The sequence below is a fragment of the Parendozoicomonas callyspongiae genome (genome assembly GCF_023502345.1).
Classification (GTDB): Bacteria; Pseudomonadota; Gammaproteobacteria; order Pseudomonadales; family Endozoicomonadaceae; genus Sansalvadorimonas; species Sansalvadorimonas callyspongiae.
Genome location: NZ_JAMFLX010000015.1, coordinates 1 through 57,671, shown reverse-complemented (window position 1 = coordinate 57,671; position 57,671 = coordinate 1). Strand labels below are relative to the sequence as shown.

Annotated in this window: 41 protein-coding genes (1 of these 41 running past the window's edge); 15 read left to right on the top strand and 26 right to left on the bottom strand. The window is 47.3% G+C overall.

All coding sequences use genetic code 11. The annotated features are described in order from the left end of the window. The 6 genes from M3P05_RS12005 to M3P05_RS11980 all read right to left on the bottom strand — a co-directional run. Positions 1-1,196, bottom strand: the beginning of a protein-coding gene (locus M3P05_RS12005; RefSeq protein WP_249699908.1) for a hypothetical protein. It extends 1,318 nt beyond the left edge of the window; the window shows 1,196 of its 2,514 coding nt (coding positions 1-1,196); the start codon lies at positions 1,194-1,196; the stop codon falls past the left edge of the window. A 228-nt stretch (positions 1,197-1,424) separates the two neighbouring features. Next, complete coding sequence (locus M3P05_RS12000) at positions 1,425-2,882, bottom strand: glutathione synthetase (RefSeq protein ID WP_249699906.1); 1,458 nt, start codon at positions 2,880-2,882, stop codon at positions 1,425-1,427. 212 nt (positions 2,883-3,094) lie between these two features. Then, positions 3,095-4,930, bottom strand: coding sequence for an ABC transporter ATP-binding protein (locus M3P05_RS11995; RefSeq protein WP_249699904.1), 1,836 nt, complete (start codon positions 4,928-4,930; stop codon positions 3,095-3,097). Continuing rightward, positions 4,930-6,729 carry an ABC transporter ATP-binding protein gene (locus M3P05_RS11990; protein WP_249699902.1) on the bottom strand — a complete coding sequence of 600 codons (1,800 nt, stop codon included), beginning with the start codon at positions 6,727-6,729 and terminating at the stop codon, positions 4,930-4,932. Before M3P05_RS11990 ends, M3P05_RS11995 begins: the two co-directional genes overlap by 1 nt. Continuing rightward, a complete protein-coding gene (gene gshA, locus M3P05_RS11985; protein WP_249699901.1) occupies positions 6,729-8,339 on the bottom strand; it encodes a glutamate--cysteine ligase in 1,611 nt (536 codons plus the stop codon). The genes M3P05_RS11990 and gshA overlap by 1 nt, the downstream gene beginning before the upstream one ends. 75 nt (positions 8,340-8,414) lie before the next feature. Then, complete coding sequence (locus M3P05_RS11980) at positions 8,415-8,834, bottom strand: MarR family winged helix-turn-helix transcriptional regulator (RefSeq protein ID WP_249699900.1); 420 nt, start codon at positions 8,832-8,834, stop codon at positions 8,415-8,417. 420 nt (positions 8,835-9,254) lie between these two features. Here M3P05_RS11980 and M3P05_RS11975 point away from each other — a divergent pair, with 420 nt between their 5' ends. Then, complete coding sequence (locus M3P05_RS11975; protein ID WP_249699899.1) at positions 9,255-11,057, top strand: aminopeptidase P family protein; 1,803 nt, start codon at positions 9,255-9,257, stop codon at positions 11,055-11,057. Positions 11,058-11,162: 105 nt separating this feature from the next. Here the strand turns inward: M3P05_RS11975 and M3P05_RS11970 are convergent, their stop codons facing one another. After that, on the bottom strand, positions 11,163-12,083 hold the full coding sequence (locus M3P05_RS11970) for a hypothetical protein (RefSeq protein WP_249699898.1): 921 nt from the start codon (positions 12,081-12,083) through the stop codon (positions 11,163-11,165). Positions 12,084-12,381: 298 nt separating this feature from the next. Next, positions 12,382-13,326 (bottom strand): hypothetical protein, encoded by a 945-nt coding sequence (locus M3P05_RS11965; protein ID WP_249699897.1) that lies wholly within the window; start codon positions 13,324-13,326, stop codon positions 12,382-12,384. A gap of 779 nt (positions 13,327-14,105) precedes the next feature. On the opposite strand from M3P05_RS11965, the gene M3P05_RS11960 reads away from it, so the two are divergent. Then, entirely contained in the window at positions 14,106-16,964 is a 2,859-nt protein-coding gene (locus M3P05_RS11960) for a response regulator (RefSeq protein ID WP_249699896.1), read from the top strand. Between the two features lie 26 nt (positions 16,965-16,990). Next, entirely contained in the window at positions 16,991-18,037 is a 1,047-nt protein-coding gene (locus M3P05_RS11955) for an HD-GYP domain-containing protein (protein WP_249699895.1), read from the top strand. A gap of 114 nt (positions 18,038-18,151) precedes the next feature. On the opposite strand, the gene M3P05_RS11950 is transcribed toward M3P05_RS11955, so the two are convergent. After that, complete coding sequence (locus tag M3P05_RS11950) at positions 18,152-19,279, bottom strand: acyl-CoA desaturase (RefSeq protein ID WP_249699894.1); 1,128 nt, start codon at positions 19,277-19,279, stop codon at positions 18,152-18,154. Between the two features lie 136 nt (positions 19,280-19,415). Between M3P05_RS11950 and M3P05_RS11945 the strand changes: the two genes are divergently transcribed. Then, entirely contained in the window at positions 19,416-19,802 is a 387-nt protein-coding gene (locus M3P05_RS11945; protein ID WP_249699893.1) for an SET domain-containing protein, read from the top strand. A 223-nt stretch (positions 19,803-20,025) separates the two neighbouring features. On the opposite strand, the gene M3P05_RS11940 is transcribed toward M3P05_RS11945, so the two are convergent. Both M3P05_RS11940 and M3P05_RS11935 read right to left on the bottom strand, forming a co-directional pair. Next, positions 20,026-20,901, bottom strand: coding sequence for a VOC family protein (locus M3P05_RS11940; protein ID WP_249699892.1), 876 nt, complete (start codon positions 20,899-20,901; stop codon positions 20,026-20,028). Between the two features lie 82 nt (positions 20,902-20,983). Beyond that, positions 20,984-21,358, bottom strand: coding sequence for a nuclear transport factor 2 family protein (locus M3P05_RS11935; RefSeq protein ID WP_249699891.1), 375 nt, complete (start codon positions 21,356-21,358; stop codon positions 20,984-20,986). A 150-nt stretch (positions 21,359-21,508) separates the two neighbouring features. Here M3P05_RS11935 and M3P05_RS11930 point away from each other — a divergent pair, with 150 nt between their 5' ends. Next, positions 21,509-22,390, top strand: coding sequence for a LysR substrate-binding domain-containing protein (locus M3P05_RS11930; protein ID WP_249699890.1), 882 nt, complete (start codon positions 21,509-21,511; stop codon positions 22,388-22,390). A 25-nt stretch (positions 22,391-22,415) separates the two neighbouring features. Here the strand turns inward: M3P05_RS11930 and M3P05_RS11925 are convergent, their stop codons facing one another. The 3 genes from M3P05_RS11925 to M3P05_RS11915 all read right to left on the bottom strand — a co-directional run bounded on the left by M3P05_RS11925 (position 22,416) and on the right by M3P05_RS11915 (position 25,100). Next, positions 22,416-23,159 carry an amino acid ABC transporter ATP-binding protein gene (locus tag M3P05_RS11925; protein ID WP_456299643.1) on the bottom strand — a complete coding sequence of 248 codons (744 nt, stop codon included), beginning with the start codon at positions 23,157-23,159 and terminating at the stop codon, positions 22,416-22,418. Between the two features lie 46 nt (positions 23,160-23,205). Next, a complete protein-coding gene (locus tag M3P05_RS11920; protein WP_249699889.1) occupies positions 23,206-24,186 on the bottom strand; it encodes an amino acid ABC transporter permease in 981 nt (326 codons plus the stop codon). Between the two features lie 119 nt (positions 24,187-24,305). Further along, the gene (locus tag M3P05_RS11915; protein WP_249699888.1) at positions 24,306-25,100 is read right to left on the bottom strand and encodes a transporter substrate-binding domain-containing protein; all 795 of its coding nucleotides are present in this window, start codon (positions 25,098-25,100) and stop codon (positions 24,306-24,308) included. Positions 25,101-25,656: 556 nt separating this feature from the next. Here M3P05_RS11915 and M3P05_RS11910 point away from each other — a divergent pair. Continuing rightward, on the top strand, positions 25,657-26,391 hold the full coding sequence (locus M3P05_RS11910; protein ID WP_249699886.1) for a glutathione peroxidase: 735 nt from the start codon (positions 25,657-25,659) through the stop codon (positions 26,389-26,391). 61 nt (positions 26,392-26,452) lie between these two features. Here the strand turns inward: M3P05_RS11910 and M3P05_RS11905 are convergent, their stop codons facing one another. The 7 genes from M3P05_RS11905 to ahpC form a co-directional block, all read right to left on the bottom strand. Beyond that, the gene (locus M3P05_RS11905) at positions 26,453-27,067 is read right to left on the bottom strand and encodes a 3'-5' exonuclease (RefSeq protein ID WP_249699884.1); all 615 of its coding nucleotides are present in this window, start codon (positions 27,065-27,067) and stop codon (positions 26,453-26,455) included. 14 nt (positions 27,068-27,081) lie between these two features. Then, the gene (locus tag M3P05_RS11900) at positions 27,082-28,881 is read right to left on the bottom strand and encodes a DUF294 nucleotidyltransferase-like domain-containing protein (RefSeq protein ID WP_249699882.1); all 1,800 of its coding nucleotides are present in this window, start codon (positions 28,879-28,881) and stop codon (positions 27,082-27,084) included. A gap of 123 nt (positions 28,882-29,004) precedes the next feature. Continuing rightward, on the bottom strand, positions 29,005-30,807 hold the full coding sequence (locus M3P05_RS11895) for a sodium:solute symporter family protein (protein ID WP_249699881.1): 1,803 nt from the start codon (positions 30,805-30,807) through the stop codon (positions 29,005-29,007). Positions 30,808-30,809: 2 nt separating this feature from the next. Continuing rightward, the gene (locus tag M3P05_RS11890; protein WP_249699880.1) at positions 30,810-31,079 is read right to left on the bottom strand and encodes a DUF4212 domain-containing protein; all 270 of its coding nucleotides are present in this window, start codon (positions 31,077-31,079) and stop codon (positions 30,810-30,812) included. A 193-nt stretch (positions 31,080-31,272) separates the two neighbouring features. Further along, positions 31,273-32,046: a hypothetical protein gene (locus M3P05_RS11885; protein ID WP_249699879.1), complete on the bottom strand. Its 774-nt coding sequence runs from the start codon at positions 32,044-32,046 to the stop codon at positions 31,273-31,275. A gap of 394 nt (positions 32,047-32,440) precedes the next feature. Further along, positions 32,441-34,039 (bottom strand): alkyl hydroperoxide reductase subunit F, encoded by a 1,599-nt coding sequence (ahpF, locus tag M3P05_RS11880; RefSeq protein WP_249699878.1) that lies wholly within the window; start codon positions 34,037-34,039, stop codon positions 32,441-32,443. A gap of 131 nt (positions 34,040-34,170) precedes the next feature. Next, a complete protein-coding gene (gene ahpC, locus M3P05_RS11875; protein ID WP_249699877.1) occupies positions 34,171-34,734 on the bottom strand; it encodes an alkyl hydroperoxide reductase subunit C in 564 nt (187 codons plus the stop codon). Between the two features lie 359 nt (positions 34,735-35,093). Here ahpC and M3P05_RS11870 point away from each other — a divergent pair, with 359 nt between their 5' ends. From M3P05_RS11870 to M3P05_RS11855, 4 genes are all read left to right on the top strand, one after another. Beyond that, positions 35,094-36,146, top strand: coding sequence for a sulfotransferase domain-containing protein (locus M3P05_RS11870; protein ID WP_249699876.1), 1,053 nt, complete (start codon positions 35,094-35,096; stop codon positions 36,144-36,146). A 109-nt stretch (positions 36,147-36,255) separates the two neighbouring features. Continuing rightward, positions 36,256-36,915: a response regulator transcription factor gene (locus tag M3P05_RS11865; protein ID WP_249699980.1), complete on the top strand. Its 660-nt coding sequence runs from the start codon at positions 36,256-36,258 to the stop codon at positions 36,913-36,915. After that, complete coding sequence (locus M3P05_RS11860) at positions 36,902-37,450, top strand: protein N-terminal glutamine amidohydrolase (protein ID WP_283777780.1); 549 nt, start codon at positions 36,902-36,904, stop codon at positions 37,448-37,450. The genes M3P05_RS11865 and M3P05_RS11860 overlap by 14 nt, the downstream gene beginning before the upstream one ends. A 128-nt stretch (positions 37,451-37,578) precedes the next feature. After that, complete coding sequence (locus M3P05_RS11855) at positions 37,579-38,070, top strand: GNAT family N-acetyltransferase (protein WP_249699873.1); 492 nt, start codon at positions 37,579-37,581, stop codon at positions 38,068-38,070. Between the two features lie 95 nt (positions 38,071-38,165). Here the strand turns inward: M3P05_RS11855 and M3P05_RS11850 are convergent, their stop codons facing one another. Continuing rightward, positions 38,166-41,579 carry a PAS domain-containing hybrid sensor histidine kinase/response regulator gene (locus M3P05_RS11850; RefSeq protein ID WP_249699872.1) on the bottom strand — a complete coding sequence of 1,138 codons (3,414 nt, stop codon included), beginning with the start codon at positions 41,577-41,579 and terminating at the stop codon, positions 38,166-38,168. A 270-nt stretch (positions 41,580-41,849) separates the two neighbouring features. Here M3P05_RS11850 and M3P05_RS11845 point away from each other — a divergent pair, with 270 nt between their 5' ends. The 4 genes from M3P05_RS11845 (at position 41,850) to M3P05_RS11830 (ending at position 48,405) form a co-directional block, all read left to right on the top strand. Next, positions 41,850-43,247, top strand: a complete 1,398-nt coding sequence (locus M3P05_RS11845; RefSeq protein WP_249699871.1) for a hypothetical protein — start codon at positions 41,850-41,852, stop codon at positions 43,245-43,247. Between the two features lie 404 nt (positions 43,248-43,651). Next, positions 43,652-44,452 carry a hypothetical protein gene (locus M3P05_RS11840; protein ID WP_249699870.1) on the top strand — a complete coding sequence of 267 codons (801 nt, stop codon included), beginning with the start codon at positions 43,652-43,654 and terminating at the stop codon, positions 44,450-44,452. A 185-nt stretch (positions 44,453-44,637) separates the two neighbouring features. Then, complete coding sequence (acs, locus tag M3P05_RS11835) at positions 44,638-46,602, top strand: acetate--CoA ligase (protein WP_249699869.1); 1,965 nt, start codon at positions 44,638-44,640, stop codon at positions 46,600-46,602. A 195-nt stretch (positions 46,603-46,797) separates the two neighbouring features. Next, positions 46,798-48,405, top strand: coding sequence for an FGGY-family carbohydrate kinase (locus M3P05_RS11830; RefSeq protein ID WP_249699868.1), 1,608 nt, complete (start codon positions 46,798-46,800; stop codon positions 48,403-48,405). 57 nt (positions 48,406-48,462) lie between these two features. On the opposite strand, the gene M3P05_RS11825 is transcribed toward M3P05_RS11830, so the two are convergent. Together M3P05_RS11825 and M3P05_RS11820 are read right to left on the bottom strand one after the other, a co-directional pair. Next, positions 48,463-49,677, bottom strand: a complete 1,215-nt coding sequence (locus M3P05_RS11825) for an argininosuccinate synthase (protein ID WP_249699867.1) — start codon at positions 49,675-49,677, stop codon at positions 48,463-48,465. Positions 49,678-50,252: 575 nt separating this feature from the next. After that, positions 50,253-51,689: a uracil-xanthine permease family protein gene (locus tag M3P05_RS11820; RefSeq protein ID WP_249699866.1), complete on the bottom strand. Its 1,437-nt coding sequence runs from the start codon at positions 51,687-51,689 to the stop codon at positions 50,253-50,255. 462 nt (positions 51,690-52,151) lie between these two features. Here M3P05_RS11820 and M3P05_RS11815 point away from each other — a divergent pair, with 462 nt between their 5' ends. Next, positions 52,152-55,886 carry a hypothetical protein gene (locus M3P05_RS11815; RefSeq protein WP_249699864.1) on the top strand — a complete coding sequence of 1,245 codons (3,735 nt, stop codon included), beginning with the start codon at positions 52,152-52,154 and terminating at the stop codon, positions 55,884-55,886. A 19-nt stretch (positions 55,887-55,905) separates the two neighbouring features. On the opposite strand, the gene M3P05_RS11810 is transcribed toward M3P05_RS11815, so the two are convergent. Together M3P05_RS11810 and M3P05_RS11805 are read right to left on the bottom strand one after the other, a co-directional pair. Further along, positions 55,906-57,393, bottom strand: a complete 1,488-nt coding sequence (locus tag M3P05_RS11810; RefSeq protein ID WP_249699863.1) for an amidase — start codon at positions 57,391-57,393, stop codon at positions 55,906-55,908. 65 nt (positions 57,394-57,458) lie between these two features. Further along, the coding region (locus M3P05_RS11805; RefSeq protein ID WP_249699862.1) for a hypothetical protein at positions 57,459-57,671 on the bottom strand (213 nt) is incomplete at its 5' end.

The following is a 57,671-nucleotide window of genomic DNA, read 5'->3' as shown; positions in this document are numbered from 1 at the left end:
TTGCCATAAAAACTGGATATAGCAACAGTCAAGCCTTGCTCACTAAAATAGCAATCAATGTACTTAGCTTTTTTGTTATCAGGTATTAAGGCAAATGTCTCTCCAAGATCTTTTCCATGAACATTATTTAAAAAAAACTGGAACTCTGGCTGAAACTTCTGGACATATTCGCTCAAAAGTGGAAGAACATTATTTTGAACAATCTGGGCAAACGGTTCTGCAGCGCTGGCTGGCAGGCTATTTAACCAGACAGGGTTGTTTTTTTTATTGTTTTTTACCCCCGTCGAATGAAACAGAAGCTCTGCAAGCGGTTTCGTGTCACGGCCAGCCCCAGAATGTTCTGGCATTTTCCAGCCAAAGATTCTAACCACTATCCCATAAACAAATTCAATCTCCTTGTAGACGTTTGTTGAAGGTTGCAGAAACTCATTCTTTGTGAGAGGCGCAATTATCTTGTTGAAGTCTCCATATACGTCATTTTGATCTGGCTGCCATAACTTTCCATTTGTTGTAATATCCCAAGAAACAGGCAACACAAAATGATCCGTCCCTGATGACTGCATCCCCCATTGAACAATTTTCGAATAATCTAAAGCAGGTATCTCCAACATTGCATTCCTTCTGGAAAGAAGGGGTTTCGTACTCTTTTCATCTAATGCCTGAGCCAAAAGTGTTTCGAAACCTTTGTCTTGTGAAGTGACACCATCATTTTCCCGGACATCTATAGAGGAACAACTAGAAGAACTGTTAAAATCACCCCTCATGCAATCGCTATCTGAATTATCTGAAACAGACGTTTGAGATGAAATCCCCGACTGGCTGGTTGAAACTAAACTGTCAAATTTCCGGGAAATTTCCAGAGAAGGTGAGGCTGGTATAACTGTTGGAAAAGGGGGAGCAGGCAATCCCCTCCCCAACAGCTTCTTTGTTTCATCTGCGCACTCAAATAATATCTCTTGCAATAATTCCATTTGCACATTCTTCGTAAGGGGAGACTGGCAGCGGTTACTACCATCAATCACATCTTCACTTTTCCACAGTTTGAGATTAATAAAATATGACTCAAAATCAGCCGGAAGGGATTTTGGCCTAGCCTTAACACTGCTACTACCATCACCCCCTCCTGCTTTTGCAACACTTATCGCAACCGCAAACATAATCCCTGAAATAACAATTAGTACTTTCTTAGGTAGCATACACGAGGCTTTCAGCCTTCCCCCTGAACTGAAAGGTATCTATAAGAAGCTGTCTGAAAAGTCGTGCGCTGCTACTGCTACGGGACTTTTCAGACAGCTTCTAAGGCTTACAGGGTTATTGTTTTGTTATTGGATAACCTTGCACGGCACACAGTTTAGATCGTTTAGTACCGTGCAATAGATCCAAATATTATAAATCATATGTCGTCTAGCGTTTTATGAAGAGGTTCAAACAAGAAGTAGCGAGTCCAGCATTCCCTGCCCACTATGGACACCGCCTTCTGTTGCTGTCGATGGTTTGCTTCGAATCAGGTATCCCGCATAACCATTTTGGTCAGTCAAAGGTTCACCATTGAAGTGAATAGTGAACAGGCCAACCTCACTGATCAGATCGTTAACCTCTTTGGTATAACCATCACGCACAGCAAGTGCCGGACGCTGACGCTCATGGGGGTACAGTCTTCGCATCAGTGCCCATGCCTTGAACGCACTTTCCGGCATGGCCTTGATTGCGGGCAGAATATCTTCACCAAATACACAGTGACCGCCACCTTCTCCCTGATTTTTCAGAACCCACTGGTCGGGATCGCCTTTTTCCGCAAACCATTTAGCGGTATCGGATGTAACAGGCAACATATCAGCAAGATACTCCTGGATGGTTTCGGCTTCATAGAGTGATAGCCCCCAGCGGGTCAGCTCTTCCGGCGGCATCATGGTTAGAACCATCTGCATGGTTTTACTGGTGGCCAGCTGCTGACTGACAGTGGCATTAACGGCCACCGCATGCTTCTCAATAAATACCCGGGTCTGGGACAAGGCCTCACAGCACTCATCTTCAAGGAGATCTGTCGACTGGTAATCGCAGAGCTGGTAGCCGGCCCGCAGGTAAACAACATCCAGACTGCCGATATCCTTCAGCATTAACCGGTTATTGCCTCCGGTATAAAGCTGGTCATGGAGCTGGCGGAAGGTACGACGCACCGTGCGCACACCAAGCTTCTGCAACTCCATTTCGAGAAGATGCTGGTCATAGACATTATCTTCACTGTCCTGAACCACCATCAGAAAAACTGGCTGGCCACAATCACCGGCTTCTGAGCGTATACGCTTTGCAGTCTGTGCAACACCACTGGCCAGCTCATTCATGCAGTTATTTAAAGCCAGTTCACCATCATCGCTGTCAGCCCAGTGCTGGAAGGCTTCGCCCCACTGGTTTTGCAGATAAGTATGAAGTTCATGAATACGCTGCCCAAAAGGCCCCATACCAGCAGCAATACCATTAAACTCGACCACCTTGGGCCCCTGAACACGGCCGTCCATATAGTCAGTCCGCATCATCAGCAGTGGCTGACGAGGAGCTTCAATTCTCTGTGAACTGCCACCATGAATCTGTCTGTGTAGCTTCAGCAGCCGTCCAAAAAATGGATCTGCCTGACTCACATCTTTCATGATTTGCTGAACAAAAGCGTGGTCTTCCGAAACATTGTGAATAAGCCGGGCAATCAAAGGCGTCGCTGCCTTCAGCCCATTGAAAACATCACGTTTGATTGCAACCGGAGTCAGGCTGAACGCACAGTGCCGGGCTGTGCCGGTACTGGTTTTCATCGCCATGCCATGCATCATGGCCCATTCACAGGCTTCATCAATAACCTGAGAGGGAAGTTCCGGATGGGGAATAAAGGGCATATTCAGGCTCCATTCCTGTGCCTTGATTAGGTTCTGTTGACATAAGTTTGTGCATTCAGCGCCAGGCTTGCTTGATGTAGAACCACTACACCTTCGCAAGCCTTTCTTGTGATTAGCGGCTTTCTGAGCCACTGAATCGCACAAAATTATGCCAACAGAACCTAAGCCGAAGAGGCCGGGAAAGATCTGCAGCCTTCCCCGATCATATTGATTTAAGCGACTTCTGCCTGCAGATCAGAGTCACTGGCGCGATGACCTTCGCCACGGATTTCTTCTTCCATCTTCTGTGCCAGATAGAGATCAAGATAATGTCCGGGCTGGGCAATCAGCTCATCGTGCGTACCACGCTGCACAACTTTGCCCTGCTCCATAACCAGTATCTGGTCAGCATCACGAATAGTAGACAAGCGGTGCGCTATGGCAATAGTAGTACGGCCATGACGAAGGTTAAGCAAAGCCTGCTTGATCAGTGTTTCGGTTTCACTGTCAATATTGGCTGTAGCTTCATCCAGCAGAAGAATTCGGGGGTCATGGGCCATGGTGCGGGCAAAAGCCAGCAGCTGACGTTCGCCAATAGATAGCGACTGTCCGCTATAACCGGGCTGATGATCGTAACCATCAGACAGACGTTCTATAAAGCGTGACGCCTGCACCTGCTCCGCAGCATCAATAACCTTATCGCTGCCGATATCAGGGTTGGCAAGATCAATATTGTCTTTCAGGCTGCCACTGAAGATAAATGGCTCCTGCAACACCAGACCAAAAATCTCGCGTAGCTGATGATCAGGCAGTTCAGACAACAACTGCCCATCAATCAGCATCTCACCCTTCTGATGCTGATAGAAACGCATCAGCAGATTGATTATTGAACTCTTGCCACTGCCACTATGGCCAACAATGGCAGTGAATTTCCCGGCAGGTGCATCAAAGCTGATATCGTCCAGAGCCTGATGTTTACCATCGTAACTCAGGCTGACATTTCGGAATGCCAGACTGCCCTGTGAGATAACATGAGCATCTTTACCGGATTCCATCTCCTGTTCGGGCGTTTCATCCAGCACCTCAAAAACCCGTTCAGAAGAAACCATGGAAACCTGCAGCTTGCTCAGTTCCATCGAAAGCTGCCGGAAAGGCTCGAAGAACCGCTCCAGATAATTGATAAAGGCGTAAATGGTGCCGATCTCAACAACACTGGTCCAGGATGCCCGGCCAAACCAGCCAACCACCATAACTGTGGCAAACAGAGCCAGCACACGGGTAAACGGTGCCAACAGCAGGCTGTCCATACCGACAGATTTCCTGCGGAAGTGACGCCAGGCTTCATTGCTCTGCTCAAAGATTTCCCGGTTGTGACCCTGCTGATTAAACGCCTGGATCAAACGCATGCCCTGCAGGGATTCACTGATATGGGTATTGATATCACTGAGATGTTCCCGCACACCATCAAAGATTGGAGCAGAAAGTCTGCGATACAACTGCATAACACTGACCAGGATTGGAATCAGGATCAGGCTGAGCAGCATCAAGTGAAAATCAAGCAGCGCAATGGCGATAAAGATTCCCAGGATACGGAAGGAACCCTGGAAAATTGTTGGCACCACCGAAACAAACAGATCCCGCATGGCTTCAGTATCGTTTGTTACCCGGGAGACAACCTTGCCCACCGGCATTTTGTCAAAGAAGCCAATGGGCAGCTTCAGCAGGTGCCCAAACAGCTTACGACGGATATCGTTTACGACTGACAGAGCACCCTGCTGGAAACTCAGTTCCTGCAGGTACTGCAGGGATGACGAGAACGCATAGAGTGCCAGCATCATCGCGCACAAAAAGCCCAGAACCTTCCAGTCCTGATTACCAGAAGCAAGCCCGGGAACAATGACATCATCCAGCATGATCTTCATCAGCCATGGAATGGTCATCTCTGCTGCCGTTGCTACCAGCAGCAGACCCATAGCTTTAAAGAACAGCAGTTTATGCGGGCTGGCATAACCCAGCAGACGCTTAAAGGAAGATGGTTGTGAATCCTGTGTCATGGTTTCCTTGGTCATCAGGCGGCACCTCCTGCCAGGGAAGCTGAGACACCGGACAGCAGTTCAGTGTTGTCCTGCTCTTTATCGCTGCGACGACTCTGTTGCCGGAAGATACGTGCATACCAGCCGTTATGACTGAGCAGAGCCTTGTGGTTACCCTGTTCAATAATCTCACCCTGCTCCAGCACGACTGTCCAATCCGCTTCTACCAGCTCTGGCAGACGCTGGGTCACCAGCAGGATGGTTTTATGGCTGTAGAACCTCTTCAGGTTTTTCAACACCCGGGCTTCGGTCTTCATATCCAGCGCACTGAATGGGTCATCCAACAGGAGAATATCGGCATCGCTTAACAGTGCCCGGGCCAGGTTTACCCGCTGCTTCTGGCCGCCTGACAGGTTGATACCGTTCTCACCCAGCATGGTCTGGTAACCATCCCTGAAGGCTTCAATCTCTTCCTTGATTCCAGCCATATCTGCAGCACGTTCAATTTCTTCCTGAGTTGCTTCCGGGCAGGCAAAGGCAATATTTTCTGCGATAGTGCCGGAGAACAGCATCGACTGCTGCGGAACCCAGGCAATATGTCTGCGCAGGGATTCCAGGGTCAGATCTTCAACCCGATGATTACCGAGGGTGATAGATGAGTCACTGCCAAGATTAAAGTGCCGCAGTACCAGTTTCAGCAGAGTACTCTTGCCACTACCGGTACGTCCGGTTATACCGACAAAACCTCCTGCCGGAACATTCAAACTGATATTTTTCAGTGATGCATAATCCGCTTCCGGGTAAGAGAACTCTTTAACCTCAAAACGAATATCACCGGCATTGGTTCCCGCCAGTTCCTGTTCACCATCAACAATATCAGGCTGCTGGGCAAACAGTTTTTCAAGACGTTCCCAGGACGCACTGCCGCGCTGGAAAACATTAAACTGCCAGCCAAACTGCAGCATCGGCCCCAGCAGCTGGGCCAGGTAAAGAGTGAAGCTGGTCAGCAGACCTACAGTTAACTGACCCTGGCTAATCATCCAGGCGCCATAGCCCAGGGTAATCACAAATGACATACCGTAGATAACGGTAATGGTCGGCCAGAACAGGGCATCAACCCGGGCCACGGCCATATTGGCTTCGAGAGTGTCATCGGTCAGCTTGTTAAAACGGCTCTGTTGTCGTTTACCAATACCGTGAGCACGAACAGCACGGATTCCGGATACTGTTTCCCGAACTTCCTCGTTCAAGGATGAGAATGTGGCCTGAGACTTCCCAAAACGTTTATGCAGGTTGACACCAAACACATGGGTAAAATAGGCAAGCAGCGGAAATGGCAGCAGGGCCATCATTGTCAGCTTGCCACTCACCACCAGTATCATTCCCCCCATCACTGTAATGCCAGCGATCAGGGAATCCACCATGGTCATAATGCCGCCACCAGCCGCCTGCTCAATCGCATTGAGGTCATTGGTGGCATGGGCCATCAGATCGCCAGTACTGTGACGCTGATAAAAAGACGGTGACAAGCGGGTGAAATGCGCAAACAGATCGCTGCGCATTTTTTTGGCCAGATTAATAGAAGAGCCGTATAGCTGGGTTCGCCAGAACCAGCGCAGCAGATACATGGCAACAGCCGCTGCAGCTATGGCGGTCAGGTGCCAGATAAGAAAGTTGGCAGTCAGGGTTTTCTTGCTGATCTCATCAACAATCCGGCCAATCAGCCAGGGCGGAGTCAGGTTCAGCAGGGCCACGGTCTGCAGACCAATAAAGGCAACCAGGTAGTTCACCCAGTACTCTTTCAGGTAATGCCGCAGTTTCCACAGCAGGCTCATTAACAGGCCTCCTGTATTGCAACATGTTCACAGCAGCATTTGATATCTTTGTTTTTCGCAGCAACAAACTCCTCAAAGCTCATGGAATCCTGAGCTTCAATCTGCTTTTGCCGGGCGATAGAAGTTGAAACCATCTGTTCCAGACGATCCTGCAATTCTTTGTCAATGTGGGTGTTTCTGAATAATCCCATATGTTCCCGGGACAGCTCCATAATCAAATCCCGGTAACTGCGCTGTGGTTGACGAAGGTCAGCCAGCAGTCGTGCAGATGGCGTTAATCCAGTGTTAAGTAGTTTTTCCGATTGAGCTTCCAGTGCTGTTGAGAAATCATCTGTGCTGTTCGCTTTATCCAGCAGTTCAGCCAGAGGACGCATTTCATCAATAACCTGCGAACCGACGGAGGACAGACTTTGATCTCCAGAGCACATGGGTAATTTCAGCCCCGGTCTGCGCCCTTCTTCAGCAACCAGTGTCTGACGGCGGCTAATCAGGCTCTGCTCATGGGCACTGATATCCGGGCTGGAAGACAGTGCACAGTAAATCAGGAACATATCCAGAAAATGGCTGGTGTTCTGATCAAGCCCCAGAGGCAGATAGGGATCGATATCCAGACTGCGCAGTTCAATATATTCCACGCCCTGTTCACACAAGGCATGCAGTGGACGCAGCGAATCATGAATACGCTTGGGACGGATAGAGCCATAAAGTTCATTTTCCAGCTGCAGCACACTGCTGTTTATCTGCTGGCTGGCATCGAGCTGACTGTACTCCTCACTTTGCAGAGAGAGGGCGTAGTGCAGATCAGCCAGATACTCTTCCCTGCTGTTGTAACGGATATTCAGGCTGGACTGGGCGCTGCTGGTATAACCCAGATCACTCATGCGTAGTGAAGTTGCCCAGGGCAGGTAAAGTGTTTCACTGTCCAGACTTTGCAAATGATGGTTCCGGCCTGCAACAAAGGACTTATCAACAGCAGGTGAAGAGCCAAACAGATAGGAAATCATCCAGCCATGGCGCAGCACATTACGAATCTGCCCGAAATACCCTTCTGATTTGAAATCATCAAACGAAAGAGTGCTATTTTCAGCTTTATGCAGCTCCTCCCAGAAACTATCTGGCAGAGAGAAGTTGTAATGAATCCCGGAGATTGTCTGCATGGCTTTGCCATAGCGATTGGCAAGACCGGTTCGATAGAGTGTCTTCAGTTTCCCGGCATTGGAGCTGCCATAGTGTGCAAGCTTAATCTGGCTCTCATCTGGCAGAACCGGTGGCATACTAGCTCCCCATAGCATCTCACCATCAGCAATATGACCGGCTGCAAAGCCATGCAGATTTTGCAGAAAACCAAGTGCTTCTGAACTCTGCCTGAAAGCAGGTGTCACAAATTCAATCTGCCCTTCGGCAAAGTCAGTGGTGATATGGGGATGAGTCAGCGGTGAGCCCAGAGCCTTGGGGTGCGCCTTCTGAGTCAGCGCGCCCTGTTGGTCTGTGCGAACTGTCTCTTTTTCAATCCCACGACGTATATCTGAGAAAAAGGACACATCACCTTTCAACTGATGCAGACGACGTGTGATGCCAGCTTCCTGACGAGTAGTGCTATCTGAAGTCATGATGTTTTCAGCTGCGGCTCTTGCAAATGGTTGACTCCGTCAACCATATAGGTAAAAAAATACTCACAAAAAGTGTCAGATGGCTCTGGCCAGAGCACGTAACACGGTATGAACCTGCTCGCAGTCCACTCCTTCCATTCGGGACAGCATTGAAGCAATACGCTGTCTCTGGAATTGAGCGACAGAGTCCATACACTCCCGACCAGCGGGGGTAATGCTTAACAGGCGAATACGGGCATCTTCACAGCAAACCTTGCGTTCAATCAGCCCGCGCTTTACCAGGCGCGATACCAGACGTGTTGCACCACTTTTGGTCATTCGCAGGGATTGGCCAATGGCCTGCACAGGACAGCATTCATGTGCGGAGATATAACGCAGGGCTTTGAATTCCAGTAGTGAGAAATCTTCACAGGACTCGCCATGACAGCAGAGATTGCTGAAATAAAAAGCCAGCTCATGCAGATCGCAACAGATTTCTTTCAGGTCTTGGGCCATAAACCGGGCTAAGCAATTTTGTTCAGATAGTATTAGACATCAGATTAGTTGACAGCGTCAACCAAAAACAGAATAAGCTAATAACTAAATGGAGAAGCCAATATTTTCTCCCGCAGACCTCAGCAATTCAGTGAAGTTATAAGCGATTAGATTTCATCTTGAACACAGCTGAAAATTTTCTTTAAAGATGCTTTTCGACAGAGTAAAGAGATACCTACAACTGTTATTAAAAAGTTATTTATTAACTTTTCGCCAGTTATTGAATTAGCTGACCTGGGCATTTCCATTCTTAGCGGCTCTGCTTTATTGTCTGCCAGTTCTTCTAGATATATCTACATCTACAATCAGGCTGATGAGCTGATCTGCAATCCTGTCAGCATCAACCTAAAGCCTGATCTGTTTCGCCAGTAAGGGAATGATATGAGCACCACCATAGCCCAGCGTGTTGAAGCCATTCGGAAATATCTTGCCGACAACAACCTAGACGCTTTTCTGCTGCCAACAGCTGACCCTCACCTAGGCGAGTATCAACCGGAAAATGCTCACCGTGTTACCTGGCTGAGCGGTTTTCATGGTGAGAACTGCATGGTGGTTATCACCAAGGATACTGCCGGTATTTTTGTAGATGGCCGTTTCACCGTTCAGGTCAAGCAGCAGGTTCCTGCTGATATCTTCCAGTACCTGCACATCAACAATGACTGCCACCTGAACTGGACCATGGACAACCTGTCAGCCGGTGCCCGTATTGCAGTGGACGCATCCCTGTTTGGTATCTCCTGGTACAAGAACGCAGAAAAGGCATTTACCGGCAAAGGATTTGAAATTGTCAGCCTGCAGGAAAACCCTGTAGATCTGTTCTGGGAAGATCGCCCTGCCGCCCCTTCCTCTGCTATCGAACTGTTTCAGAATGCCGGCCAGTCCAGTGTTGAGAAACGTCATCTTCTGGCGAAACGTCTTCAGGAAAAAGAGCTTGATGCTACCCTGCTGACCCAACCCGAAGATACCAACTGGCTGGTCAATATCCGCGGCAGCGATATCCCTTATGTACGCAGTGTACTGAGCTTTGGCCTGTTCAAGAACAACGGCGAACTGGAACTGTTTATTGATACCGCCCGCCTACCGGAAGGTTTTGCTGATCATGCTGGCGAAGGTGTGAATGTTTACGATATCACCGCCCTGTTCTCTGTTCTGCCAGAGAAAATCAGCGCTGATCAACGTATTCAGCTGGATCCGGCCCAGACCAATGCAGGCCTGTTCAACCTGCTGCACGATGCCGGTGTCAGCGTTGTTGAAGATATGAACCTGTGTGCCCGTGCCCGCGTCTGCAAAAATGAAAAAGAGATCGAAGGCATGAAAGCTGCCCATATCCAGGATGGTATTGCCATGTGCCGCTTCCTGGCCTGGGTAGATCGCGAAGTAGAAGCTGGTAACCCCAACGATGAAGAAACTCTGGCTGCCAAGCTGCTGGAATTCCGCCAGGGTGTTGAAGGTTTTATTGCTCCATCCTTCCCAAGCATCTCTGCGCTGGGTTCCAACGCAGCCATCGTTCACTACAACCACGATCCCAAGAACTGCCGCAAGCTGGGTTCTGATGGCATGTACCTGATCGACAGTGGCGGTCACTACAATAATGCCAATGGTGTATCCGGTACTACCGATATCACCCGGACTATCAAGGTTGGCAATGCGACTGACGAAGAACGTCGTATGGTCACTCTGGTTATGCGTTCTCATATCAGCCTGGCCAGCGCCCGCTTTATGCCTGGTACCACCGGGGTACAACTTGATACTGTGACCCGTCAGCCAATGTGGAAAGAAGGATTCAACTTCGACCACGGAACCGGCCACGGTATTGGTCACTTCCTGTCTGTTCACGAGTTCCCTCCCCGCATTAACCCAAGTAATAACTGCGGAGCCATGGAACCCGGCATGTGCGTGACCAATGAACCTGGCTTCTATAAGGAAGATGGTTTTGGCATTCGCCTGGAAAACGTGGAAGTTGTCCGTGAAGTAACCGGAACAGCAGCGTCCATGCTGGAGCTGGAAGCTATTACCTACACCCCATTCGACAAGCGTCTTCTGGTTGCAGAGCAGATGCGTGATGATGAGATCGAGTGGCTGAATAACTACCATGCCCAGGTCTTTGAAAAAATCGCACCCTCCCTGAATAAACAGGATAAGACATGGCTTGAGCAGGCTACCAGCCCGCTGACTCGCGGATAAAAGCACAAGGGGCTGTCGCTCAGACAGCCTCTTTTCTTCCTGTATGCTTCTTGATAAATGGAAAGATACAGCTCCTGATTGAGGAATTCAGGATTAAATAAACGTTTACAATCCTGTTTCAAATTTCTCTATATCACGTTTTTTTTGCTTTTCTGGGAAAGTACAGCGTTCATGACGACAGTAAGAAGAGCGAAAGCTTCCACCTCTGACCCTGTCTTTTATTACACCAAAGAGATGATGTGGGGTGGATTCATCCCTCATAATTTTATAGCGATGCACGTTACTGGATGAATTCAAATAAGCATAATATTTGAATTCTTCATTGCCTTGAGGATGCCAGTGAAGTTCACTTGAATGAACACTATTTGCTAAAACTCCATTATATGAAGGAACAATAAGAGAAGTGTAACCAATTACCTGGCCGTATTCGTTTATATTTCCTGTTTTTTCAATTATCAGCCAGGTTTCACCAGTAGCAATAGCCATGGCAAGAAACGTTAGAGCGTCATCATAACTATATAACTCCACCTCTGGCTCGATTAAATTTTTAGATACGTAAGAAGAAAATTCTCTAGGATATTTATCAAGTATTCCCATAAAATTCACACGACTTTTACCAGGAATGGCCGCAACATCAGTCCAGTGATCGATAACATCTTTGGTTTTCTTTAGATTTATGAGTACTTTTCTACCATCTTCCATGACTGCTTCCACTTCAACATCTCTCTGAGAAAAAAATAAGGCCTTTGATACACCCTTAATTTTTTCATCGATAAAATCCTCATCAAAATTTTCCAAATGACTAGAAAGTGCGTTAATATTTGAATCAAGTTGACGTCCAACTCGATTTAATACCTTTATCAATCGATATACAGTTATATTCTCAGCCATATCAAATGATTTTACATTGGTGTTTTTTTCAGACTCTGCCGTCACCACAGGTGGAAACGAAATAGAAACAACAAAAAATACGATTGTTAAAAAATAATTTATCTTATTAATACAGGCCTTATTATTAACGTCCATAATTTAATTCTCCTCTAAAATATTATTTTGAGTCATCAAGACTGGCTTAAATTTAGCCAAGTCATTTATTTATCTAATGTTTGGATAATCATTATTTTTGAGAGTTCCAATAACATCTCTAACAAGATGGTAAGTTGAATTCCCCCGAATAAACGGGATAAGACATGGCTACCAGCCCGCTGACTCGCGGATAAAAGCACAAGGGGCTGTCGCTCAGACAGCCCCTTTTCTTCCTGTATGCTTCTTGATAAATGGAAAGATACAGCTCCTGACTGAGGAATTCAGGATTAATAAACGTTTACAATCCTGTCTCAAATTTCTCTATATCACGTTTTTTTTGCTGTTTCGGGAAAGTACAGCGTTCTTGACCACAGTAAGAAGAGCGAAAGCTTTTACCTCTGACCCTGTCTTTTATTAAACTAAGATGATATGGGGGGGTTTTATCCCTCACAATTGTATAGCTATGCACTTTGCTGGATGAATTCAAATAACCATAATATTTGAATTCATTACCTCGAGGCCAGTAGTTAAGTTCACTTTCATGAAGACTTTTTGCTATAATTCCATTATTTGAAGGAACAATAAGAGAAGCGTAACCAATTAGCTGGCCGTATTCGTCTATATTTCCTGTTTTTTCAACTATCATCCAGGTTTCATAAGTAGCAATAGCCATGGCAAGAAACGTTAGAGCGTCACCATAACTATCTAACCTCCCCCCTGGCTTGTATAAAATTTTAGATACGTAAGAATAAAAATCTTTAGGATATTTACCAAGCATTTCCATAAATTTCACACGGCTTTCACCAGGAATGGCCGCAACAGCAGTCCAGTGATCGATAACATCTTTGGTTTTCTTTAGATTTTCGAGTGCTTTTCTACCATCTTCCATGACTGTTTCTACTTCAACACCTCTCTGAGAAAAAAATAAAACCTTTGATACACCCTTAATATTTTCATCGATAAAATTCTCATCGAAATTTTCCAAATTATCAGAAAGTGCATTAATATTTGAATCAAGTTGACGTCCAACTCGATTTAATACCTTTATCAATCGATGTACAGTTACTTTCTCACCTTTCAATCGATCTACAGTTATATTCTCACCTATATTTAATACTATTACATTCGTGTTTTCTTCAGACTCTGCCGTCACCACAGGTGGAAACGAAATAGAAATAACAAATAACACGATTGTTAAAAAATAATTTCTCTTATTAATACAGGCTTTATTGCTCATATCCATAGTTTAAATCTCCTATGAAATATTATTTTGAGTCATCAAGACTGGCTTAAATTTAGCCAAGTCACTTATTCATCTAATGTTTGGATAACCATTATTTTTGATAGTTCCGATAACATCTCTAACAAGATGGTAAGTTGAATTCGTATCACATGACTGCCCTGTCCCTGGTCTACTCTGGCAAACTTTATTCATCCACATTTTTAATATATGAATATTGCAAAGATCCGGAAAGCTATTGCAAAAAGCGGATTATTGTAACGTGAGACCCTTTACGGCCCTGCCATGAAGAGCTATGGCACACTGATGACCGTAGCTGATTGTACTGTTTCACCATTTAGGATCAAACAACCGCCCTCACCATTAATGAGACCATGGTTTCAATAAATATCCTTGCTTAAGATGTATTTCAAAAATAAAATCTGGTCATCTTGTAAAGATTACCGGTAACTGACTAATTTCATACCAGTTGCATAGTTATCAGACAGTAAAAAATATACCATTTGCTGCCGAGAGTTTCGGTTAGTATTGCGACTCCATCAGGTTAAGGGTCTGTTAGGCATCGCTTGTTCATTCACCCCCACTCTCAAGCATGATTCGAGTACAGCACTCATTCATCATGCCCTCATGACTCCGCAGGTAGCTTTGATCCTGCAATGCTCTGAAACAACCACCAATACGAAACCTGCAGAGATATGTCCCGACTGTGTTCTTTGGCTTTAATTAAACACAAAATTCAGAGTCTCCAGTTCCGGAGGTTAATTCTTTTCCTCATTCTCCTGTTGGGAAGCCTGTTTCTCTCCAATACTTATGCACAACATCAGGAGATTCTGGGGCTGATATTCACGTTCACTGTTCCCTATTTCATGTTTATGCTCTACCTGGGGCGTCAGGCTAACGAGCGCCTGAGAGCCGCCAACGAAGAGCTTGACCGAAAGGTGAATGAGAGAACCTGCGAACTGGCGGAACTGGAACAGCAGAGCCGCCTGATTCTAACCTCTGTCGGCCAGGGTTTGTTCGGACTGGATGAACAGGGCAAGGTGAACTGTATCAATGAAGCCGCCCTGAATATTCTGGATTACCTTGAGCAGGAAGTTCATGGTTGCTCACTGTTACCTCTACTCCAGCACAGAGATCACACCGGAAAACTAAGAGACCCGTCTTCACTTCCCATAATTCAGGCTCTTCTAAAAGGTGAGCCCTGCACCAACCTGATCGATACATTCTGGTCTCGGAATGGGCGCTGCATTCCTGTGGAATACAGCTGTCGTCCGATGGTGAAGGATGGCGAACTCAAAGGTTGCGTTGTTGTATTTAGTGATATCACTGAACGACAGCGTATGGACAGCGAACTCCTGCAGGCTAAAGAGACCGCTGAACAGGCATCCAAGGCCAAGAGTGATTTCCTGGCCAATATGAGCCATGAAATCCGCACGCCGATGAATGCCATTCTGGGTATGTCCCAACTTGTGCTGCAGACTGGCCTCGATAGAAAACAGCGGAACTATATCGAGAAGGTCAACCGTTCGGCACAGTCACTTCTGGGTGTTATCAACGACATCCTCGATTTCTCCAAAATCGAAGCAGACAAGCTTGAGTTGGAAGAAGTGCCTTTCCGCCTGGAAACCGTACTGAACGACATGAGCAGTATTGTTGGCCTTCATGCTGAAGAGAAGGGACTGGAGCTGCTTTACTCTCTGCCGCCAAATATGCCGGACCTTGTTGGTGATCCACTGCGCCTCGGTCAGATTTTGCTAAACCTCGGAAACAACGCGGTTAAGTTCACTGAGGAAGGCGAGGTTATCGTTTCTGCCGAGATAGCACAGAAGACTGGCGATGAAATCGAGCTGCACTTTTCTGTAAAAGATTCCGGCATTGGCCTTAACGAAGAGCAGAAGAACAAGTTGTTCCAGTCCTTCAGCCAGGCCGATTCCTCCACAACCCGCCGTTATGGTGGTACCGGGCTGGGTCTGGCTATCTGTAGTCGTCTGGTCACAATGATGGGTGGCAAAATCTGGGTAGACAGTACTGAAGGTAAAGGTTCGAACTTCCAGTTCACAATTCCCTTTGGCACCCAGGCCGTCAGTGAACCCAAAGAAGATCTGCACTTTCTGCGTAATCGCCGGGTTCTTGTTGTTGATGATAGTGCTACAGCCAGAGAAATCTGTTCCGCCATGTTTGAGAGCTTCGGCATGCGTGTCGAACAGACCAGAAGTGGCTGTGGCGCTCTACAAAAAATACTGGAAGCGGAAGATTCCTCTGATCCGTTCAACTTGGTTATCCTGGACTGGCGCATGCCAGGTCTGGATGGTATCAGCACTGCACGACTGCTGGCCCAGCAATGCAAGAATGAGCCACCTCACTGCATACTTGTTACCGCGTTTGGACAGGACTTTGCCAGCACTCACGGAGAAGGCAGCAACATACACTCTTATCTGACCAAGCCGGTCACAGCGTCTTCAATGATGGATGCTGTTGCCAGGGCATTTGGTGCCTCCCGACCTATCGCAACAACACGGAAGCAGTCCAGCCTGCGCATGGAATCTGCTATTGAGCACCTTGCCGGTGCTGAAATTCTTCTGGTTGAGGATAATGAAATCAACCAGGAGCTGGCCCTCGATCTACTGGTCAGCAACGGCATGACTGCCGAGCTTGCCGAGAATGGCCAGGAAGCAATTGATTTCCTCAACACCCGTTCTTTCGACGGTGTTCTCATGGACTGTCAAATGCCGGTTATGGATGGCTACAAAGCCACCCAGCTGATAAGACAAAATCCACAATGGAAAGACCTTCCCATACTGGCCATGACCGCCAATGCCATGAGTGGTGACCGCGAGCGAGTGCTTGAGGCCGGGATGAATGACCATATTGCCAAGCCGATCGACTTCGAAGATATGCTGGCCAAAATGGCTCACTGGATAACACCCAGCTGCCCTCGCCTCAAAGTCAAAGGCACCGCTGAGCAAAAAAGTGACAAGTGGGACTGGTGTCTTCTGGTCGGTATTGATGTCAATGCTGGTCTGGCTGTCTGCCAGAACAAGAGCAGCCTGCTCTATAAACTGCTGACCCGTTTTATTACCAATCAGGCCGGTTTCACTGATAACTACCTCGCAGCTCTGAGGGGTGAAGATTTTGAAACCGCAATTCGACTTGCTCACACCCTGAAAGGTGTCGCAGGAAACATCGGTGCCACCGAACTTTCACGCCTGGCCATGGAACTGCAGAAGATCACGGAAAAGAGGTCCATCCAGACCAAGCTGGTGCAAAAAGCCAGACAGATTGAAGTCGCTATGGAAGAAGTAGTTGCAGGAATTCAGGCACTGAAATATCAGGTGGAAAAACAGGATATTGCTGACAGCCAGGAGGGAGCGTCCTTTGCAACTCCCAAGGCGACCCCAGCAATAGAGATGGATGCTCTGACCAAGGAGCTCAGTTTACTCCGAAGCCAACTGGCTGATGATAATACTGAAGCTCTCGATACCTTCTCTCCAATCAAAGCTGATCTGTCAGAGTTACATGGTAACTCTGGTCTGCCTGATTCCATCGAGTGCTCTCTGGAAGCATTCGATATGGACCAGGCTCTTGAACAGCTGGATGAGTTGCTTGAGAAACTGAATATTGCCATTGCAATAGAAGACTAGTGTCAATTTTAGATATGCAAAACAAGATGTTTACGGACTCGGAACAGACTTCGGCTCAGACTGTTCTGGTTGTTGATGACACCGCTGAAAACATTGCGGTACTGCGTGAAATTCTGCTGCCTGACTACAAGGTTAAGGCAGCCCTGAATGGCACCAAAGCCCTGAAGATTGCCCAGTCCAACCCTCAGCCTGACCTGATTCTGCTCGATATCATGATGCCGGATATGGATGGTTATGAAGTCTGCAGGCGACTCAAGGCTGACCCAAAAACCCAGGATATTCCGGTTATCTTTATCTCTGCCATGGGCAGTGATGAAGATGAAGAGAAAGGCCTTGATCTTGGCGCCGTTGACTACCTGATCAAGCCGGTTCGTCCGGGGATTGTCCGCGCCCGTGTCCGCACACACCTGGCTCTTCACAACCAGACCCGGCACCTGGGGCAGCTGGTAAACGAAAAAACTGAAGAGCTTAAGCAGTCAAGGAAACAGGTTATAGACTGCCTGGGACGTGCGGCGGAGTTCAAGGACAATGAAACCGGCATGCATGTTATCAGGATGAGCCATTACGTAGGTCTGATTGCCAGAGCTATTGGCGAACCTGAATCCTGGGTTGATCTGTTGATGGAAGCGGCCCCCATGCATGACGTTGGCAAAATCGGTATTCCCGACGCTGTTCTTCTGAAACCAGGAAAGCTGGATGATGATAAGTGGGAGACGATGAAAAAGCATCCAGAGTTTGGTTGCCAGATTCTTGGGCAGCATGACTCCGGCCTTATGCATATGGCGTATGAAATTGCCAAAACCCATCACGAAAAATGGGATGGCTCAGGCTATCCGGGTGGTCTGAAAGGAGAAGATATTCCGCTCAGCTCACGAATTGTAGCTGTCGCAGATGTTTTCGATGCACTGACCACGGAACGACCTTACAAGCGGGCATGGTCAGTTGATGAAGCTATTGACTGGATTGAGCAGCAGTCTGGCACTCACTTTGAGCCAAGACTTGTGCAGGCGTTCCGCAGGGTCCTGCCAGAAGCTCTGGAAGTTATGAACACCTACGCAGAAAAAGTGGCCTGAGCTAACCCTGAACAGTTCTTGAGCAGCAACCTGAAAAGCCAGGTTACTGCTCCAATCCATTCTATTTAATGTTCTGCTTGGCCCGTAAACATTCAAAGAATGTCGAGCCATTATTTATGCAAGCTGTCCCATCAGGGCCAGCTGCCAGCGTCCTTTTTGTTCTTTTAAAGAACTTTTCAGCTCTTCATACTGAGTTCGCATATCCAGTGACTCCCACTGGTTTCTCAACTCTTCAGCCTTTCCTTCAAGCCATTGCTGACGGAATGCATACCACTCTTTCAGCGCCTCCAGCAGTTCCTGGTATTGCTTTTCAAGGTTAGCCAATGCCTGCTCACAGGAAAGTTTCTGCCCTGCCCGTTTAAACTGCATATCTATACGGGCCTTTTCGATTCTGAAATCACTGACCCTTCTTAGCCCCGAAGTCAGCCGGATTTTCGAAGCTGAAAATATCAGCCATTTGATCGGATCAAACTGCCACCAGCGAACGCCGTTCCTGTAGTCTGAAGAAAAAACATGGTGGAAGTTGTGGTAGCCCTCACCCCAGGTAAACAGGGCCAGAAGACCGTTATCCCTGGCAGTATTCTTATCGGTAAATGGACGTTTTCCCCAGATATGAGCCAGTGAGTTAATAAAGAATGTACAGTGGTGACTGAGAACCAGCCGCAGTACTCCAGCTAGAAGAAGGCTGGCCATCACATTGCCACTGAGAAGACCAATTAACAGTGGCACTCCGAAATTCATGGCCAACACAATTGGAATGTAATAGTGGTGCTGCCAGATTACAACAGGATCTTTCTGCAGGTCCTTAATATTGGAAAAATTTCCAACCTCCTTATCGTAACTGCGCAGCATCCAGCCAATATGGGAGAACCAGAACCCTCTTTTGGCCGAGTAAGGATCAAGATCATAATCATCGACATGCTGGTGATGCCGACGGTGGCCTGAGGTCCAGTGCATAATGCTATTCTGGATAGCCATTGCTCCCCACAAAGCAAACCAAAGCCGCAGGCTCCAATGAGCCTTGTAGGCTTTATGTGCCCAGAGACGATGATAACCAGCGGTTATTGCCGTGCCATTAAACATGAGGATCACAACCAGCATGATCCAGTCAAAGACTTCATAGCCATGACTCACTCCATACCAGGGAACCAGCACAACGGCAGCCAGAAATGTAAGAGAAAACAAAAGGTTGGTGACAAGAATAATGGGAGGTTTGGCCTTGCGATCAACGGAAGTCTTCAAGAGATAAACTCCTGCCAGAGTTGTGGAAATCCGGAATCATCAAAACTGCTTTCCTTTTTATAGCCGATTATCACGGACGCTGTATACTGGACGGGCAGAATACACCGAACAACAAGAATCAATATCGGCTGTTGTTATGCTTTATATCTCCAGTATCTCTGGAAAAGGCCGTGGGGTCTTTTCTTCCAAGAAAATCGAGCGGGATACTGTTATTGAACGCTGTCCTGCCGTTGTAATACCCCACAAGGATATTGATCACCTTCGTTCAACAGTACTGAATAACTATTACTTCTGCTGGGGAAGGAACCAGGATCAAGCCGCCATAGCACTCGGGCTTGGTTCAATCTACAACCACTCCTACACCCCAAATGCTCTGTATCGGGTTTGTGAGGACGAAGAAATTATTGAGTTTCTGGCCATCAAGAAAATCCTTCCAAACGAAGAAATCACCATCAATTACAACGGAACGCCTAACGATCAGTCCCCACTATGGAGTGAAGATTCCATTCAGTGGATTAAATAGCTTTCTAGCTCTCGTCTGGAATCGGGTGGGATAAAAATTTGCTGTACACTCTTTTCCGTTCACGGGAAATAACTTTCCCAAGTCATGCACGTTCAATATACAAAAACAGAACAAGGAAAGTGACAGTAGAATTAATGATGTATTTTTAGAAATTATAAGAAGTACTGATAATGAGAGTATGATAAGTGTACAAGTGCGAAATCATTCACTACAAACTAACCCTTTAACAGAAAAAACGCAGGCAATATCCATCCGGGTCTTTGGTCTCAATACCCTTTCTCTCCCTATCAGGTGTGAGAACTTCAGCAGGTATTGTATCCAAAGAGCTTATCAGGTCAGGTAATGATTCAACCTGATAATCCAGGCCCAGAAACCCGGTTTGCACCCCAACCCGATAACGAAAATCATGCTGGCTTTCCGTACCGTGAATATGCTGCAACTCCAGCAGGGTATAAGGCCTTTGCCAAAGCCATTCCCTGATCTCGACCGCATCAATATCAGTACCAGGTGCAGCTTCTCCGTAGCCCGACAAAAAATACAGCGTCATATTACGGCTGGGGACTACCTGACGGGAAAGCAGCTTCATTCCAAGCGCCTTATAAAAAACGAGGCTGGCATCAATATCTTTCACTCGAAGAGTTGAAAGGTTCAAGGAGACTGGGACTCCTGGCAGGCTGTTTGAGCAAGGGTCACAGTTTTGCTTGTTTCCCAGGAAGGTATGCTGAATCAGTTCAATACAGTATCCATCCGGGTCCTGAAGATGGCAAAGATAAGCGACATCCGGCACTTCAAAACAGTCGCCAACAGGAACATCGCAGGCCAAAAGCAGCTGCCTGACCTGGTCAAGGTTGGGTACGGCAATCGAGAACTTCCAATACCCTTCGGCTCGGCTCGGCTGAGGAGCGATTTCCGGGCTGTACTGGTGAGGGTTATAAACCAGCTCCAGCAAAGCAGAACTGGTATTTTCATAAGCGAGAAAGTAATGCTGAGAATCCGCTCTCTCTTCATGAGCCACAAGGCTCATACCAAGTTTCTGGCAATAAAAAACCAGAGATTGTTCAGCATCGGTAATGCATAAACGATGATGCATGATCTTCATCAAACTTCCCCGCTCAGGGAATATTGAGGTTTCATGATGGCGCTCATGAAAACCACTATATCGCTGGTATGCTTATAATTATTTAGCGTTCGCCTTGAACTTCAAAGTCATCGCTGATCAGTCGGGCATGGCCATCAGACTGCACAACCCAGTGCTCACGATGAACGACACCGAATGCTTTATTCATAGTCCATTCCGATGTCAGGATATAACCACCATCTTCAGCCTCTTCCCAGGCTACATTGGTGTAATCTACATCGGCAAAACCCTGGTCAATAATTCCCTGCCAGAACTCCTGAATGGCTTCACGGCCCTGGAATGTTCCAAAAGGACGGGCTTCCATCACTGCATTTTCATCGTATTGTGCAGCACAGCCAATAGCATTCTGGCTGTTAAATGCGCGCTGCCAGGCAGCAATACCAGCTTTACAGGCTTCGAGGGTTTCTTGCTTCTGCATGTGTGCAACTCCAGCACTCTCGTGAATATGGGCAGAAGTGTAGGCTTTACTTTTCAATTGAAAAACAGGAATATTTGAACAGTTTGTTCAATTATATTAAACAGTCTTTAATTTTATGGACAAAGTAAAGAGAAGGTTGCAGCGTCTACCATGAACCGTCTTCGTTATATGTCAGTCTTTGCCCATATTGTCGAGGCTGGCTCCATTACTGCAGCGGCAGATGCGTTAGATCTCTCCAAATCCGTTATCAGCCAGCATCTGAAAGCTCTAGAGCAGGAGCTGGGTCTCCAGCTTTTAAAGAGAACCACCCGCAAGCAGGTGCTGACCCCAGAGGGAAAAACCTTTTACCAGCAGTGCAGGCATTTGAATGGCCTTGTTGATCAGGCATGGGAACAGGTACAGAGTTGCCAGAACACTCCACAGGGGCATATCAGAATCACAGCTTCGGATGCCATGATGAGTTATATCGTGGCACCCGCTATTAGTCAGATGCTGAAACAGTACCCTCTTCTTAAGCCTGAACTTATCAGCAGTGATTCACACCTTAACATCATGACGGCCGGGATTGATCTGGCAATTCGCGTTGGCCAGTCCAAAGATGCTTCATTAAAGCAGCGCAGAATTGGAAGTTTCAGAGATGTTCTTTGCGGTCATCAGCAGATCGTTGAAAATGGTGAGGTTAATGAGGCTGGATATATTGCCAATCACTGGCAGAGCAAAGAGATTCTGCACGAACTGAAACACAGTGAGATGGGTGATCACAAGATTTTTGCCACAACCCCCTCATGCAGAGCCGATTCATTTCATACATGTCTGACCCTGATTCAGTCAGGTGCAGGAATCGGTTTGATTCCAGACTTTGTTATTTCCCAGACAAAGAATCAGCTGCAACCTGTATTTCCTGATTATCAGCTAAAGCCCAACCCGGTCTATGCACTGCATCCCTATGATCAACTGGTTTCGGTCAATGTTAAGGTTTGCCTGCAAGCGATAGAAAACCAACTGGCTAAGAGCTGTATTCCAGCTCTGTAATCACACAGAGCTGGAAGCAAAAGCGCTACAACACTTGACTAAGGAACTGCTGCAAACGTTCAGAGGCGGGATTATCAAAGAACGCTTCCGGTGTATCTTCCACCACCAGTTCACCACTCTCCATAAACATCACCCGGTCTGCGACTTCTTTGGCAAAGCCCATCTCGTGGGTTACAACAACCATGGTCATACCGTGATGAGCCAGTTTCTTCATAACATCCAGAACTTCACCCACCATCTCCGGGTCAAGGGCACTGGTAGGCTCATCGAACAGCATAATCTTTGGTCGCATCGCCAGGGCACGGGCAATCGCAACACGCTGTTGCTGACCACCGGAAAGCTGCGAAGGATAGCGGTCCCTTTTGTCCAGCATTCCAACCTGCTGCAGCAGTTTCTCAGCTCTTTTCTCGGCCTTCTCCCGGGAAATACTACGGACTTTCATTGGTGCCAGACAGATATTGTCCAGAACCGTCAGGTGAGGGAACAGGTTGAACGACTGGAACACCATACCAGCCTCTTCCCGCAGAGCATTCACATTACCCGGCGTGGTCAGAGAAATTCCATCAACAACAATCTCGCCGTCATTAATGGTTTCCAGCTGGTTCAGGGTTCGAAGAAAAGTTGATTTTCCGGAACCACTTGGGCCAACAATTACAACAACTTCACCTTCCAGAATTTCTACATTGATATTTTTCAGGGCGTGAACATTGCCGGGGTAAATCTTCTCTACACCTGATGCAGAAATGATGGGCGTGGACTTAACATCCACAATCTCTTCAGTAAGCTCTTCAGGCTCCGGAGCAGTGACAGCAGTATCATCCAACGTTTGCATATTTGCGCTCCAGTCTGCGAACAAAGAAAGAGAGTATTCCGGTCAGAACCAGATACAACAGGGCGACACTGAACCACACTTCGAAAGGACTGAAGGTAGAGCTCACCACTTCCCGGCCTGCCTTGGTCAAGTCGGTTATTGAGATAACTGACACCAGAGAGGAGTCTTTGATCAGGTTAATAAACTGTCCGGCCAGCGGGGGAAGAACACGCTTAAACGCCTGGGGCAGAATGATATAGTGCATGGTCTGGCCATACCCCATACCCAGACTGCGGCCGGCTTCCATTTGGCCGCTGTGTATGGACTCAATACCTGAGCGCACAATTTCAGCAACATAGGCCCCGGTAAATACCGCCAGGGCTATAACACCGGCCGCAAACCGATCAAGATCAAGAACTGTTCCGATAAAGAAATAGACAATAAAAATCTGCACCAGCAATGGGGTGCCACGAATCACTTCAACATAGAAAACGGACAGATTCTTCAGGGCAGGGTTGGGAGAAATCCGGGCAAGACCTGCCAGTGTTCCCAGGATAATTGCCAGCACACCGGAATAAAGTGAAAGCTCAAGAGTAACCAGCACGCCATCAAGAATCGGACCCAGTGCCCAGTTTTGGTTATAACCCAGAGAGTCTCCGGTAAAAATCACATCGCCATCAGCAACCGTTACCTCTGCCAGACCGGTTACCAGGACTTTTTCATCCGGATCAAAATCATTTACCAGGTAGAGTTCACCATTCTCCTCAATAACCGAGCCGTCAAACTCCGCCATCAGATGATCTTCTGCCTGATAAACCAGATATTGGGGCATTCGCTCCCAGCGCCAAGTGTATTCAATAGACTGCGAGGATTTATAAAAACCCACAGCTATGGCCGCAACAATTAAAAAGAAAATTCCGTGCCACAGCAGTTTATTGGGCTGACGCTCCATCTGCCGGACATGGGATTGATTCAAATTCAGCACGCTAAACTTCCTGCGTTAGTCATTCACTAATGCTCCGGAACACTCCCTCCCCGGAGCAGAGGCCTAAAAAATCAGACAGGTCAGTACCCGGCCGGCTATACAGCACAGCCGAATACCTGTTACTTCAGAGTTGATAACCAGCGATCAGATTCGAACCACTTGGCATACAGACGATCGTAAGTACCATCACCCTTTACCTGGCGCAGAAAGTTATTGAGCCAGTTAATGAAATCCTCATCACCACGACGGACAGCCCAGGCCAGAGGTTCATAGGTGAAAGGTTCACTCAGGAAGGCAACGCGATCAGCATTCTGAGAGGCAAAGATAGAGTTGTAGGGAAGGTCATATACGAAGGCATCCAGCTTGCCATTCAGTACTTCCAGCTTGGCATCGTCCTGGGTTTCAAACTCAAAAATCTCAGCTTTCGGGAAGTAGCGCTTGGCTGCTTCATGACCGGTTGTACCCAGTTTTACTGCCAGCTTGTATTTTGCATCGTTCAGGTCACGAGGTTTTTTAATTTTGCCTGCAAGTTCCTTGCGAAGAACAACTGTCTGACCAATAACGATATAAGGATCAGCAAAATTCACACGCAGGTTTCGCTGTGGTGTCACAGTCATACCCGCCATAATGATATCGAACTTGTCGGTCAGCAGCGCGGGAATAATACCGTCCCAGGCAGTATTCACAAATTCAACTTTAACGCCCATTGCCTTTGCCATCTGCTTGGCAAGATCAACGTCAAAGCCGATGTAATCACCCTTTTTGTTGACCATTTCAAATGGCTGGTAGCCAGTGTCGAAACCTATCCGAATGACGCCACGCTCAATGATTTTATCCAGAATATTGTTGTCTGCAGCGAATGCAGATCCTATAAGTGACAGTGATGCTAAAAGAGCGATAAAAAACTTCTTCATGCTGGTGTTACTCTTAATCTGTTGTTGGAATACTAATAAGGAAATTCCAGTACTATTCGAAATTATTTCCGAGTTTTTTTCTAAAAATTATTACAAGGCGGCACTAATATATCGAAAAGGTATGAAAGTGGCAAAGGGCCATCCCACTCAATCCATCAATCAGATAACGATGAAGAACCCTGGAAATAAACGACCGATTACTTATACAGCTCTGCCACACCCCAAAATTTGGCTATTCATTTATAGCTTTTGTTTTCAGTAAATCCCGAGCATTTATTAACCAAAAGGCCCCAAAATTACAAATATGTCTGAGTTTCTTTTTCCCATAAGTAGAAAAATACAGATTATGAAAGTAATCTGATTTGGCAGGCCTTATTACCTGATTTTCATGGATTATTTATTTTTCTGGTCTTAAAGAATATGTATTCAGGTAATAGTTAAATTAGTCTTCTCTATAGCCTGATTAGACTTAATCAATTATCACAATTCCCTCCTGGCTTGTACTATTTTCACCAGAAGTCAGGCTGGCACAGCTATTCATTAAAGGTTTCTTAAAATGTCTCTTGAAAACCGTATTGGTCAACATGTTCCATCCGTCACTTTCCGGGTTCTAGAAAACAACCAGTGGAAAGATGTAACGACAGATGATCTGTTCAAAAACAAGACTGTTGTAGTCTTCTCTCTGCCTGGTGCATTTACTCCAACCTGCTCCTCCACTCACCTGCCTCGCTACAATGAGCTGGCTCCGGTGTTTAAGGAGAACGGAGTTGACGACATTATCTGCGTATCTGTTAACGATACTTTCGTTATGAACGAGTGGGGCAAAGACCTGCACGCAGAGAACATCACTCTCATTCCAGACGGTAATGGTGAGTTCACCGATGGCATGGGCATGCTGGTAAGCAAGAAAGAGATCGGTTTTGGTGATCGCAGCTGGCGCTACTCCATGCTGGTTAAAGATGGTGTTATCGAGCAGCAGTTTATTGAACCTAATGAGCCAGGCGACCCCTTCAAGGTTTCCGATGCCGACACCATGATGAATCACATTAACCCTGAAGCGGCAGAGCGTCCATTTGCCACTGTTTTCAGCAAGCCGGGCTGCCCATTCTGCCTCAAGGCCAAGGAGATGCTGAAAGAGCACCATATCCAGTTTGAAGAAATTGAACTGGGTAAAGGTATCAGCAACCGCAGCCTGCGCGCTGTAACCGGTCAGCTGACCTGGCCTCAGGTATTTATCAGTGGCAACCATATTGGTGGTGCTGATGACCTTGAAAAGTACCTGGCAAAATAATCCGCACCTTTCCGAAACACTCAGGTTTTCCTGAGTGTTTCACCTTACCGTACTCTTCCCTTCACATCATTTTCAGCCACGCTAAGGCCACAGTCAGCGCATCCCCTTTTGCCGTGTGGCGCTCCAAAACTGGGATATCCAGATCTTCACAGATTTTTTCAAACCGTAGATCAGTAATATGTTCCGGCTGACTATGGAGTTTCTTTCGATAGTAACGATGGGACAGTTCCCGAATAGCATTGGGAAGCTTAAAGCCAAAGTATGTCTGGCAATATCGGCTTAATATTTTCTGATCAAAACGAATGTTATAACCAACCAGAGGCCTGCGCCCGATAAAGCTCAGTAGCTGTTCCAGGGCATCTTTAGGCTGTAATGCGTTCTCAAGATCCTTACCACGAATCTGGTGAACAGGAACCGAATCCGGATTAAGTTCCTTCTCAGGCTGAACCCTGAGCACGAGGGCTTTTCCAGGAAATACCTTTCTTCCCTGAACAGGAATAGCTGCAATTTCCAGAATTTCATTGGTATCAGGATCAAGGCTGCTGGTTTCCAGATCGAGACTGATAAGCTCATCCTCGGGTACCGGTCCAAACAGACGCTGAAAGTCAGCATACTGCCGCCGGTTCTGGAAGTTCAGCCAGCTATAACGCAGTTTTTCCGTAATTGCTGTTTCCATTTTCTCTTCCCCCACTACCCGTCAATATGAAAGTGGTGACGAAGATACTGATGAAACTTTTTCACAGTATGCAGGCAGTGCCGCAGCATATCCCTGCGCCGATAATCCAGTGCATCCAGATCCAGTTCATTGCCATCGCAGCTTTCATCGATCTGCTGTTCAAGGCGTAGCCTGTTCAGAACCAGAAAAGCCTCTTCCAGTTTTGAAGCCCGGTCTGCTTCAAGCTTTCCTGATTTTTTTAAAGCAGCAAGACGATCCATGGTTGAGCGCGCGTTGATCCGCTGTTCCAGACTAAGCGACCGGATGCCATGAACAAGAGGAAAGATTCCCGCTTTTTTCACATCCATTTTATGATCACGACCTTCCTTTATGCGGCCAAAGAAAGTCAGGCGAGTATCAAACTGCAGGGCAGGTGCCACAAAGGTTGAGAGAAAGGATTCCCGCTTACCAATAGCTACATTGAGGTTATCCTGAAACTCATCCATCAGTTGCTCATTTCCAGCAACGGCACGGGCATCGGCCATCATGGCCATTTCCATCATATTTTCCGGGTTGGAGTTATCCATCCAGTGCACTATGCGCTTCTGCCATTCCGATTGCGTCTGCACCCAGTGAGGATTAGACACCATCACATTGCCTTTGCAGCGCGGCCAGCCGCAGGCCAACAGCAGTTTGGTAAAACCTTCCAGAATATGTGCGTCAGGTTTGGGGATGCCATCTGAAATAATCAGGGCATTGTCCTGATCAGTCTTTAATACCTGTTCTCCCCTGCCCTCACTGCCCAACGATAACAGGCAGATTCGATCCTGATATTCGGTTGGAAAATGAAGTTCAAAGAGCCTTTTCAGCAGTTGATCATTGAGAGTGGAAACCAGCTGCATTACAAAACCTGTGCGAACTCCGTTGGAAAACAGACTTCGGGCTTGTTTGTCTATCTCTGGTGACAGATCAATCAACTCATCTACGGTATTGGCCCGCACTATCCGCATGGCCAGCAGGTGGGAATGGTTCGAAGCCAGTGACAGGATCTGGGTCAGATCCATCATTCCTACCAGTTCATCACCCTGAAATACTGTCAGCCTTTCTATACGACGCTGAGTCATTATCAACAGCGCATTAAAAAGATAGTCACCCAGCTCAATACTGATTAAGGGGGCAATTGCTATAGAGCCGACCTCGCAGGAAAGAGGTTTCTGATGAATAGCCAGGGCGCGCAGCAGGTCTGTTCGGGTAACAATACCCAGCCCTGATTCGGAGGGAGCCAGATCAACCAGAAGAGCATCCAGATGTTCATCTTCCAGAATCCTGACAGACTCGGCCAGAGAAAGATGACCCGAAACTGTTTTTGCCGGGCGACAGTGGTTGCGCTCAATTCGGCTTAACAGGAAATCAGCAATTTCCGGACGGGAATCCTCGTGAAGCCGATGATATTTTTCACTCAGATCAGCCTGCAAACCTTCACGGAAAGCCTTGTTATCTTCGCAGAAGCGCAGGAACAAACCTGCGGGCACTTCCTGCACCAGTGATTCTTCCAGACAGATATATTCATGCCTGACTTTGCCATCTACAAGGCCACGCACATCAAAAAGATCATCCTCGGCATAATGTGCATAGATTTTCTGTTTATCTTTATAGTGCCTTTCTTCAATCACACCTTTCTGAACAATCATCAGGGACTGGGCTTCAGATCCGGCCTTCAGCAGTTTTTCTCCCGGTTTATACCAGCTGAGAGAAGCTGCCTTAATAAGCTGAAGACGCTGCTCCTCTGTCAGAACATCGAAAGGAGGCTGCTGAAAACGTGCCTGATAATTCATGACCATTCTCTTTTTTTACCTTGGAAATGGCTGTTTATTTCGTCATTAGCGTTGCAAGGACTGAAAAGCAAAAGAGCCCATAAGGGCTCTTTTGCAGTCTTTCTACATCTTCAGGATGCTGGATTAAGCCCTTGCAGGTTCGCCAGCTTCCCCTTCAACACGGGCACCGGCGGCACCCTTGCTGGTTGGTACACGGATATCTTCCACCATGTCCTGAATCTCCTGAGGCGGAGCCTTGGTCAGGTGGCAGATCACGATGGATACCGCAAAGTTCAGCATCATACCGATAGTACCAATACCTTCTGGAGAGACACCGAACAGCCAGTTATCTGCAGAGTTGGCACCGGGATTGATGAACTTGAAGTACACGATATAGCTGAAGGTAAATACCAGACCAACAATCATACCGGTCACTGCACCTTCCTTGTTCATGCGCTTGTAGAAGATACCCATCAGAATGGCCGGGAAGAACGATGCCGCAGCCAGACCGAAGGCAAATGCCACCACCTGCGCCACAAAGGCGGGTGGATAAATACCGAACAGACCGGCAATCACAATCGCCACGGCTGCTGCGCCACGAGCAGCCAAAAGCTCCTGCTTATCGGAGATATTTGGCATCAGGTTACGCTTGAGCAGGTCGTGTGAGATTGAAGTTGAGATAACAAGCAACAGACCCGCCGCAGTTGACAGTGCTGCCGCCAGACCACCAGCAGCAACCAGTGCGATTACCCAGCCAGGTAGCTGTGCAATCTCCGGGTTGGCCAGCACCATAATATCTCGGTCAACATAAAGCTCATTGTTGTTTGCAGTCGGGTTATTGGCGACCAGTCGCTCACCGTTCGCGCCACGCTCATCAGTGAACTGCGGCTTGCCTTCCATAGGCTTGCCAGGATGGTATTGAATCTTGCCGTCATTGTTTTTATCCGTCCATGCGATAAGGCCAGAGTTTTCCCAGTTGGCAAACCAGTCTGGCAGATCCTTGTATGACGCTTCACTCACCGTGTTCAGCAGGTTAATCCGGGCAAAGCTGGCAACCGCAGGTGCTGTGGTGTACAGAACCGCAATAAACAGCAGGGCATAACCGGCAGACTTCCGTGCATCCCGCACAGTCGGCGTGGTAAAGAAACGTACGATAACGTGTGGCAGGCCAGCCGTACCAACCATCAGAGCCATGGTGATAAAGAACATATCAATGGTCGATTTGCTGCCATCTGTGTACTGGGCAAAGCCAAGTTCTTCCGACAAGCCATTGAGTTTCTCAAGCACCGACATTTCCGTACCAACAACATTGGAGCCAAAGCCCAGCTGAGGAATCGGGTTACCGGTAATCATCATGGAGATGAAGATGGCAGGCACCATAAAGGCGAAGATCATCACACAGTACTGGGCCACCTGGGTGTAGGTAATGCCTTTCATACCGCCGAGTACGGCGTAAACAAATACAATCGCCATACCGATCATAACGCCGATATTAATATCCACTTCCAGATAACGGGAGAATACGATACCCACACCACGCATCTGACCCGCCACATAAGTAAACGAGATAAAGATGACGCAGACAACGGCCACCACACGGGCCAGCTGGGAGTAGTAACGCTCACCAACAAAGTCGGGAACCGTGAACTTTCCGAACTTCCGGAGATATGGAGCCAGGCACATGGCCAGCAGTACATAACCACCGGTCCAGCCCATCAGGTACACCGCGCCATCACGGCCGACAAACGAGATGATACCCGCCATCGAGATAAATGACGCCGCCGACATCCAGTCAGCACCGGTTGCCATGCCGTTGGCAATGGGGTGAACACCTTTGCCCGCCACATAGTATTCACCTGTGGAACCGGCCCGCGAGCGAATGGCGATATAGATATAAAGTGCAAATGACGCGCCTACAAAAAGGTAGGTCAGCATTTCTGTACTCATGCTTACTCTCCCTCTTCAGCCACGTTGTATTTGCGATCCAGACGATTCATCTGCCACACATAGACAAAAATCAGTGCAACAAAGGTGTAAATCGACCCTTGCTGAGCAAACCAGAAGCCCAGCGGGAAACCACCGACGACGAATTTGTCGAGTTCATCCACAAAGAGAATGCCGCAGCCAAACGAGACCGCGAACCAGACGCATAACAGGGTGAGCAGCACCCTTAGGTTTTCTTTCCAGTAAGCGGCCGCCGCCGCCTTACCATCACTCATAGGAAGGTCTCCCGCTGTTATTATTATTCTTGGGTTTGATAATGCGTTATTGTCACAGGGTCGAGTGCTACCCTAACAGCGAGTCCGACGAACGTCTCTTAGACTTTTGGCTAATAGACTTCCCAGACAATAAAAGAGTCCCCGCAGTCTGCTGCGGGGGAGACCCGTCTCGTGTGACCTTTGAACTGTCTTGCTAGCTATTTAGTGCAGGTTCACGCAACTGCGCGTGCAGTTTTCGGTATTCACTTGTTTTGCGAGAGAGATCGTCATCTTTGACTGGTTCAGACGTAAGCTTGGAGGAACCAAATATACTACCGAACCATCCGAGTTTAATTCGTAGTTGAACGTCACATTGTGAACATTTTGCCTCAGCCTCAGGTTGACACATAAGCTCATCAAGGCAGTTCTTATGGTAGGTTGCACTGCACCATGGGGCAGAATCATCACCCGAGTCGGATTCGTCGCCATCTGTATGCTGATCCAATGGCCTGTGCCGATATACATCGTTTTTTATAGGGTTCAAACATTGAGTGCATACAGGCAGAAGCATTCCAGTCAACGCCTCAAAACCTTTATAGACTTCTAACGTGGATTGTAATGTCATTGCTTGTTTCTTACCTTTTTCAATAAGTTGTTTGTCTGCCTCAAATTCAGCCTTCGTTGAATCATAGAGATCTGCTTTGAATTTACATAACTCCACCTCTGCATGTGATTTAACCAATGCTTCTCTTATCTCGTTTAAATATAATCTCAAGTTTGATGCATATTCATGCAGCTTCTGGTTTTCTTTTAATAGCTGCTTGTTTTGCATCGATTCAAAGTCTTCCGCACTTTTGATAACATCTTGTACGAGGTCAACAGTCATGCCGTTTAATTTAGGTGCTTTTTTTCTGCTGTCATATTGATTCTCATCAGGATGACTGCGCTTAACAGTATGAGTACCGCTAATAGTTTGAGTAGTATCCATAATTCCCTCCTTGCTCGAATATATATTTCCTTAACTCTTCCATTTACAGGAACAGGTATTTTTTTTGACAGCATACCGGCTGAATAAATTCATATGCCTGGGAGATATGTCAGCCCTACTAACAAACTGCAGCATAGAGGGCTGCTGTTATTGCCTGTTTTCATATTCTGAATGACATCCTGAAAGCCGGATATAAGGTTGGCTGGGAAGTTGGTTCCTCTGTATGCTGCAGGCCCGGGTTCTGAGTACTTTGAATGCACTTGTAAAGTGTACTGAATAACATTGAAGTTCCTGCACTGATTCGTGCTCTTACCCAGAAGTACGCTGCCTTGATGCACAAAGGGGCTGCACTATGCAGCCCCTTTGCTTGCCCCACACACTCATTCTTTTCTGATCAGGCAGCTTCCTCAACTCTGGCAGGTAATCTGATCAGGTAATCAAACGCTCCCAATGCCGCATTTGCCCCACTGCCCATGGCAATAATGATCTGCTTATAGGGTGCGGTGGTCACATCACCTGCTGCAAATACACCGGGAACAGATGTCTGCCCTCTTTCGTCAACAATAATTTCGCCACGGGGAGACAGCTCAACCGTGCCTTTTAACCATTCAGTATTGGGAACCAGACCAATCTGAACAAAAATACCTTCCGGCTCAATAGTCTTTGATTCCTCGGTATTCCGGTCTGTATAGACAAGACCGTTAACCTTCTGCCCGTTACCCAGCACTTCAGTCGTCAAAGCGCTGGTTATCACCTCGACATTTGGCAGGGAACGCAGTTTGGCCTGAAGAACTTCATCAGCCCGAAGTTTGCTATCAAACTCAATGACTGTGACATGGCTGACAATACCTGCCAAATCAATAGCTGCCTCAATACCGGAGTTACCGCCGCCAATCACGGCAACACGCTTGCCTTTAAACAGTGGGCCATCGCAGTGTGGGCAATAGGCTACACCCTTGCCGCGATATTCCTTTTCACCGGGAACATTCATTTCTCTCCAGCGCGCACCGGTGGAAAGCAGAACTGACCGGCTTTTCAGGCTTGCACCATTGGCAAGTTGAACTTCAATTTCATCACCGGGCTCAGAGGCAGGAATCAGTTTCTGTGCCAGCTGACCGGACATAATATCGACATCATATTCCCGAACATGCTGCTCAAGGTTGGCTACCAGTTTGGGACCTTCCGTCTCTTTGACTGAGATAAAGTTCTCAATGGCCATGGTATCCATGACCTGGCCACCAAACCGATCAGCTACAACGCCTGTGCGTATACCTTTACGGGCAGAGTAAACTGCGGCAGATGCACCGGATGGACCAGCACCCACCACCAGCATATCGAATGGATCTTTCTGGCTGATAGTTTCTGCATCACGCTTTGAGGCATTCTTATCCAGCTTCTTCACAATATCAGCAATGGAAATTCTTCCCTGGGAGAATGATTCTCCATTCAGGAAAACAGAAGGCACGGCCATCACATTGCGATCATTAACCTCCCGCTGAAACAGAGCGCCATCTATCATGGTATGGCTGATATTTGGATTCAGAGCTGCCATCAGGTTCAGTGCCTGCACAACTTCCGGGCAGTTCTGACAGCTCAGGGAGATATAGGATTCGAAGTTATAATCACCATCCAGCTCTTTAATCTGCTGAATCAGTTCTGCATCGATTTTTGGTTGATGCCCACCGGTATGAAGAATCGCCAGTACCAGAGAGTTAAACTCATGCCCCATGGGGATACCGGCAAAGCGAATAGTGGCTGGCTGGCCTTTTACAGCAATAGCCATGGAAGGCTTGCGCTCGGAATCATCACGGCTCTCTTTTACCGTGATTGTTTCAGAAAGTTCTCCGAGCTCGCTAACCAGGCTTAGAAGCTCTTTTGATTTAGCAGAGTCTTCAACTGATGAAAAGCCATCAACGGACGCAATAATTTCAACCGCCCTATCGATACCCTGAAAGTAGTTTGATAACTGCTGTTTAATATTTGCGTCCAGCATGGTCTGCTCCAGAATTAGCGAATTAAGAGTTCAATAAAAAGAATGAAGTCACGGGGAATTTCCCCGCTCCTTTCCTTTTCTAAAGGACTGCTTTAAGGAGCGGGATAATCAGGGCCTTCCGACCCTACGCATTAGATTTTGCCAACCAGATCCAGGGAAGGAGCCAGAGTCTCTTCACCTGGCTGCCATGCAGCTGGGCAAACTTCACCATCGTGCTCAGCAACATACTGTGCAGCCTGGATCTTGCGGATCAGCTCCCTGGCAGAGCGACCAATACCCAGATCATTGGTTTCAACAACCTTGATCACACCTTCAGGGTTGATAACAAAGGTACCGCGAAGTGCCAGACCTTCTTCCTCAATCATCACTTCAAAGTTACGGGAGATGGCACCAGTTGGATCGCCGATCATTGGAAACTTGATCTTGCCAATGGTTTCGGAGCTGTCATGCCATGCCTTATGGGTAAAGTGGGTATCAGTGGATACTGCGTAAACTTCAACACCCATGGCCTGCAGCTGCTCGTAGTGATCAGCCAGATCACCCAGCTCTGTTGGGCAGACAAAAGTAAAGTCTGCTGGGTAGAAGAATACGACAGACCACTTACCTTTCAGGTCTTCATCGCTGACTGAAACAAAATCACCGTTATGGAATGCGGTAGCGGAGAAAGATTTGATTTCTTGATTGACCAGAGACATGTTTGTTTCCTCTATCTGAATTCAACTGCGTTGTTCGTTATCTGCAGTTGAATGATATGCCTCGGGCGCAAATCATTAAAATTGATAAAAAGAATTTAACTCATAGTTTTTATCTATTGACAATATCTCTCGAAATAAGAGAAACACCTGTCGAAATTGCCTGGATTAAACAATTCCCAAATATTGATTAATTCTGGCAATCTCCTTCTACCACTGCCGTATTGATATGGGCATAACCTATGCGCAAAGAGAGGTGTTGCTAGTAATACTGTCAAAATGGGTTGTTGTCATGGTTCCCCTGAAACTAAACAACCCTGTATATGCCAAAGAAGGAAACCATATGATCCAGGGTACTTCCTATGCTGCAGTTATCAACTTCCTCCTCTGTTATCGATACTGACTGGCCTTCAGTACTCACTGAAGGTTCAAAAATCACTTTAGAGGCGAGCACAGAAAAACAGAAATCAAAAGTGGGATTTATTGACAAGGTCACTCCACTGGTCGGCATGAAAGAACCTACCCGAAACACCATGATGTCAAAAAAGAGTTTTGATTACGGCACGGCTATGCCAATTGAACCGGATGATGTGATGCTGGTTTCCCCACCTAAAACCGGTACCACCCTGATGCAGCAAATATGCAATCAGATTAAAACGCGTGGCGGCCCTGACAGCATGAACTTTGAAGATTTGTACCAGGTTTCTCCCTGGCTGGGATGGGCACGGGATCTGGACACTAACCCGAACCTTCTTGCCAGTCCCCGTATTTTTAAAACGCACCAGTCCCTGTCATCCCAGAGAAGAGGGTGTCGTTATATTGCAACCATACGAGATCCGGAGAAGACATTTATCTCCTTCTTCAACTTCCTCAAAGCGAAAGGGGTACCGACTGTTGAGCAATTTACGGACGCATCGGAGTTTGTACTGCAATCTGACTATATCGACGATATGCATTTCGGGGCCTCGTTATGGCTTTACTACCAGGAGTTCCTAAAAGCAAAGGAACTGGGTGATCTCCTTGTTATTCCGTATGAGTATTTAGTTAAAAACAAACAGACTGTTATTCCGACCATCGCTTCTTTTATCGGTGTTGATACTCTGAAGAAGAATGAACTCGACACGATCATTCATCACTGCAGCAAAGAGTTTATGGAGCTAGAGGAACATCTCAGTAAGTTCGATGAATCATGGGTGCAGAAAAAGCTTCAGGAGAAAGAATTAACAGAGTCCGAGCATGTTCGCCCGGCACCCCGTGTTGTCTCAACCCAAAGCCCGGAACTGACTGAACCTGCCAAGCAGAAATTAAGAGATAAATGGAAGGCTGGGGTTCCTGATTGCCAGGACTACCCAGCGTTCAAAGCAATTTTTGAGAAAAAGCTACACGAGCGCTCGGCCGCAAAGATTGTTGAGTAAGCCGTAAGTAATGTTTGAGCCCGTCAAGCCGACTGACCGCTGGTTTGACACTCTTACTCAGCACTGGCAACCTGTCGGTAATTCAGGCAAAACAATAAGAACCGGCGCCATGAACTACCGGATAATTATTACTGAAGACCATCCTCTGTTCTGCTCAGCTTTGAGTGGGGCTCTTCAGCAGTCCTGGGATCAGATTGATATTGCCGAAGCAAATAATCTTGATGATCTGCAAAGATTATTGAAGTGTGGTGAGACTCCAGATTTGGTACTGCTTGACCTTCATATCCCCGGAGCCCACGGCTTTTCAGCCCTCCTGTTTCTGCGAAATCAGTATCCTGATATTCCGGTAGTGATTATTTCTGCCAGAGAAGAACCGGATGTGATTCACAAAGCCCTTGAACATGGTGCCAGCGGCTTTATTCCTAAATCATCGTCGCTGGAAACCATTACTTCCGCCATTAAACAGATTCTTGATGGTGATATCTGGTTGCCAGCTGACATTGGCCCTGCTCCGGAAGCCAGCTCTGTTGACTCGGAGATGACTGAGCGCCTCGCATCCCTGACCCCGCAACAGTTGAAAGTTCTGGAGATGATCAACTCCGGATTAAGAAATAAACAGATTGCCTGGGAGCTCAAGGTTTCAGAAGCGACTATCAAGGCTCACCTGACTGCCATCTTCCGGAAGCTGGGAGTCAACAACCGAACCCAGGCAGTCATTGCATTGCAACAGTCTGAACTTGAGCCGGAACCTCTTGATGGCACGGCCTGAACAGAAGCTCGACTTCAGACGTGAAGACTTCTCTTACACCACCTGTTTCTGTGAGGAAAATATCTGGTGTTTATGTCGTGATCTTGTGGAACAAGATGTTTCTGCAAACGACTTAACGGTGCTGTTTCTATCCAGCCCTTCGCGCAAAACTCCCATACTTCAGCAAAAGAGCAGTCCACATCCCGACAGTCCTGTCTTATGGGATTATCATGTTATTTTGCTGATGAGAAACAAAGGGGCTTCCTGGATTTTTGATTTTGACAGCCATCTGAGTTTTCCTGTTCAAGCTGGCGATTACTTCCAGAAATGCTTTTATCCGCAAGACACATTGTCGCCTGAACATCAGGTTTATATTCGGGAAATTTCTGCTGATGAGTATTTGAAGACGTTCACCAGTGACCGGTCTCATATGCTGGACTCAGAGGAAAAACCTTTAGTCCGCTTTCCTCCATACCCGCCAATCAATCAGAACAAAGAAGAGACTATATCCCTGATGGAATATCTTGATATTGAAAAGATGCAATTGAAGGCATAGCCATTTACTGAACTTTTGACTCTCCACAGCCACTTTCTTATCAGAATACTGTTATTTTTCAACTCTGAAATAATTCCCCCTTTACTTTGCGCCAGGGTCTGCCTGGCAAATAACACTGAACGAGAAGAATGATCGAGTTACGCGACTTTTCGCAAGATGATATTGAGTCTCTGGTTAAAAATGCCAACAGCGCGAGCATATCACGTTATATGCTGGATACATTTCCATACCCTTATACCTGCGAAGATGCCGAATGGTGGATTTCTACTGGCTCAAAAATCGGCATTCATAAAGCAATTATTCACGATAACCAATTTGCAGGCACAGTAGGCCTGAAATCCAAAACAGCCGAGAAACGTTTTGAGGCCGAAATTGGATACTGGTTAGGTGAATTACACTGGGGAAAAGGAATTGCGGCTCAAGCTGTCAAACTACTCACCGAGTATGCTTTTGATAACACTCATATTCAGAGAATATCTGCCGGAGTATTCAGCCCGAATACAGCATCGATGCGTGTGCTTGAGAAAGCAGGTTTTCATAAAGAAGCCATTTTAAAACAGTCTATTTATAAAAATAACGAGTTCTACGACGAGCATCTTTTCGTCAAATTCCGCGAATAACCCTTCGACTATAAGAGCTTTATTGCGCTTTTGGTTCAAATAGCCATGAGCGGGAAATACCTTTTTCGTCGTCAGATGAAAAAGGTATTTCCATGTTAAACAGTTGCAACCACCAGCATCCGCTGCATTAAAGCTCTTAGCCCTGCAGGTTTAACAGGCTTGGCAAGATAACCAACCCCTTCCGCCTTCAGCTGTGCTTTCAACATGGGTGATGCATCAGCAGAGATCACAATGACCGGAACATCCCGCTCAAGTTGAGCTTCCACGGCGCGCGCAACACTATGCCCGTTCTCACCGTGATCCAGGTGATAATCAGCCAGAATAATATCCGGCTCTTCACTCTCAGCCAAAGTGAGCGCCTCCTTCATATTCCTGGCAGTAAGAGGAATTGCCTGCCACCTTTGCAGCAGTGCAGACAACCCTTCCAGAATCATTTCATCATTATCAATGCAGAAAACAACACAACCAGCCAGATGGTTTCCTGGACTGATCACTTTCTTCACAGGCGGGCGATAGGCAGGCAGCTCCGCTCTGGCAACTGTGATTGAAAAGACCGAACCTTTGCCTTCAACAGAGCGTAAACCAATATCATGTTTCAGCAGGCGAGCAATCCCACGAGAAATTGCCAGCCCGAGCCCGAGCCCCTGGGCATCGGAATGATCCAACCGCTGGAAAGCCTTAAACACTTCTTCCTGTTTCTGCTTTGGAATTCCCGGGCCGCTGTCCCGTACTTCAATCCTCAGCTGCTCACCCTGCCTGCGGCATATCAGCATAACCGAACCGCTCTGAGCATATCGAAAAGCATTGGCCAGAAAGTTCTGCAGCACCCTGCGAAGCAGAACCTTATCGCTGGCAATAATCTGATCGCTGTTTACCAAGTGGAATTTCACCTGATATTTCTGGGCCATCACGCTGAAATCTGTCTCCAGGGAAGCCAGAATATCGCTCAAGGGAAAAGGCTCAATATTGCAGGCCACTCTTCCGGTCTCAAGCCTCGACAGCTGCTGCAGATCTTTTAAAAGATCCTCAGCGACTCCCAGCGAACCATCAAGCTTTGTTGCCAGTTCTCCTGCCCGCCCTTCCTTGAATTCGTCGGCCATGGTGGCTGCAAACAGTCGTGCAGCGTGCATAGGCTGCATTAAATCATGACTGATAGTGGTGTAAAACAGACTGCGAGATTGATTGGCCTGCTCAGCCTGGTACTTGGCTTTTAACAGAGCTGTATTCAGTTTTTCCAGCTCTCTGGTTCGCTCACTGACCCGACTTTCAAGCTCTTCGTTCATTCGGGTCAGTTTATCTTCAGCTTCCCGGAATTTAGTGATATCCGAGAAACTCATAACAAAGCCACCGCCGGGCATCGGGCTGCCCTGAATCTGGATAACCTTGCCATCCGGGTATTGTCTTTCAGATGTGTGAGGTGAACCTTTCTCCAGCCAGTTCAGGCGCTTGCGCACATGCTGTTCCGGATCACCAGGACCACATAGTCCACGATGAGCGTTAAACAGGATCAACTCGGAGATATGCCGCCCATACCGCACCAGAGTTTCCGGATAATGAAACATCTCAATATAGCGGCGATTCCATGCCACCAGTCGTAAGTCACGGTCAATCACACTTACACCCTGGCTGATATTTTCAATCGAGCTTTGCAGCAGCTCTCTGTTAAACGTCAGCACGCTTGAGGCCTCACCAACAATATCCTCCACATCGGTGAGATCCATTGTCTGCCCTTTTAATGCACTCTTTATGACAATACGGGCAGAGGACGTTCCCAAAACACTGGACAGCAGCCGTTCAGTAATAGCCAGCAGTTCCGGTGAAGCCTTGCGCTGTCGGAAAAACCAGGGCTGTTCGTCACCTGCCGCATACTCAAAAGTCATTTTTGCCTTGTCTTCACCAACAAAGCGGGCAGCCAGAAGTTCCAGGTCATCAACACGAATATTGCTTAAGGGAAGATCAGTCTGGCCGGGCAGATGAACATCAAGAAAGCGCCCAGCCTGGTCACGTTCATGCAGGCTTGGCACAAAGTAAATAGAACCAACGGCGTAGCAGAAAAGGTTCGCAAGCAAACTAATCAGCATTCTTGCTGTCTGGGAATTTCCGGCAAAAAGTGCCTCTGTGAACGACATTGGTAAAACGTCTACACCTGCCGCCGGTAAAACCATCAACAGGAACCAGAGCGCACCACCGGCAATGATTCCGGCTACAACACCTTTACTGTTGCTCTTGCGCCAGAGAAGACCGCCTATCAGCCCGGGAGCAAGTTGTGCCAGTGCGGTAAAAGACATGAAGCCCATTGAGGCCAGAGTCTGCCCTTCAATAGCCCTGGAAAATGCCCAAGCCAGGAAGAGCACAATAAAAATCAGGCTGCGGCGAATATTCAGCAATAGCCACTTCAGCTCCTGAAACGATTTATCATCCAGTTTGCGCCCCTGCAGCAAAGCGGGAACAACCATCTCATTGCCCAGCATAATGGCCAGGGTGATCACAGAGACAATCACCATACTGATGGCCGCAGAAACACCACCGACATAAGCCAGAATGGCCAGACTGTAGGAGCCAAAGCCCATTGGCAGATTAATAACAAATGTATCCGGGCTGATACCGGGAGATAATAGTTCCTGCCCTGTCAGCGCAATGGGCAGGACAAAAGCAGCCATAAGCAGGAGATACCCAGAGAAGACCCAGCGGGCAATATGGAAGTGTTCAACTTCTTCATTTTCAACAACCGAAACATGAAACTGACGGGGAAGACAGAGATAGGCCATCATCGAAACAACCGTCAGCATTGTCAGGTTGGCCCACTCCCCAGCCGATGGCGGTGCCAGTGTTGTCATTGTCTCTGGAGAAAACGTATCCGGCATAAACCAGATTGTGGCAACACCCACCGCGATAAATGCGAGGAGCTTTAATACCGACTCCACTGCAATCGCCAGCATCACACCATGATGGTGCTCAGTAGTATCAAGATGCCGCGTTCCAAAAAGAATACTGAATGCAGCCAGAACCAAAGTAACCAGCAATGCCGTATCGCCACTGGCAACACCCTGGCCGGAAAAAAGCTCCTGATCGGTGACAAACAGGCTGTACCCCATCACTATGGCTTTCAGCTGCAGGGCGATATAGGGAATCACACCAAAAACAGCTACTGATGTAGCAACAATGGCAATCAGGCGGGAGCGCCCATAACGGGCCGCCAGAAAATCTGCGATGGAAGTAATATTTTCCCGTTTTCCAATAGCAATCATCCTGGCCTGCAGGCGCCAGAACACCAGCATCAGGACAATAGGAGCAAGATAAATGGGAATAAACGACCAGGGTGAATCAACAGCCTGACCAACAGCGCCAAAAAATGACCAGGAAGTGCAGTAAACGGCCAGTGTTAAACTGTAAATAAGGGGCTGCCAGCGACCTTTTCGAAACCGGTCACTACGATCACCATACCAGGCTATTGTAAACAGACTGCCTGCATAAAGAATCGAAACCAGGACAATTAACCAGACTGCCATCGCGGCTTTACCATTTAACTCATTAATTCTTTTTCTAATTAACAATCAGCAAAAGGATCATCATTAGCATTTTTGCTATTTGAAATTTGCGCATATAGAAACTGCAAACTATATAAAAAGGGGGCAAATGTACACAGTTGCTCCTCGCAAACTGCGAGGAAAACACAAGGAATTTATAAAAAACGATTCACGAAAAAGAAGAGCGGGAATTGATTGTCACAGACTTCGGTAGAGTGTTTTTGGTAGTGGATAGAGGAGTTAAATAGTTTTATGCAGAAACTACTCACGCAGAGTACTGATCCTGAACCGGTGGGTGGGGGGTATTTATTGGGGGGGAGTTATTTATTCTTTGCGACAGTCAGTGTGTATTTGAAGTACATTATCGGCACATTTCTATCATTTACCTTAAGTGCAATAATCTTTTCATGTAATGCCTCTGAACATCCATTCTCAAAGAAAAGCGTTGGAAGGCATTCTGTTTCAACAGGCACCCGGCTTAATCACTACAGCAGCGAATATGAAGATAATATTCAGGGTCAACCCATAAACCACCTTTTGCGCAAGCCAATAGGTGTTTTTGACAAGCTACTGACACCTGATCAAGCGACTCATGCAGAAATTCCTGTCGGTATAAATAATACTGTCTACCAAAAGAAAGCTCCCCGGCGGCTGGTGCATGTGGATGGTGATACGGGCCTCACCCCCTTCATTGATGCATTGCAGAAATCTCCGGAAGGAAGCATCATAACCGTCAGGGTTAAGCCTTCAGGAAACCCTGTTTTATGGGATAAACAGGTAATTATCGATGGGCAACGGTCAGTTGTAATAACTGGTGAACCACTTCCCGTCTCCACCCTCTCTGATTCTCATGAAAAAACTTATCCATCAATACAATTAGATGAACAGCTGCTTTCATCAGGGCCAGCTTTATCCTGCCGGGACTGTGGAACAATTGATATTAATAATCTTCACGTAGATTTGACAAGGTCCGCTCCGCAGAACATTTCAGAACCGATCATCACTATACAGGGGAAACCCATCAGACCACCGACTCTCAAGAACATCACTCTGTTTGCCGGGGATGAAAATACAGTCCGAAATTTTTTGCAGGTTGAAGATGGAGTTCTATGGCAGAATATTGAAATTAATACCAATCACGATAGTGACCCGGCGAGTCACAATCCAGCAAAAAGTTATCATGCATACAAACCATCTTCGGCCTGGAGGCTACCAATTCTGGCGGGCCTCTCAGGACTTTTGATTAGACCTGCTGCGGCTCAATCATTTTCTACAACAGCGGGCATCTTTTTGAATGGCTTTTATTCTGCCGTGACCGGTTTCGTACTTAATCACCCCTATGCCAGCGGAACAGCAATTGTGCTGATTGGTGGGTTTTACATCCTGCCGTATTGTATCACCTATGCCCACGATTTATTTATTCCGCCCAAAAGCAAAAGAGCAAAATCGACCAGGTCTTATCATTCCTCCCGCCGGACGACCCCAAGAAATTTAGCCCGATGCTCGCTCGGGACAATTACTGAGGAGACTGAAGATTTGATGGAATTAAATGTTGGACCATTATTTAATAAGGCAGGTGTAAAGCTACGTCCCATGATAGGCCCTACAAGTGAAAAGCTAGACCAAATTGGCACATCTCAATACAAATAACTGGCTGGCGTGTCTTATTAAAGTAACGTGGATAAACAGGCGATTTGCGATTATATAGGTTACTCCCTGAAGACCTCTCATGGGAGTAACTGATGTTCTACCAAAACTACGTTCGATACAGGGTTTCACTTCTGCTGATGGCCATTTTGCTGGCGTGCCTGAATATGACAGCCAGAGGAAACTCTGGCAAGACGGCTGGCTCCCATCACAGGGGAACAACCATTTGGAGTAACCCCCCGGATACTCCGTATTCAGAGGGATCTATAGCAACACAACTTACCAGAAGGCCTCTCCATAAAGCCAGTTCGGCAAGTATACTTCCCCAGGATAAAGTAAATTCAGAAGCTCCAACCAAGGCAGTTTTTGTTGATGCTACAACAGGAATTCAGCCACTTGTTGAAGCTTTGGCTACGTCCGATGCATCTGCGCGTATTGCGGTAGTGATAGACGGCTCATCCGGAAATTTTGTATGGGATAAACCTGTCACAATTTCAAAAAATCAATCCGTCTTTATACGCGGCACAATGAAAGAAAACTTGCCAGTTAAAGACAAAGCGTTGACTTATACTGAGCTAACCGTTGCTCCAGAATTATTATTCCATAAATCCGCCATTATCTGCAGAGACAACGCACATCTGAGTGCTCAGGGTCTGAGCATTGATCTTACTGAAGCCGATAGTCGTGCGGAATATCAAGTTCCATTTATAGATACGACGCCCGCCATCATACCAGAATTGTCAGACAGCCAGATCAAGGTTCATCAACAAGATATCTCCCGTTTATTATCTGGCGGTACAGTAAAAGTAAGTCATGTTGACTTTCTATACCTGGATCCTGACCCTAACCCAGAATACATGCCTGCTTTCGAAACAACCGGAGGAGGAAACTATAGGCGGCCTGTTATAACATTCTCTAACATGGGCACTGGCCCTGTTCAAACAGCAGTTGCTGCTGGTCTACCAATAGTTGTTGCTGCAAGTGGCACTTCAGAGGCTTCAGCTGGCACGCTGTCTGTGGTATGGGGGTATGTTACCGGGCCTTTTCATTCTCTTGCTAACATGGCTTATGCTCACCCTTATTACGCTGCCCTGGCGATAGCGCCACCGGTGGCGTGTGGGCTGCATCGCTTCTATAAAAAAGGCACCCTCGGGTGGCTTTGGGGGAAAGTGCCCTCCATAAGCAAAAAAAGGTATAGGAATGATTAATACTCCAAGTTCCGTTTGGTAAAAAACCATCCGCCCGACAGTTAATCGCAATTATCGGGCGGATATCAACTTCCCCCGTCGATTAAGACCAAAGTCTAATAGCTTCCCCGTTCGACAAAAGTAACAATCCAAGCCGTCCGCAACTGATCTGCATAACTAATAAAAATAAGAACAGGTATGGCGCTATGAGCAACGATGCTACGACTCCCTCCGTTTATCCTGTCAAACCAGAAGCTGCCGAAAGGGCACTGTGTAACGAAGAGCAGTATAAACAGATGTACCAGCAGTCCATCGTCAACCCCCAGGGTTTCTGGCGCGAACATGGACAGCGTATCGACTGGTTCAACCCATTTACCCAGGTCAAGAACGTCTCCTTCGACGATCACCACGTTGAAATCAAGTGGTTTGAAGACGGTACCACCAATGTTTCCCATAACTGTCTTGACCGTCACCTGGAAGAGAAAGGTGACCAGATTGCTATCTACTGGGAAGGTGATGAACCCGGCGAAGAGCGTTCAGTTACTTATCGTGAACTCCATGAACAGGTTTCCCGCTTTGCCAATGCCCTGAAATCTCAGGGCGTTCGTCAGGGAGATGTCGTTGCCATCTATATGCCGATGGTGATTGAAGCGGCAGTGGCCATGCTGGCCTGTACCCGTATTGGCGCGATCCATTCGGTTGTTTTTGCCGGTTTCTCTCCGGAAGCATTGGCAGGCCGTGTTATCGACAGCCATGCCAAGATTATCATCACCTCCGATGAGGGTGTTCGTGGCGGCCGTAAGGTTCCCCTGAAGGCCAATGTTGATGAAGCGCTGACTCACCCTGAAATCAAGAGTATCGAAAAGGTTATCGTCTACCAGCGCACCGGTGCGGATGTACCCTGGCACTCTCACCGTGATGTCTGGTGGCACCAGCTGATGGAGGTGTCCTCACCTTACTGTCAGGCGCGGGAGATGGGGGCAGAAGATCCTCTGTTTATTCTCTACACCTCAGGCTCAACCGGTACTCCGAAAGGTGTTCTGCATACGACTGGCGGCTATCTGGTTTATGCTTCCATGACTCACCAATACCTGTTTGATTATCAGGATGGCGAAGTGTTCTGGTGTAATGCTGATGTTGGCTGGGTCACCGGACACTCCTATGTGGTTTATGGCCCGCTGGCGAATGGTGCCACTATCGTGATGCATGAGGGTATTCCCAACTATCCAACTGTTAACAGGGTCAGCCAGATTGTTGATAAGTACAGCGTCAATATTCTTTATATTGCACCCACTGCAATTCGTGCCCTGATGGCTCATGGTGATGAAGCAGTAGCAGACACCAGCCGTAAGAGCCTGCGCCTGCTCGGAACTGTTGGTGAACCAATTAATCCACAGGCATGGCAGTGGTACTACGAAACCGTTGGCGAGAAGCGCTGCCCGATTGTCGATACCTGGTGGCAAACAGAGACCGGCGCCGCAATGATTACACCTCTGCCTGGCGCGACACCTCTAAAACCCGGTTCAGCAACCCGCCCCTTCTTCGGTGTACTGCCAGCTATTGTCGACAATATGGGTAATATTGTTGAAGGTGCCTGCGAAGGCAATCTGGTTATCCTGGATAGCTGGCCTGGTCAGGCTCGGACTGTATTCGGCGACCATGAACGCTTTGTCCAAACCTACTTCACTACTTTTAAAGGCATGTACACAACGGGTGACGGTGCCCGCCGTGACGAAGATGGTTATTACTGGATCACTGGACGGGTGGATGATGTTATCAACGTATCCGGCCATCGGATGGGCACTGCGGAAATCGAAAGCGCTATGGTCGCCCATGAAAATGTGGCCGAAGCGGCGGTGGTGGGTTATCCGCACGATATCAAGGGTCAGGGCATCTATGTCTATATCACCTTGAACAAAGGTGTGGACTATTCTTTCGAGCTGGCCACCGATCTCAAGAAATGGATGCGTCACGAAATCGGGCCAATTGCGACGCCGGATATCATTCAGAATGCCCCCGGCCTGCCAAAAACCCGCTCAGGCAAGATCATGCGGCGTATTCTGCGAAAGATCGCGGCCGGTGAATGTGAAAACCTTGGAGATACCTCAACACTGGCAGACCCCGGTGTTGTTGATCAGCTGATTGCTGATCGGGTAGATGTCGGGGCCTGATCGCCACCGATACAATAGCGCCCGGGCACAACCCGGGCGTTTTTTTACCTCAACAGATGCCAATCCGAAACAGTGAAAAACAGTTTCTCCGTCGTGCCAGCCCTGAGTCGAAAATAAATCACATAACCCTTTATCAGCATCGTGTTATGTCATCTACCCTAATTTCCCATCAATAAAAACTCTGGAGGGTGGGTTGTGCCTGTAACCGATGTTTTTCTGGGTGTGGATGTGGGCACCGGTAGTGTTCGTGCCGGCCTGTTTTCAATTGATGGGAAATTACTGGGAAAAGCCAGTCTCCTGATTGAAATCAACCGACCGAAGCCTGACTTTGTTGAGCAGTCGACCCGAAATATCTGGATGGCTGTATGCAAGGCAACCCGACAGGTTCTCTCAGATTCAAATACTGATGCCAGTGCTGTAAAGGGCATTGGCTTCGATGCGACCTACTCAACCGTTGCTCTTGATAAAAGTTTGTTCCCACTTTCAATCAGCCCCAACGGGAATTGTTTTTGGAACGTGATCGTATGGATGGATCACCGTGCTAAAAAGCAGGCATCAACAATCAACTCAACCCAGCATCAAGAACTGCAGAGACTGGGAGGGAAAATCAACCCTGAAATGCCTGTTCCCAAGATGCTCTGGGTAAAGGAAAACATGCCTGAAGTCTGGCAGCAGCGCGGCTGCTTTATGATGTTACACGAGTGGCTTGTCTGGCATGCAACGTTCGCAGATCAGGCCCCGGAGAAAACCGGTATCTCACTGGAAAACACTGATTCAGCAAACAACTTTCTCCAAACCATTGGTCTGGAGGATATGACGGATGAACTGTTGCGCTCCGGGCCACAGACAGACAGCTCGCCAAGGCGGGGAGAGCTCACCATTAAAGCTGCTGAAGAGCTCGGATTAATGGCTGGCACACCTGTAGGTCCGGCTCTTATTGATGCCTGTGCGGGCGCTATCGGTATGATCAGCGCCAAGCGTAATGGTAAGGAAGTGAATTACAACCAACGCATTGCGCTGACATCTGGCACATCAAACTGTTATATGACAGCTTCAGATCAACCCAGAAATGTTCCCGGCATCTGGGGCCCGGCAAAGTCCATACTTGTTCCCGACATGTGGAGCAATGCAGCCGGACAGTCGACAGGAGGTTCGCTGACTGACCATATAATATTCACCCACCCAGCCTCGAACGAGTTAAATAAGATGGCGGAGGGAAAATCCCTGTCTGTTTATCAGCAGCTCAACGAAACTCTTGGATCTATTGCAGGTTCACCAGAAGCCATTCCATTTCTCGCAAAGGATATTCATGTTCTCCCGTATTTTCTTGGCAACAGAAACCCCAGGGCCAACCCGGATCTGACTGGGATGGTAACCGGATTAACACTGACCACGTCCCTTGAAAGCCTTGCCCTGCTTTACCTTGCCACCATTCAAGCTATCGCCATGGGCGGTACTCATATCATTGCGACAATGAATCAGGGTGGATACAAGATCAATTCAATTCTGGCATGCGGAGGAGGAAGCAAAAACACTCTCTTCCTGCAAACCCTGGCCAATGTCACAGGTTGTCATGTGTACCTTCCCACAGTGCCTGAAAGCGTTCTTCTTGGCGGTGCCATGGTCGGAGCTGTTGCCGCAGGAGAGTTTGACGGAAAGCTGGGAACAGCCATGTCATCCATGAATACTATTGGGGAAGTGGTTCTCCCAGAGCAAGCGTCAGTCGCCTTTTATAATGCCAAATACAAAGTGTTTCTTGAACTATACGAGGATCAGGAGAAGTACAGAAGGATGATGGGATAAGAGTTTGAGGTTATATGGCTCAAGATGATTTGCTTCATCTTGAGCCATAGACATCACCTAAATCATTTTTCGCCCTTTCTGGGCAGCCAGACGCAGACGCAGCGCATTCAGCTTGATAAACCCACCTGCATCAGCATGGTTATAAGCTCCCGCATCATCCTCAAACGTGGCAAAGGTCTCATCAAACAGTGTCTGGTCAGACTCACGACCAACAACAACGACATTACCTTTGTAGAGTTTCAGACGTACACGACCGTTCACATAGGCTTGAGAATGATCAATCATCTGCTGCAACATTTCCCGCTCAGGTGACCACCAGTAGCCGTTGTAAATCAGCTTGGCGTAACGCGGCATCAGCTCATCTTTCAGGTGTGCCGCTTCCCTGTCGAGAGTAATAGACTCAATAGCCCGGTGACCTTTCAGCATGATGGTGCCGCCAGGAGTTTCATAGCAGCCACGGGCTTTCATACCGACATAACGGTTTTCGACGATATCAACCCTGCCAATACCATTGGCGCCCCCCACTTTGTTCAGGTATGTAAGAACTTCTGCCGGTGTCATATCATTGCCATCAATGGCAACAATATCGCCGCCTTTATAGGTCAAATCGATATAGGTTGGTTCATCAGGTGCCGCTTCCGGAGAGACACTCCACAGCCACATATCTTCTTCAGGCTCATTCCAGGGATCTTCCAGAATATCGCCTTCATAGGAAATATGGAGCAGGTTGGCATCCATGGAATAAGGTGACTTACCCTTCTTCTTCTGAATCTCGATACCATGCTTGTCGCAATAAGCCAGCAGCTTGGCCCGGGAGTTCAGATCCCAGACCCGCCAGGGTGCAATCACCTGAATGCCCGGTTTCAGTGCATAAGCACCCAGTTCAAACCGAACCTGGTCATTACCTTTACCTGTAGCACCATGAGAAATCGCATCAGCTCCGGTCTCATTGGCAATTTCCACAAGCCGCTTGGCAATCAGAGGGCGCGCAATCGAGGTTCCCAGCAGGTATTCACCTTCATAAATCGTGTTCGCCCGGAACATGGGAAAAACGTAGTCTCGGACGAACTCTTCTCGGAGATCTTCTATGTAGATTTCTTTGATACCCAGAGCCTGGGCTTTAGCCCTGGCTGGTTCAACTTCTTCACCCTGTCCAAGGTCGGCGGTAAAGGTTACGACCTCACAGAGATAAGTATCCTCCAGCCATTTCGCAATTACGGAAGTATCAAGACCTCCGGAATAGGCGAGGACAACTTTATTAATTTCTTTCATCAGAAGAACGACTCCGCTTTCGGTTCCTCGGTTTTTCTTTGTTTGTTTAGAACCATCTCAGGCTTTTCTTTATTCTCAGTGCAGCCATCTTTTGGTTTTCCTAAGCTGCACCTCACCCTTACAGGTGTTTGCCTGAAGGTGAATTATCGCATGCTGTAGGAAAATTTTAACCATCCTTTACCCATTAGTAAAATTAATGATTCTCAGTATTTATAAGATTTACTACTAAAGGAAATGTTCATGGACAGAGCCTTAAAGAAGGCTCAGCTTCTTCCTTGCCCGATATTGGGTCACCCTGTCCCCTTCTCCGAAAACAGTGTAATGCTAACTCCTTGCCAGATATGACTTTTTTATTGGTGGCATACCCATTGCAAAAACTCTGGTGCCTTAAGACTGCAAGCGAGTAAGTGTGCTGACTACCAGCAAATAATTTGATCAGGCCCTGTGGTAAGGCTCTTTTGTGGAGATGGATCTCCGTTGCAGAGCCCATGACCTCCTACAGAAAATATTCAGAAACCATAAAAAAGCCCCTGATAAACAGGGGCTCTTAAACTCCGAACTGCAGTGTCTAGCAGTTATGCAGCTTCCTGCTGGTGATCACCACCGCTCAGTTCATCCATTTCGTAAGTCTTGTTAGGAATGATCAGGTTCAGGATCATGGCAGTCAGACCACCGGTGGTATAACCAGAAGAGAGAATGCTCTTCACGATCTCAGGCATAGCATTCAGTACATCAGGTACATAAGACACACCAAGGCCCATACCGAAGGAAGTTGCCAGGATCAGAATGCCGCGCTTGTCCAGTTTTTCAGAAGCGATAATACGGATACCACTGGTTGCGATAGTACCGAACATAATGATGGTTGCACCGCCCAGAACCGCCTGAGGCAACAGCTTGAACACACCACCAACGATCGGGAACATACCAATCATCACCAGAATAACTGCAACATAGTAACCAACATAGCGGGAGGCAACACCAGTCAGCTGAATCACACCGTTATTCTGGGAGAAGGTGGTGTTGGGGAAAGTGTTGAACACTGAGGCAATGAAAGAGTTCACACCATCACCAAGCACACCACCCTTAATGCGTTTGATATAAGCAGGTCCTTTCACCGGCTGCTTGGATACAGCAGAGGTAGCAGTCAGGTCACCGATAGACTCAACAGCAGTCACCAGGTACACGAAGGCAATTGGCAGGAAGGCTGCCCAGGTAAAGTCGATACCAAACTTGAAGGGCTGAGGTATGGCAACGGCATCCAGCTTGGAGAGTTCGCTGAAATCAACAATTCCCAGGAAGATACTCACAACATAACCGACGATGATACCGATAAAGATGGAACTCATTCGCAGGTAAGTATTCTTGGAGTTATTGAAGATAATAATGGTTGCCAGGGTCAGAAAGGCAATGGACAGGTTCTGGAAAGAACCGAAAGTACCATTACCCATAGCAGCATAACCGCCACCCATGCTGGTGATACCAACCTTGATCAGAGTCATACCGATCAGGGTTACTACAGTACCGGTTACCAGCGGAGTAAACACCTTACGGGCAATATGGAAGAAACGGCTGATAGCCATTTCAATAAAGGAACCGGCAAGACAAACACCAAAGATGATTGCCAGAGCCTGTTCAGGAGTGGAACCACCTTCAATCGCTGCAACGCCGGCACCGATGATTGGTCCCAGGAATGAGAAACTGGTTCCCTGAATACTGAGAAGACCAGAACCAACAGGACCAAAACGTTTAGCCTGAATAAATGTTGCTACACCAGAGATAAACAGAGACATACTGACGATATAACTGGTTGTTGTTATATCAACATTCAGAGCACCACAAATAATCAGAGGTGGTGCAATAATACTTAAGAAGATGGAAAGGACATGCTGAACAGCAGCGAAGAGGGCTTGAATAAATGGTGGATTTTCTTCTAGCTCGTAAACCAAATCAGTTGCAAACTGATTCTCAGTAACTTGGGCTTTTCCGATATGTAATTCCGTTGAATTTTCCATGCAGACCCTCAGCGTTGTTTCTGATAACCAATGCTCTAATTAAATGCCTGCAGGCAAAATCATATCCTCCCTTTTTTAACCAAGCTTCCTGTTCCGGCTATATTATTATTTTCACCTGCTCATCCCGAACAGGTGTGATTTTTTAAACTACAGGCTTGCAATAAAAATTATCCATTTTTTCAACAAGACGCACAGGGCTTAACAAGCCCTATAATCTTGGTGCAAATATGCTGTTTTTTATTAATCAGACAATCATCCTTTGCATTTTCAAACCATTAAGTACTGTTTAAGTGACGTTTAAATGCATTATTTAGAAATAAATTACTTTTGGCGATAAAAAAACCAACAAACCAAGATTTGAATAGACATCAATGCTTCCGCTTTATTTTGTGAAATTCTACTTTCCAAGTAACCAGAATAGGCTACTTTCCTATCTCAGATTCGGTGTAACAGGTGAAGATCATGGCTATATTACAGCGTTTTGCCGGTTACATACTGATATTCCTGACAGCATGCTCGGGAGCGGCTGCTTATGCCAGCGGCAAAAAGCATGCTCCAGCAGGCTCAGGCCCGCAACAACTGACTCAATACCCTATTCCCGCAGGGTACAGGGCTCTGGCTCCCGCACAACATCAAGCCGTTCCCCTTGCTGTTTCAGCCAACCTTCAGGGAGTCTGGGCACAGCCTGATGGTTACTGGTTTGTCAATCTGACAAATTCGGCAGGTAACATGGAAGCCGTGATCTACTGGCCAAAGATCAGCAAATCTCAGTCGGCAGCAGGCATGAAGCAAACGTCTTATTTCACAGCTGCAAGTTCTTCAGGATTTGCCGCAGTCATCTCTTCTGATGGAACAGATTTCTCCTCACTCTCTGGAATCACCCTGGTCGGCCCGGAAAGCACAAGTACAGGCCAATTTGAAGTGGTTGAGCTTTCTCAGGATGGGCTTGATTTTACTCCCATACCAGCCGGCATAAGTGAAGATGGCCTCACTGTTTTTGCGCTTGGTCACAGCATGGGCAAAGAGGGAAATCCGACCACGCTGGATTATGTCATCTGGCAGAGAAAGGATGCCGACTCAATGTTTACCCGGCAAACTGGTCGTATTATTCCAAGTAGCTCGTCGATCTCGGATATTCGTTTTAAAGGTATAAATAATCTGCAAGATGGAAGCTGCTTAATTACTGTTGCAGGCAAACGACCTGGTGGAGCAGAACCTCACCCCTATGAAGAGCGCTATTTTCTCACACGTTCGAAAGGTGAAAATCATTTTGTGCAATCCAATCCTTCAATTTATGGCTATACAGTTGGGATTTCCTCAGGGAAATATCCATCCGATAGCCTGACTCAGGGGGTGTTGTCAGCACAGAACTCTGAGGGGGATACCCAGCTCAATATGAGGTTTATTCATGAAGGCAGTCATTACATAAACAGCAGCCCCATAACATTAACCTCTGAGAGCCAGTTTCCAATAAACAGCCTGGATAGCAACCCCATACGCAGCGCGGCACCTGATTTCGGTTTTCTTGGGAATCCTTTAGTCAATGCCCCTGCCGGAGTCTCTTCCGGTGGAACAGGTACCGGCTACATCTACTGGAATAACACATTCATGCCTTTCAGGGAATATATGGTAAACATCATGAAAATTCCTGATGCTGCCAATTGGTCTGACAGTGATGTGAATGCTGTATGCGCGAACTGGAATAATTCTGGATCGTCATTTTATGGTTGGCACAGCAAACCGACTGACGGCGAGAGTTTTCTGTTTCTAGCTTTTGACGGTGAAACAACCTCTGATCACAAGGATGGTCAGGCTGCTGCTTATTACTATCAGCCATCACTGCATGAACAAACAGAAAGCTTGATGCAAGAAAAACCTGTTGATCCTGTGCAAGAGAAGATTAAGGATCTCTCAGCTAATGTGGAACGGCTTAAACTGAATGAGCTACAAGCACTGCCCAGCGCGACAATAACCCGGTACAACAGCTCCGCTGAGCTTGATTATCAAAAAATACCTGTAGCCCCCAGATATATAACCCCGGCATTTTTATCACCGGATGGGCGTTTGATTGCTAACGACACCAGTACAGGCAGGCTTCAGCCCCTTGTTATGGGTTTAGATCAGAGCGGGATTCAGCTCAAAGCGATCCAGGGAAAAGAAAACTACGATATTCTGGTGACGGCTTCCGACGCTGGTGGTCACTATTGCGGTATGGCTTTTCCACCTGATTCAACAACATCAAATACAGAATCAAACCCAGCCACAGAGGTATGGTTGTGGGGGGATGTCGACGAAGAGCCTATCTACATTGGTGCTGCAAATCACACTCAAGATGAGCTTCTTATACCGCTTCACTTCGATTATACCAACCCCAATATGTACACCGTCATCGTCATTGGCATGAATTCAGAAAAAAATCAGACCAGCACCCTTGGCGGTTGGAAAAAAAATGGAAAAAATAACAAACTGCTTCTAACAGCTATGCCTGATAATGGCGCTAAAGAACGCCATGTGCGCCTATACAACTCCCATTACGCTGGCACAATCTTTGTTAACAGTGTGCAGAGAGGAACAAAGGGTGATGACGTTTGCATTGAGGTTTATGGTTTTCAGGGAGATTACGACAACCCAACTGGTCTTCAGTTGATTAATGACGATGCCACAGAACCTTATGGAACGATCCTGTCGTTTCAGCTCACAGATATGGGAACAGGTGATTTAATCTGGATAACTTCAGATCAGGATGACTCCGTTCTGTCGCACGCACAATTTGGATACTCAAATCCCCCAAAAAAACTGGACAATATTCGGCCAATGTTCCGCATACCAAACGCACTTCAACCTGCTTTTCATACAATGCAAATGGCACCATCACGCTACCATTTAAACGGGGCCTGTTTTAGTGATGCTCCAATTAATAATGATGAGGTACCAGGATCCCTGGTATTCTCCCCGCGCTCCCAAACTCTGATGACAGGACAAGAATTTCTGGCGGAATGCGACCTAGGGGAACAGACCAAAGACTGGAAAGGTGTTGTTTTTCTGGAAGTCATTGATGGGCAACCCGATGATCTGTTTTATTATAAAATTTATGTAGCCGATGCCGGGAATGGAAAAGGGGATTTTTTCCAGCTTGCCGTGCCCCAGCCCCAGAGTTCTTCTGCTATTAGCAGTGAGAGTGATGAATCAACAAGGTCCAATACTCCCGTATTACAAACCCCTGTAACTTCATCCAGCGATGGCCTCATAACAACTGCAGAAAACCCGGCTCCATCAAACATAGTTGGGCCAGTTGGGCCCATCTCACCGGTTCCCTCTCAATTCATCCAGCAATCGTCCTGCAAAAAAGCGCAACAACTATCCAGAAGGGAAGCGAAACAAACGACAGACAATGCCACAACTCTCGATATCAATCATCCAGCTGGAAATGTTTACGGTTTTCAACACAGCGACAAAACCAGACGGGTTGTCAATGTGAATACCTGCTTTAAGGGGACAGAAATAATGTGGCCTGCAATTTATTCAAAGGTTCCTGGAGAGATGCATTGGAATTTTAAAGAGTGGCTTCCGTCTCCTTTTTCAACTTTTGAGGAGGGTGAGGAGTGCGTCGCAACCCTCGCAGATAAGAGTTTCACCCATATTTATGGTGCCAGGATACAACGCGGCTATTATGGGCAGATTACAAGTTCACAGAGTGGTTACTGGGTATATCTGGATCAGGCTGAGCAGTGGTTGTGGTTTGACCTTCCCAATCCACCATTTATGCAAAGTTCAGGTATCAGTGTTATGCCAACATTTATGCAGAACTCGGTTACAAGTATTATCCAAGGGAACCAGCGACACCAAAAGAAAGTTCACAGGATTCTGGGAGAGCCTGTCTTGGTGCAAGGTGATGATCATGCTGGGTTTCAAGGTCTGCTTTCAAGACACTTGGCTCTGGCAGCCAATTCAAGAACGTCAGAAGAACCCTACGGTATACATACTGCGAATGCGCTCACAAAAAAGTTTCGCTCAGCCAAGGCGCGATACGCTAGTACCATAGATAAAAGACTTTTTGACGATAGATTGAAATCGATAGCAAAAGAGAAGAAAGGTGCCGAAGGAATACCCAATACCGTATGGGAAATATTTACTCCAGAGATATATCGTCTGCAATACATTTCATCACCCCAAGCTGCGGCGTATACCAAGCATTAGCGCCTGCTCATAACCTTTCTCAGTAGATCTTACTGAGATCAGGCTGATAATCATGCCAAGGGCTGGTACGTTCCAGCTGCCCTGCCAGACTGAAAAGAAGCATCTCTTCACCCATGGCCCCGGTAAACTGGACACCAACAGGAAGATTTTCCTGGGACCAGTGAAGAGGTACTGACATCGAAGGCTGCCCGGTCATGTTGGCTGCCTGAGTAAAAGGCAGTTTGTCGAGCATATCCATCGCCATTTTTTCAGCCAGGCCAAGTTTCATTGCCAGCCAGCTCATCCCCGGGATACTGAGCAGGCGCATGGAAAACAGCTCCCCTTTCGAGGGATACAGGGCACCGATAGGCTGGGGAGGAGTCGCCATGGTTGGAGTCATAATGACATCATAACGCTGATGCAGGTGTCCCATTTCTCTACTGAGTTCATTCCAGTAATTCAGTGCAAGCAGATAGTCCTTTGCCTTTATAGTGCTTCCGATCTGATATAAAGCTCGGGTAGGAAGCTCGATCTGTAGTTGGCGGGCTGGAATATTCAGCAGCTCGGAGAGTTCTGCTACAGATTTCGCAGTCTGCCCAAGCAGCATAGTTAAGAAACTGGTAGCAAGTTGCACACTGTCCAATGGCAGTTCGATCTCTTCAACCCGGTGTCCCAGATCTTCAAGAAGGTACGCGGTTTTCTCAACGGCTTCAACACACTCAGGATCTACAGATGAACCGGTTGGGCTTCTGGTAGAAAAACCAACCCTCAGTGCTTCCGGATCTTTTTGTGCAGCCGCCACATAGCCTGTTTCCCTCAGAACAGGCGACGGTGCCCCACTATCCATGCCATTGGTTATTTCCAACATGGCAGCACTGTCTCGCACCGAGCGGGTTAGCACGTGCTCACTGACCGCCCCGGCCCAGCACTCTGCAAATGCTGGCCCTATAGGCTGGCGGTTACGACTGGGCTTCAGACCAAACAGACCACAGCAGGATGCCGGAATACGGATTGAGCCTCCACCATCACCACCGGAAGCCATGGGAACCATACCGGCAGCGACGGCTGCAGCCGAACCTCCACTGGAACCTCCCGGTGTTCGCTCAAGATTCCAAGGGTTATGGGTCGGGCCATGTACAACCGGTTCGGTGATCCCCATTAACCCCATTTCCGGAGTGTTGGTCTGCCCAAGAATAACCAGCCCAGCTCTTCGAAAACGATGAACAAGTTCAGAATCAAATGGTGCTTTCCACTGCTGCATGGCCGCACTGCCACATCCCATCACCTCACCCTCAAGGGATGCAATCAAATCTTTGGTCAGGAAAGGCACTCCTGCAAAAGGAGCATTTGGAGGAATCTGCTTCAGCTCGTCACGGGCTTTGTCGAAACGAGGGCGGATAACTGCGTTAAGGGAGGGATTCAGTGTCTCAATATGATGGCAGAAAAAATCATAAACCTCGGCATTGCTGACCTTGCCACGACGAATCAGTTCTGCAAGTCCAGTTGCATCATACTTCTGAAGTTCCATAACCCGAATCTCTTATTGTTTTCATTATTCTACTCCTGCCAAATTTATAGTTATGGCAGAAGACTTCAGGCTTTACCGAGTTTTACCAGCTGGCAACAGCTTATGAAAAATGCTCCCCTTTTATCGACTGTACCTACATTTTTCTTACCAATCTTACTTGGCCTTACCTGATTCTTACTCGGTTTTGTCATAATTGTTCTGTTCGTACTAATACAAGAGAAATATGCCATCAAACATGGCACCAGAAACATTTTTTTAGTCATAAACGATGACTTTTT

What these genes read in the sequence shown, in the direction of transcription:
- M3P05_RS11850 (WP_249699872.1), bottom strand. Translation starts at nt 41,579, where the DNA reads ATGGCAGTCTGGTTAATTGTCCTGGTTTCGATTCTTTATGCAGGCAGT.
- M3P05_RS11945 (WP_249699893.1), top strand. Translation starts at nt 19,416, where the DNA reads ATGCTTTATATCTCCAGTATCTCTGGAAAAGGCCGTGGGGTCTTTTCT.
- M3P05_RS11965 (WP_249699897.1), bottom strand. Translation starts at nt 13,326, where the DNA reads ATGGATATGAGCAATAAAGCCTGTATTAATAAGAGAAATTATTTTTTA.
- M3P05_RS11820 (WP_249699866.1), bottom strand. Translation starts at nt 51,689, where the DNA reads ATGGAAAATTCAACGGAATTACATATCGGAAAAGCCCAAGTTACTGAG.
- acs (WP_249699869.1), top strand. Translation starts at nt 44,638, where the DNA reads ATGAGCAACGATGCTACGACTCCCTCCGTTTATCCTGTCAAACCAGAA.
- M3P05_RS11885 (WP_249699879.1), bottom strand. Translation starts at nt 32,046, where the DNA reads ATGGATACTACTCAAACTATTAGCGGTACTCATACTGTTAAGCGCAGT.
- gshA (WP_249699901.1), bottom strand. Translation starts at nt 8,339, where the DNA reads ATGACTTCAGATAGCACTACTCGTCAGGAAGCTGGCATCACACGTCGT.
- M3P05_RS11915 (WP_249699888.1), bottom strand. Translation starts at nt 25,100, where the DNA reads ATGAAGAAGTTTTTTATCGCTCTTTTAGCATCACTGTCACTTATAGGA.
- M3P05_RS11900 (WP_249699882.1), bottom strand. Translation starts at nt 28,881, where the DNA reads ATGAATTATCAGGCACGTTTTCAGCAGCCTCCTTTCGATGTTCTGACA.
- M3P05_RS11815 (WP_249699864.1), top strand. Translation starts at nt 52,152, where the DNA reads ATGGCTATATTACAGCGTTTTGCCGGTTACATACTGATATTCCTGACA.
- M3P05_RS11935 (WP_249699891.1), bottom strand. Translation starts at nt 21,358, where the DNA reads ATGCAGAAGCAAGAAACCCTCGAAGCCTGTAAAGCTGGTATTGCTGCC.
- M3P05_RS11855 (WP_249699873.1), top strand. Translation starts at nt 37,579, where the DNA reads ATGATCGAGTTACGCGACTTTTCGCAAGATGATATTGAGTCTCTGGTT.
- M3P05_RS11990 (WP_249699902.1), bottom strand. Translation starts at nt 6,729, where the DNA reads ATGAGCCTGCTGTGGAAACTGCGGCATTACCTGAAAGAGTACTGGGTG.
- M3P05_RS11980 (WP_249699900.1), bottom strand. Translation starts at nt 8,834, where the DNA reads ATGGCCCAAGACCTGAAAGAAATCTGTTGCGATCTGCATGAGCTGGCT.
- M3P05_RS11845 (WP_249699871.1), top strand. Translation starts at nt 41,850, where the DNA reads ATGCAGAAACTACTCACGCAGAGTACTGATCCTGAACCGGTGGGTGGG.
- M3P05_RS11895 (WP_249699881.1), bottom strand. Translation starts at nt 30,807, where the DNA reads ATGAGTACAGAAATGCTGACCTACCTTTTTGTAGGCGCGTCATTTGCA.
- ahpF (WP_249699878.1), bottom strand. Translation starts at nt 34,039, where the DNA reads ATGCTGGACGCAAATATTAAACAGCAGTTATCAAACTACTTTCAGGGT.
- M3P05_RS11890 (WP_249699880.1), bottom strand. Translation starts at nt 31,079, where the DNA reads ATGAGTGATGGTAAGGCGGCGGCGGCCGCTTACTGGAAAGAAAACCTA.
- M3P05_RS11860 (WP_283777780.1), top strand. Translation starts at nt 36,902, where the DNA reads ATGGCACGGCCTGAACAGAAGCTCGACTTCAGACGTGAAGACTTCTCT.
- M3P05_RS11905 (WP_249699884.1), bottom strand. Translation starts at nt 27,067, where the DNA reads ATGGAAACAGCAATTACGGAAAAACTGCGTTATAGCTGGCTGAACTTC.
- M3P05_RS11975 (WP_249699899.1), top strand. Translation starts at nt 9,255, where the DNA reads ATGAGCACCACCATAGCCCAGCGTGTTGAAGCCATTCGGAAATATCTT.
- M3P05_RS11810 (WP_249699863.1), bottom strand. Translation starts at nt 57,393, where the DNA reads ATGGAACTTCAGAAGTATGATGCAACTGGACTTGCAGAACTGATTCGT.
- M3P05_RS11865 (WP_249699980.1), top strand. Translation starts at nt 36,256, where the DNA reads ATGAACTACCGGATAATTATTACTGAAGACCATCCTCTGTTCTGCTCA.
- M3P05_RS11910 (WP_249699886.1), top strand. Translation starts at nt 25,657, where the DNA reads ATGTCTCTTGAAAACCGTATTGGTCAACATGTTCCATCCGTCACTTTC.
- M3P05_RS11825 (WP_249699867.1), bottom strand. Translation starts at nt 49,677, where the DNA reads ATGAAAGAAATTAATAAAGTTGTCCTCGCCTATTCCGGAGGTCTTGAT.
- ahpC (WP_249699877.1), bottom strand. Translation starts at nt 34,734, where the DNA reads ATGTCTCTGGTCAATCAAGAAATCAAATCTTTCTCCGCTACCGCATTC.
- M3P05_RS11940 (WP_249699892.1), bottom strand. Translation starts at nt 20,901, where the DNA reads ATGAAGATCATGCATCATCGTTTATGCATTACCGATGCTGAACAATCT.
- M3P05_RS12000 (WP_249699906.1), bottom strand. Translation starts at nt 2,882, where the DNA reads ATGCCCTTTATTCCCCATCCGGAACTTCCCTCTCAGGTTATTGATGAA.
- M3P05_RS11995 (WP_249699904.1), bottom strand. Translation starts at nt 4,930, where the DNA reads ATGACCAAGGAAACCATGACACAGGATTCACAACCATCTTCCTTTAAG.
- M3P05_RS11930 (WP_249699890.1), top strand. Translation starts at nt 21,509, where the DNA reads ATGAACCGTCTTCGTTATATGTCAGTCTTTGCCCATATTGTCGAGGCT.
- M3P05_RS11955 (WP_249699895.1), top strand. Translation starts at nt 16,991, where the DNA reads ATGTTTACGGACTCGGAACAGACTTCGGCTCAGACTGTTCTGGTTGTT.
- M3P05_RS11870 (WP_249699876.1), top strand. Translation starts at nt 35,094, where the DNA reads ATGCTGCAGTTATCAACTTCCTCCTCTGTTATCGATACTGACTGGCCT.
- M3P05_RS11970 (WP_249699898.1), bottom strand. Translation starts at nt 12,083, where the DNA reads ATGGACGTTAATAATAAGGCCTGTATTAATAAGATAAATTATTTTTTA.